Annotated in this window: 55 protein-coding genes, 1 tRNA gene and 1 pseudogene (2 of these 57 cut by a window edge); 34 read left to right on the top strand and 23 right to left on the bottom strand. The window is 70.9% G+C overall.

All coding sequences use genetic code 11. From position 1 onward, the window contains the following. Positions 1–561, top strand: partial view of a glycine betaine/L-proline transporter ProP gene (gene proP, locus ACWDZ7_RS12820; protein ID WP_451796698.1) — the 3' end only. It extends 855 nt beyond the left edge of the window; only the last 561 of its 1,416 coding nucleotides appear in the window; its start codon lies beyond the left edge, outside the window; it ends in the stop codon at positions 559–561. Between the two features lie 195 nt (positions 562–756). Further along, entirely contained in the window at positions 757–1,434 is a 678-nt protein-coding gene (locus ACWDZ7_RS12825; protein ID WP_451796699.1) for an O-methyltransferase, read from the top strand. A 63-nt stretch (positions 1,435–1,497) separates the two neighbouring features. On the opposite strand, the gene ACWDZ7_RS12830 is transcribed toward ACWDZ7_RS12825, so the two are convergent. Further along, complete coding sequence (locus ACWDZ7_RS12830) at positions 1,498–1,890, bottom strand: hypothetical protein (protein WP_451796700.1); 393 nt, start codon at positions 1,888–1,890, stop codon at positions 1,498–1,500. Between the two features lie 112 nt (positions 1,891–2,002). On the opposite strand from ACWDZ7_RS12830, the gene ACWDZ7_RS12835 reads away from it, so the two are divergent. The 5 genes and pseudogenes from ACWDZ7_RS12835 to ACWDZ7_RS12855 form a co-directional block, all read left to right on the top strand. Continuing rightward, the gene (locus ACWDZ7_RS12835; protein WP_451796701.1) at positions 2,003–2,407 is read left to right on the top strand and encodes a DnaJ family domain-containing protein; all 405 of its coding nucleotides are present in this window, start codon (positions 2,003–2,005) and stop codon (positions 2,405–2,407) included. A 154-nt stretch (positions 2,408–2,561) separates the two neighbouring features. Beyond that, a complete protein-coding gene (locus tag ACWDZ7_RS12840; protein ID WP_451796702.1) occupies positions 2,562–3,206 on the top strand; it encodes a hypothetical protein in 645 nt (214 codons plus the stop codon). Then, positions 3,199–3,567 (top strand): hypothetical protein, encoded by a 369-nt coding sequence (locus tag ACWDZ7_RS12845; RefSeq protein ID WP_451796703.1) that lies wholly within the window; start codon positions 3,199–3,201, stop codon positions 3,565–3,567. Before ACWDZ7_RS12840 ends, ACWDZ7_RS12845 begins: the two co-directional genes overlap by 8 nt. 79 nt (positions 3,568–3,646) lie before the next feature. Next, positions 3,647–3,982 (top strand): antibiotic biosynthesis monooxygenase family protein, encoded by a 336-nt coding sequence (locus ACWDZ7_RS12850; RefSeq protein WP_451796704.1) that lies wholly within the window; start codon positions 3,647–3,649, stop codon positions 3,980–3,982. A 99-nt stretch (positions 3,983–4,081) separates the two neighbouring features. Further along, a pseudogene (locus tag ACWDZ7_RS12855) lies at positions 4,082–4,260 on the top strand (GNAT family N-acetyltransferase); the annotation flags it as partial. Positions 4,261–4,409: 149 nt separating this feature from the next. Here the strand turns inward: ACWDZ7_RS12855 and ACWDZ7_RS12860 are convergent. After that, a complete protein-coding gene (locus tag ACWDZ7_RS12860) occupies positions 4,410–6,479 on the bottom strand; it encodes a DHA2 family efflux MFS transporter permease subunit (RefSeq protein WP_451796705.1) in 2,070 nt (689 codons plus the stop codon). A gap of 712 nt (positions 6,480–7,191) precedes the next feature. Here ACWDZ7_RS12860 and ACWDZ7_RS12865 point away from each other — a divergent pair. Further along, the gene (locus tag ACWDZ7_RS12865) at positions 7,192–7,758 is read left to right on the top strand and encodes a peptidoglycan-binding domain-containing protein (protein WP_451796706.1); all 567 of its coding nucleotides are present in this window, start codon (positions 7,192–7,194) and stop codon (positions 7,756–7,758) included. 40 nt (positions 7,759–7,798) lie between these two features. Beyond that, positions 7,799–9,133 (top strand): APC family permease, encoded by a 1,335-nt coding sequence (locus ACWDZ7_RS12870; protein WP_451796707.1) that lies wholly within the window; start codon positions 7,799–7,801, stop codon positions 9,131–9,133. Positions 9,134–9,274: 141 nt separating this feature from the next. Here the strand turns inward: ACWDZ7_RS12870 and ACWDZ7_RS12875 are convergent, their stop codons facing one another. Both ACWDZ7_RS12875 and ACWDZ7_RS12880 read right to left on the bottom strand, forming a co-directional pair. Then, positions 9,275–9,949 carry an HAD-IA family hydrolase gene (locus tag ACWDZ7_RS12875; RefSeq protein WP_451796708.1) on the bottom strand — a complete coding sequence of 225 codons (675 nt, stop codon included), beginning with the start codon at positions 9,947–9,949 and terminating at the stop codon, positions 9,275–9,277. A gap of 286 nt (positions 9,950–10,235) precedes the next feature. After that, positions 10,236–10,814 carry a TMEM165/GDT1 family protein gene (locus ACWDZ7_RS12880; RefSeq protein ID WP_451796709.1) on the bottom strand — a complete coding sequence of 193 codons (579 nt, stop codon included), beginning with the start codon at positions 10,812–10,814 and terminating at the stop codon, positions 10,236–10,238. 562 nt (positions 10,815–11,376) lie between these two features. On the opposite strand from ACWDZ7_RS12880, the gene ACWDZ7_RS12885 reads away from it, so the two are divergent. From ACWDZ7_RS12885 to ACWDZ7_RS12905, 5 genes are all read left to right on the top strand, one after another. Next, positions 11,377–12,081 carry an HNH endonuclease family protein gene (locus ACWDZ7_RS12885; protein ID WP_451796710.1) on the top strand — a complete coding sequence of 235 codons (705 nt, stop codon included), beginning with the start codon at positions 11,377–11,379 and terminating at the stop codon, positions 12,079–12,081. A 123-nt stretch (positions 12,082–12,204) separates the two neighbouring features. Next, entirely contained in the window at positions 12,205–13,917 is a 1,713-nt protein-coding gene (locus ACWDZ7_RS12890; protein WP_451796711.1) for an alkaline phosphatase D family protein, read from the top strand. Between the two features lie 102 nt (positions 13,918–14,019). Further along, complete coding sequence (locus ACWDZ7_RS12895) at positions 14,020–16,104, top strand: FAD/NAD(P)-binding protein (RefSeq protein ID WP_451796712.1); 2,085 nt, start codon at positions 14,020–14,022, stop codon at positions 16,102–16,104. 48 nt (positions 16,105–16,152) lie between these two features. Further along, positions 16,153–16,605, top strand: coding sequence for a DoxX family protein (locus tag ACWDZ7_RS12900; protein ID WP_451796713.1), 453 nt, complete (start codon positions 16,153–16,155; stop codon positions 16,603–16,605). Positions 16,606–16,824: 219 nt separating this feature from the next. Then, positions 16,825–17,436: a DedA family protein gene (locus tag ACWDZ7_RS12905; protein ID WP_451796714.1), complete on the top strand. Its 612-nt coding sequence runs from the start codon at positions 16,825–16,827 to the stop codon at positions 17,434–17,436. Between the two features lie 7 nt (positions 17,437–17,443). Here ACWDZ7_RS12905 and ACWDZ7_RS12910 read toward each other — a convergent pair whose 3' ends face one another. Further along, entirely contained in the window at positions 17,444–17,665 is a 222-nt protein-coding gene (locus ACWDZ7_RS12910; RefSeq protein ID WP_451796715.1) for a DUF2277 domain-containing protein, read from the bottom strand. Between the two features lie 95 nt (positions 17,666–17,760). On the opposite strand from ACWDZ7_RS12910, the gene ACWDZ7_RS12915 reads away from it, so the two are divergent. Next, complete coding sequence (locus tag ACWDZ7_RS12915) at positions 17,761–18,063, top strand: hypothetical protein (RefSeq protein ID WP_451796792.1); 303 nt, start codon at positions 17,761–17,763, stop codon at positions 18,061–18,063. Positions 18,064–18,148: 85 nt separating this feature from the next. Then, positions 18,149–18,445 carry a hypothetical protein gene (locus ACWDZ7_RS12920; protein WP_451796716.1) on the top strand — a complete coding sequence of 99 codons (297 nt, stop codon included), beginning with the start codon at positions 18,149–18,151 and terminating at the stop codon, positions 18,443–18,445. An 85-nt stretch (positions 18,446–18,530) separates the two neighbouring features. Here ACWDZ7_RS12920 and ACWDZ7_RS12925 read toward each other — a convergent pair. Next, positions 18,531–18,602 (bottom strand) — tRNA-Val (locus tag ACWDZ7_RS12925). Positions 18,603–18,821: 219 nt separating this feature from the next. Here ACWDZ7_RS12925 and ACWDZ7_RS12930 point away from each other — a divergent pair. Next, positions 18,822–20,357: a hypothetical protein gene (locus ACWDZ7_RS12930; protein ID WP_451796717.1), complete on the top strand. Its 1,536-nt coding sequence runs from the start codon at positions 18,822–18,824 to the stop codon at positions 20,355–20,357. 137 nt (positions 20,358–20,494) lie between these two features. Here ACWDZ7_RS12930 and ACWDZ7_RS12935 read toward each other — a convergent pair whose 3' ends face one another. Genes ACWDZ7_RS12935 through ACWDZ7_RS12950 form a run of 4 tightly spaced genes read right to left on the bottom strand, consistent with a single transcriptional unit; the run spans position 20,495 to position 25,289 of the window. Continuing rightward, positions 20,495–20,710 carry an FmdB family zinc ribbon protein gene (locus tag ACWDZ7_RS12935; RefSeq protein WP_451796718.1) on the bottom strand — a complete coding sequence of 72 codons (216 nt, stop codon included), beginning with the start codon at positions 20,708–20,710 and terminating at the stop codon, positions 20,495–20,497. A gap of 9 nt (positions 20,711–20,719) precedes the next feature. Then, a complete protein-coding gene (locus ACWDZ7_RS12940) occupies positions 20,720–21,535 on the bottom strand; it encodes an HAD family hydrolase (protein WP_451796719.1) in 816 nt (271 codons plus the stop codon). Next, positions 21,532–24,093, bottom strand: coding sequence for a phosphoribosyltransferase (locus tag ACWDZ7_RS12945; RefSeq protein ID WP_451796720.1), 2,562 nt, complete (start codon positions 24,091–24,093; stop codon positions 21,532–21,534). The genes ACWDZ7_RS12940 and ACWDZ7_RS12945 overlap by 4 nt, the downstream gene beginning before the upstream one ends. A 23-nt stretch (positions 24,094–24,116) precedes the next feature. Next, entirely contained in the window at positions 24,117–25,289 is a 1,173-nt protein-coding gene (locus ACWDZ7_RS12950) for an HpcH/HpaI aldolase/citrate lyase family protein (RefSeq protein ID WP_451796721.1), read from the bottom strand. A 247-nt stretch (positions 25,290–25,536) separates the two neighbouring features. On the opposite strand from ACWDZ7_RS12950, the gene ACWDZ7_RS12955 reads away from it, so the two are divergent. Next, positions 25,537–26,493 carry a TerD family protein gene (locus tag ACWDZ7_RS12955; protein WP_451796722.1) on the top strand — a complete coding sequence of 319 codons (957 nt, stop codon included), beginning with the start codon at positions 25,537–25,539 and terminating at the stop codon, positions 26,491–26,493. Between the two features lie 58 nt (positions 26,494–26,551). On the opposite strand, the gene ACWDZ7_RS12960 is transcribed toward ACWDZ7_RS12955, so the two are convergent. The 6 genes from ACWDZ7_RS12960 to ACWDZ7_RS12985 form a co-directional block, all read right to left on the bottom strand. After that, on the bottom strand, positions 26,552–27,292 hold the full coding sequence (locus tag ACWDZ7_RS12960) for a TerD family protein (RefSeq protein WP_451796793.1): 741 nt from the start codon (positions 27,290–27,292) through the stop codon (positions 26,552–26,554). 157 nt (positions 27,293–27,449) lie between these two features. Continuing rightward, positions 27,450–28,595, bottom strand: coding sequence for a DUF475 domain-containing protein (locus ACWDZ7_RS12965; protein ID WP_451512954.1), 1,146 nt, complete (start codon positions 28,593–28,595; stop codon positions 27,450–27,452). A 64-nt stretch (positions 28,596–28,659) separates the two neighbouring features. After that, entirely contained in the window at positions 28,660–29,235 is a 576-nt protein-coding gene (locus ACWDZ7_RS12970; RefSeq protein ID WP_223774402.1) for a TerD family protein, read from the bottom strand. 140 nt (positions 29,236–29,375) lie between these two features. Then, the gene (locus ACWDZ7_RS12975) at positions 29,376–29,951 is read right to left on the bottom strand and encodes a TerD family protein (protein WP_451512956.1); all 576 of its coding nucleotides are present in this window, start codon (positions 29,949–29,951) and stop codon (positions 29,376–29,378) included. A gap of 116 nt (positions 29,952–30,067) precedes the next feature. Beyond that, on the bottom strand, positions 30,068–30,535 hold the full coding sequence (locus ACWDZ7_RS12980) for a peroxiredoxin (protein ID WP_451796723.1): 468 nt from the start codon (positions 30,533–30,535) through the stop codon (positions 30,068–30,070). A gap of 243 nt (positions 30,536–30,778) precedes the next feature. Further along, complete coding sequence (locus tag ACWDZ7_RS12985) at positions 30,779–31,210, bottom strand: DUF3052 domain-containing protein (protein ID WP_451512958.1); 432 nt, start codon at positions 31,208–31,210, stop codon at positions 30,779–30,781. A 388-nt stretch (positions 31,211–31,598) separates the two neighbouring features. Between ACWDZ7_RS12985 and aceE the strand changes: the two genes are divergently transcribed. Beyond that, positions 31,599–34,331, top strand: a complete 2,733-nt coding sequence (gene aceE, locus ACWDZ7_RS12990; protein WP_451796724.1) for a pyruvate dehydrogenase (acetyl-transferring), homodimeric type — start codon at positions 31,599–31,601, stop codon at positions 34,329–34,331. 227 nt (positions 34,332–34,558) lie between these two features. After that, positions 34,559–35,437 carry a potassium channel family protein gene (locus tag ACWDZ7_RS12995; protein ID WP_451796725.1) on the top strand — a complete coding sequence of 293 codons (879 nt, stop codon included), beginning with the start codon at positions 34,559–34,561 and terminating at the stop codon, positions 35,435–35,437. A gap of 38 nt (positions 35,438–35,475) precedes the next feature. On the opposite strand, the gene ACWDZ7_RS13000 is transcribed toward ACWDZ7_RS12995, so the two are convergent. The 3 genes from ACWDZ7_RS13000 to ACWDZ7_RS13010 all read right to left on the bottom strand — a co-directional run bounded on the left by ACWDZ7_RS13000 (position 35,476) and on the right by ACWDZ7_RS13010 (position 38,104). Then, positions 35,476–35,781: a small hydrophobic protein gene (locus tag ACWDZ7_RS13000; protein ID WP_451796794.1), complete on the bottom strand. Its 306-nt coding sequence runs from the start codon at positions 35,779–35,781 to the stop codon at positions 35,476–35,478. Positions 35,782–35,829: 48 nt separating this feature from the next. After that, entirely contained in the window at positions 35,830–36,204 is a 375-nt protein-coding gene (locus tag ACWDZ7_RS13005) for a peptidase inhibitor family I36 protein (RefSeq protein WP_451796726.1), read from the bottom strand. A 289-nt stretch (positions 36,205–36,493) separates the two neighbouring features. Beyond that, positions 36,494–38,104, bottom strand: a complete 1,611-nt coding sequence (locus tag ACWDZ7_RS13010; RefSeq protein WP_451796727.1) for an MFS transporter — start codon at positions 38,102–38,104, stop codon at positions 36,494–36,496. A 246-nt stretch (positions 38,105–38,350) separates the two neighbouring features. Here ACWDZ7_RS13010 and ACWDZ7_RS13015 point away from each other — a divergent pair, with 246 nt between their 5' ends. The 7 genes from ACWDZ7_RS13015 (at position 38,351) to ACWDZ7_RS13045 (ending at position 46,000) form a co-directional block, all read left to right on the top strand. Next, positions 38,351–39,004 carry a TetR family transcriptional regulator gene (locus ACWDZ7_RS13015; RefSeq protein ID WP_451796795.1) on the top strand — a complete coding sequence of 218 codons (654 nt, stop codon included), beginning with the start codon at positions 38,351–38,353 and terminating at the stop codon, positions 39,002–39,004. A gap of 147 nt (positions 39,005–39,151) precedes the next feature. After that, complete coding sequence (locus ACWDZ7_RS13020; protein WP_451796728.1) at positions 39,152–40,363, top strand: alpha/beta hydrolase; 1,212 nt, start codon at positions 39,152–39,154, stop codon at positions 40,361–40,363. Between the two features lie 75 nt (positions 40,364–40,438). Next, positions 40,439–41,314: a DUF4429 domain-containing protein gene (locus ACWDZ7_RS13025; RefSeq protein ID WP_451796729.1), complete on the top strand. Its 876-nt coding sequence runs from the start codon at positions 40,439–40,441 to the stop codon at positions 41,312–41,314. Between the two features lie 115 nt (positions 41,315–41,429). Then, a complete protein-coding gene (locus tag ACWDZ7_RS13030; RefSeq protein WP_451796730.1) occupies positions 41,430–42,794 on the top strand; it encodes a sensor histidine kinase in 1,365 nt (454 codons plus the stop codon). Then, the gene (locus ACWDZ7_RS13035) at positions 42,791–43,468 is read left to right on the top strand and encodes a response regulator (RefSeq protein ID WP_451796731.1); all 678 of its coding nucleotides are present in this window, start codon (positions 42,791–42,793) and stop codon (positions 43,466–43,468) included. Before ACWDZ7_RS13030 ends, ACWDZ7_RS13035 begins: the two co-directional genes overlap by 4 nt. 145 nt (positions 43,469–43,613) lie before the next feature. After that, positions 43,614–44,777 carry an alpha/beta hydrolase gene (locus tag ACWDZ7_RS13040; RefSeq protein ID WP_451796732.1) on the top strand — a complete coding sequence of 388 codons (1,164 nt, stop codon included), beginning with the start codon at positions 43,614–43,616 and terminating at the stop codon, positions 44,775–44,777. Further along, positions 44,774–46,000: an acyltransferase family protein gene (locus ACWDZ7_RS13045; RefSeq protein WP_451796733.1), complete on the top strand. Its 1,227-nt coding sequence runs from the start codon at positions 44,774–44,776 to the stop codon at positions 45,998–46,000. The genes ACWDZ7_RS13040 and ACWDZ7_RS13045 overlap by 4 nt, the downstream gene beginning before the upstream one ends. A 104-nt stretch (positions 46,001–46,104) precedes the next feature. Here ACWDZ7_RS13045 and ACWDZ7_RS13050 read toward each other — a convergent pair whose 3' ends face one another. Together ACWDZ7_RS13050 and ACWDZ7_RS13055 are read right to left on the bottom strand one after the other, a co-directional pair. Next, positions 46,105–47,133 carry an aldo/keto reductase gene (locus ACWDZ7_RS13050; RefSeq protein WP_451796734.1) on the bottom strand — a complete coding sequence of 343 codons (1,029 nt, stop codon included), beginning with the start codon at positions 47,131–47,133 and terminating at the stop codon, positions 46,105–46,107. A gap of 6 nt (positions 47,134–47,139) precedes the next feature. Beyond that, positions 47,140–47,613, bottom strand: coding sequence for a MerR family transcriptional regulator (locus ACWDZ7_RS13055; RefSeq protein WP_451796735.1), 474 nt, complete (start codon positions 47,611–47,613; stop codon positions 47,140–47,142). Between the two features lie 246 nt (positions 47,614–47,859). Between ACWDZ7_RS13055 and ACWDZ7_RS13060 the strand changes: the two genes are divergently transcribed. Continuing rightward, entirely contained in the window at positions 47,860–48,675 is an 816-nt protein-coding gene (locus ACWDZ7_RS13060) for a serine hydrolase domain-containing protein (protein ID WP_451796736.1), read from the top strand. 97 nt (positions 48,676–48,772) lie between these two features. On the opposite strand, the gene ACWDZ7_RS13065 is transcribed toward ACWDZ7_RS13060, so the two are convergent. Further along, positions 48,773–49,438: a pirin family protein gene (locus ACWDZ7_RS13065; protein WP_451796737.1), complete on the bottom strand. Its 666-nt coding sequence runs from the start codon at positions 49,436–49,438 to the stop codon at positions 48,773–48,775. A gap of 59 nt (positions 49,439–49,497) precedes the next feature. Here ACWDZ7_RS13065 and ACWDZ7_RS13070 point away from each other — a divergent pair, with 59 nt between their 5' ends. From ACWDZ7_RS13070 to fabF, 5 genes are all read left to right on the top strand, one after another. Then, positions 49,498–50,763: a PucR family transcriptional regulator gene (locus ACWDZ7_RS13070; protein WP_451512973.1), complete on the top strand. Its 1,266-nt coding sequence runs from the start codon at positions 49,498–49,500 to the stop codon at positions 50,761–50,763. Positions 50,764–50,853: 90 nt separating this feature from the next. Then, the gene (locus ACWDZ7_RS13075; RefSeq protein WP_451796796.1) at positions 50,854–51,765 is read left to right on the top strand and encodes an ACP S-malonyltransferase; all 912 of its coding nucleotides are present in this window, start codon (positions 50,854–50,856) and stop codon (positions 51,763–51,765) included. 28 nt (positions 51,766–51,793) lie between these two features. Continuing rightward, a complete protein-coding gene (locus tag ACWDZ7_RS13080) occupies positions 51,794–52,795 on the top strand; it encodes a beta-ketoacyl-ACP synthase 3 (RefSeq protein WP_451796738.1) in 1,002 nt (333 codons plus the stop codon). A gap of 72 nt (positions 52,796–52,867) precedes the next feature. Next, on the top strand, positions 52,868–53,116 hold the full coding sequence (locus ACWDZ7_RS13085; RefSeq protein WP_398117214.1) for an acyl carrier protein: 249 nt from the start codon (positions 52,868–52,870) through the stop codon (positions 53,114–53,116). A gap of 69 nt (positions 53,117–53,185) precedes the next feature. Then, positions 53,186–54,448 (top strand): beta-ketoacyl-ACP synthase II, encoded by a 1,263-nt coding sequence (gene fabF, locus ACWDZ7_RS13090; RefSeq protein WP_451796739.1) that lies wholly within the window; start codon positions 53,186–53,188, stop codon positions 54,446–54,448. Positions 54,449–54,519: 71 nt separating this feature from the next. Here fabF and ACWDZ7_RS13095 read toward each other — a convergent pair whose 3' ends face one another. Further along, positions 54,520–55,014 carry a DUF3145 domain-containing protein gene (locus ACWDZ7_RS13095; RefSeq protein ID WP_451512976.1) on the bottom strand — a complete coding sequence of 165 codons (495 nt, stop codon included), beginning with the start codon at positions 55,012–55,014 and terminating at the stop codon, positions 54,520–54,522. A 342-nt stretch (positions 55,015–55,356) separates the two neighbouring features. Here ACWDZ7_RS13095 and ACWDZ7_RS13100 point away from each other — a divergent pair, with 342 nt between their 5' ends. After that, positions 55,357–55,626: the start of an SGNH/GDSL hydrolase family protein gene (locus tag ACWDZ7_RS13100; protein WP_451796740.1), read on the top strand. 636 nt of this gene lie beyond the right edge of the window; only the first 270 of its 906 coding nucleotides appear in the window; the start codon lies at positions 55,357–55,359; its stop codon lies off the right edge, out of view.

Below are 55,626 nucleotides of genomic sequence, written 5' to 3' on the forward strand. Positions count from 1 at the left end.
TTCAACGTCACGGACTACATGCTGCTCTCGTACATGCCGAGCTATCTGACCAGCGAACTGAAGTACGACGAGACGCACGGCCTCCTCGTCATCCTGGCCGTCATGGCGCTGATGATGTGCGCCCAGCCGTTCGTCGGCGCGCTCACGGACCGGGTGGGCCGCCGCCCGGTGATCGCCACGGGCTGTGCGGGCTTCCTGCTCCTGTCCGTCCCCGCCCTGCTCCTGATCCGCGAGGGCTCGCTCTGGGCGATCGGCCTGGGCCTGGCGGCCCTCGGCCTGCTCCTGGTCTGCTTCACGGCCTCCATGCCCTCGGCCCTCCCCGCCCTCTTCCCCACCAAGGTCCGCTACGGCTCGCTCTCCATCGGCTTCAACATCTCCGTCTCGATCTTCGGCGGCACGACACCGCTGGTGGTGACGGCCCTGATCGGCGCGACGGGCGACAAGATGATGCCCGCGTATTACATGATGGCGGCGGCGGTGGTGGGCGGCATCGCCGTCTGGTACATGACGGAATCGGCGGGCAGGCCGCTGCCGGGGTCACCGCCGGCGGTTGAAGGGTGACCGGCCGCACAACTTCAGCCCCTCCGGCGTTTGAGGAGCGGGGTTATTCGAGGAGCGGGGTCAGGGGCGGAGCCCCGGGAACGGTGCCGCTCATCTCCAACACCAAGTATGCGAGCGCCCACTGACAACCGACCCCCCGCCCGGCTAGTCTCCTTAGCGAAACTAACTAGACAGTCGAAGGGAACGTACATCCGCATGAACCCGCAGCAGTGGAACTCCGTCGACGACTACTTCACCGACCTCCTCGCCCCGGCCGACGAGACCCTGGCCGCCGCCCTCCGCGACAGCGAGGCGGCCGGCCTGCCGCCGATCAGCGTGACCCCGAACCAGGGCAAGCTCCTCCAGCTCCTCGCCCGGACGCAGGGCGCCCGCCGCGTCCTGGAGATCGGCACTCTCGGCGGCTACAGCACGATCTGGCTGGCCCGCGCCCTGCCCGCCGACGGCCATCTCGTCACCCTGGAGTACAAGCCCGAGCACGCCGATGTGGCCCGCGGCAACCTCGCCCGCGCCGGGCTCGACAAGCTCACCGAGATCCGCGTCGGCCCCGCTCTGGAGTCGCTCGCCGCGCTCGGTGCCGAACACACCGAGAACCCCGCGCCCTTCGACTTCGTCTTCATCGACGCCGACAAGGCCAACAACCCGCACTACGTGGAGTGGTCGCTCAAGCTGACCCGCCCCGGCAGCCTCATCGTCCTCGACAACGTCGTGCGCGGCGGGGCCGTCGCCGACCCCGCCGACCCGGACCCGAGCGTGCGCGGCACCCGCGCCGCGCTCGACATCATGGCGCGGCACCCGAAGCTCAGCGCGACGGCGGTGCAGACGGTGGGCACCAAGGGGTACGACGGCTTCGCGCTGGCCCGCGTGCTGGACTGACGGCGCGGCGCACACACCCTGCGCCTACGAAGCCCCTGCGCCTACGGAGCGCGCACCCGCCCCTCAACCCTCGTGATAGAAGCCGACGTTCACACTCCGCGGCCCCGACCTGTCCTGGATGACCACCTCGCCCGAGCCGCCCCTGGAGAGCGGCGCCACCCCTCCGTACGCGAGGGGCCGCGCCGCCCCCTCGGAAACCACCCGCACCTCGGAGGCGGGGTCGGGGTTCGAGCCGTGCAGCCAGGTCACGGACCAGGCCCCGTCGGGCCCGCAGCGGAACTCCAGGTGCGTACGGGACACGAACAGCCAGTCGCCCGGCGTCACCAGACGGCACACGCCCGCGTCGCGCCCCACGCGCAGCACCGCGCCCGGCTCGCTCGGCGCGTCGGCCATGAGCATGCCCGCGGTCGCGCCCGCGTCCGCCCCGGACACCGAGGCCATCGTCAGCTCCAGCACGTACGTACGCTCCTTCAACTCGGGGCGGCGCGAACGTGGTTGACCGTCGCGCGCTGCCGCATCTTAGGTCGCGCCCCGGGCGGACGCACGACCCTCCTGGGACAATGCACACATGACTGAGCGCAAGCCACCTGGAGTCGACTTCGAGTCCTGGATCGACAAGCAGATCCGCGAGGCGGAGGAACGCGGCGATTTCGCCTCTCTGCCGGGGAAGGGCAAACCGCTGCCGGAGGGCCCCGATCCCACGTACGACGAGATGTGGTGGGTCAAGCAGAAGATGGCCCGCGAGGGCCTCTCCTACCTCTCCCCCACGCTCGCCCTGCGCAAGGAGGCCGAGGACACGCTGGCCGCCGCCGCAGACGCCCCGTCCGAACGCATGGCGCGCAAGCTCGTGACGGACCTCAACGAGAAGATCCGCGCCGCCCTGCGCACCCCACCGCCGGGACCACCGCTCGGCCTCACCCCGTACGACGTCGACGAAGTGGCGCGCGACTGGCGGGAGCGCCACCCCGCCTGAGCCCGCGCCCGGCGCCGTCCGTGCCGTTCGCCCGGCCCGGACCGCGCCGTTTGACGGCCCGCTTCCTGGCAACTCGCCCCGGGGACAGGTGCGAGGCCCGCACGCCGCGCCTCGCGCCGCACCGCAAGGCCCACCCCCGGGAAGGCACCCATCCATGTCCACAGTCATGATCATCGTTCTGATCGTGGTCGTCGTCGCCCTCGCCGCCGCCGCGTTCGTGCTGTACCGCAGGCGCCGGAACGCGGGCGGCGGCCACAGCCTCAAGCGCCGCTTCGGGCCCGAGTACGACCGTGCGGTCGCCCGGCACGACGGCGACACCAGGGCGGCCGAACGCGACCTCGGCGAGCGTGTGAAGCGGCACGGCGCCCTGCGGACGCGGCCGTTGGAGTCCGCGGCGCGTGAGCAGTACTCCGCCCGCTGGAACCTCGCCCAGGAGCGGTTCGTCGACTCCCCGCGCGAGGCCGTGGCCGAGGCGGACCGGCTCATCGCCGAACTGGCCGGGGCGCGCGGCTTCCCCGACGCCGGCCACTACGAGGACCAGCTCGACGCGCTCTCCGTGCACCACGCGACCCACGTCCACGGCTACCGCAGGGTGCACCGCGCGGCGCTCGACACGACGGGCGCCGAGGAGAGCCGCACCGGCACCGAGGAGATGCGCGCGGCCATGATCGAGGCGCGGGCGCTCTTCGACGACCTGATCGCGGACCACCCCGACCGCTCCGCCACGGCACGCTCGGGCAAGCACACGTCCGGCAAGCGTTCGACCGGCATCACCCGAAGGGGAGTTCAGCATGGCTGACACGACGCTGTTCCCGCCCGCCGACCGCGACAAGCTGACCCTGCGCCTCCAGAACGCCGTCAACGGCTTCGTCGACGGTCCGCGCGGCGCGGTCGAGGAGGTCGACCACGTCCTGGAGGACGCCATCGCCCGCCTCACCGACACCCTGGCCGAACGCCGCCGCGTCCTGCGCTCGTCCTGGCAGACCACCCCGGCCCGGAGCGCACCGGACGGCGGCGCGCCTCCGGCCGCCGGGGTCGCGCCGGGCGGCGCACTGGCCACCGAGGGCGCCCCGGCCGAGTCCTCGGCCACCGACACCGAACAGCTCCGCCTGGCCCTGCGCGACTACCGCGAGACGGCCGAGCGCCTGCTACGACTCTGAGGCCCGAACGGCATGCGTGCGTACGTGCGTACGTGCGTACGTGCGTACGTGCGTACGTGCGTACGGCAGGATGGTCCGCATGAGCATCGTGAAGATAAACGCCCTCACCGTCCCCGAGGAACAGCGCGAGGTCCTGGAGAAGCGCTTCGCGTCCCGCGCGGGCGCGGTGGAGAACTCCGACGGCTTCGAGTGGTTCGAGCTGCTCCGCCCCATCGAGGGCACGGACCAGTACCTCGTCTACACCCGCTGGCGCGACGAGGCCTCCTTCCAGGCGTGGATGGAGGGCCCGATGAAGGCCGCGCACCAGGGCGGCGGCGCGGGCGGCGCGGGCGGCGGTGAGCGGCCCAAGCCCGCCGCGTCCGGCTCCACGGTCTGGTCCTTCGAAGTGGTCCAGCAGGCCGCCCCCAAGAACTGAGCAAGAACCGTGACCGGCAGCTGACCGGTCCGGCCCGGAGGGCGCCCCGCGAGTCGATCCGCTTGCGGGGCGCCGTCCTTGTGCCCGGACAATGGCGCCATGACCTCCCGCGCTCCCGCCCGCAACGCCTCCTGGCCCGTCGCTCCCGAGGCGTACGACTCGCCCGTGGCCGCCGCGCTGTGGCGCGCGTACTACACCGAGGTCAGCGACCGCTGGAGCGTGAGGTCGCCGCGGAGTCCGGGGCCGATCTCGCGCCGCCGGACGGGGCGCCGCTCATGGGTACGGGGACGAGCCCGTGGACCCGGCCGGTACGAGGAGATCGAGCCGTACGGAGAGCGCATGTACGCCGAGCATTGGTACGGCAAGAGGCTGACGGGCTGACGGGCTGATGTCAGGACAGCACGCAGCTCACGTCACACCGTCGGGATCACGCCGCCTTGACCACCGTCGCCCCGCCACTGTGCGGCCGCTCCGACTCCGATCCGCACAGCTCCCCGCTCAGCTGCTCGACCAGCTGGACGAGGTCGGTCGGGCGTTCCGGTCCCCACCAGTCGCCGAGCAGTTCCGCCAGGGACTCCTCGCGGGCCTTGGCCAGCTTCTTCGCGACCTCGCGGCCGCGGTCGGTCAGGAACATCTCCAGGCCGCGGCGTTCGGCGAGGCGCCTCTCCTCCACCTGGCGGGCGGCCGCCGTGATGACGCTCAGCGGCACGGTGGTGCGTTCGGCGAGCACGCCGGGTTCGACGGAGCCGTGCCGGGCGACGCGCAGGAGCAGCCAGCTGGCCGCCGGCAGCAGGTCGTATCCGGCCCGCACGGTGATGTTCTCGTAGATCTCCCGTCGGCCCTCCCGCGTCCCCAGGACCGAGAGAGCCCGCGCCACCTCGTCGTACGAGGAGCGTTCGACGGGGTTGCTGGCCAGCGTCTGCGTCGTGTCGGGCGCCGTGACGGAGCCGCGCAGCTTGTCCTCGCGCAGGAACCAGGCGAGGACGAAGGCGACCACCGCGACCGGCGCCGCGTACAGGAAGACGTCCGTGATCGCCGAGGCGTACGCGTGCAGGGCGCTGGGCCGCAGACCGGCGGGGAGCTGTGCGATGCCGCGCGGGTCGGCCTCCAGGGTGCTGACGCCGACGCCGGGCGGCAGCCGCTGCCCGGCGAGGGCGTCGGTCAGCTTGTCGCCGAGGCGGTTGGTGAAGATCGTGCCGAAGATCGCGACGCCGAAGGACGCGCCGATCGAGCGGAAGAAGGTCGCGCCTGATGTGGCGACGCCCAGATCCTCGTAGCTGACCGCGTTCTGCACGATGAGCACGAGCACCTGCATGACCAGGCCGAGGCCCAGGCCGAAGACGAAGAAGTACACGCTCATCTCGGCCGTGGAGCTGTTCTCGTCGAGCTGGTGGAGGAGGATCAGGCCGAGCGCGGTGACGGCCGTGCCCGCGACGGGGAAGACCTTCCAGCGGCCCGTGCGGCTGACGATCTGTCCGGAGCCGGTCGTCGACAGGAGCATGCCGACGACCATCGGCAGCATGTGCACGCCCGACATGGTCGGCGAGACGCCCTGCACGACCTGGAGGAACGTCGGCAGATACGTCATCGCCCCGAACATCGCGAAGCCCACGATGAAGCTGATGACCGCGGAGAGCGTGAAGGTGCGGATGCGGAACAGCTTCAGTGGGAGCACCGGCTCCGCGGCCTTGCGCTCCACGGCCACGAAGGCGACGGCGAGGACCGCGCCGAGCACCGCGAGGCCGATGATCTGCGGCGATGCCCAGCTCCACGTGGTGCCGCCGAGCGAGGCGACAAGGACGAGGCAGGTGGCGACCGACGCGATGAGGAACGTACCCAGGTAGTCGATGGTGTGCTTGGTGTCGCGCACCGGGATATGCAGCGTGGTGGCGATGACCAGGAGGGCGATCACTCCGATGGGCAGGTTGATGTAGAAGACCCAGCGCCAGCTGAGGTGCTCGGTGAAGAGGCCGCCGAGCAGCGGTCCGAGCACGCTGGTCGCGCCGAAGACCGCGCCGAACAGGCCCTGGTACTTGCCGCGTTCGCGCGGTGAGACGAGGTCGCCGACGATCGCCATGGACAGCACCATGAGTCCGCCGCCGCCGAGGCCCTGCAGCGCGCGGAAGCCGATGAGCTGCGGCATGTTCTGCGCCATGCCGCACAGCGCCGAGCCGACCAGGAAGATCAGGATCGCGGTGAGGAACAGCTTCTTTCGGCCGTACTGGTCACCGAGCTTTCCCCAGAGCGGCGTCGCGGCCGTCGCGGCCAGCATGTACGCGGTGACGACCCAGGACAGGTGGTCCATGCCGCCCAGCTCGCTGACGATCGTCGGCAGGGCGGTCGAGACGATGGTCTGGTCGAGGGCGGCGAGCAGCATGCCGAGAAGCAGCGCGCCGATGGAGACCAGTACGCCGCCGGGCGGATGCCCGTTCGCTCCCTGACCGTGCGCGGGGTCGGGGCCGTGCCCCGCGGGGCGGGCGCTGACGTCCTGGCTCATGGGCACCTCCTGGGAGTCCGGAATCCGCCTAGGGCTGAGGGTGCTCCTCCTCCATCGTGGTCCGTGTGACCGGTTATGGCCTGTTGAAGCCTCGGTCTGCATAATCGCTGGAGTTCTCGGGGCGGGCGGGGCGCGGGAGGGCAGGGGTGCGGCGATGACCGGACAGAACGGGCAGCGGTGCCCTCGTTGCGGGGCGACGCGCCCTCTGGGCACCGCGCCGGCGTGCGGCTGCGCACGCCACGCGGCGGACGCGGCACACCGCACACGCTCCGAGGAGGCAGCGGCCGCGGAGGACTACGACCCCCTACGGATACGCCCCTACGTCTCCCTGCCGGGCCCGGAGACGGACGACCCGCCGGCCACGGGCGGACCTAGCGGCGGGCCGGCGCCGTCCGAGCCTTCCCCAAGGGGGAAGGGGCCCGCGCCGGACGCCGATGCGGGTCGCCCGGCCGGGGGCCGACGCAGGGGCACGCCCGTGGCTTCCCGGCCGGGCAGCGGACCGGTGCCGCCCGCGCCGCCCACGCCTCCCCGGCCGGAGAAGGGGGTGCCGCCGGGCCCCACGGACGTACGCCGCTCAGGCGAGACCGAGGCCGGGACCGGGACCGGGGTGGTGTCTCTGCCGGCCGGGAGGTCTGGTCGGGAGGCTGTCACGTATGCGGGCGCGGACCGGAGGCGTCGGTACGTCCTGTTCGGGGGAGCCGGCGCCGGTGCCGTGGCGGTCGTTGCCGCTGCTGTCGTCTTCGCGAGCGGGCTCTTCTCCTCGGCCGCCGATCAGCCGGTCCGGGACCGCGCGCTGCCGGACGCCCCCACGCCGGCCCTCGCGGAGCCGACGAAGCCCGCCCCGCCCTCGGCGAAACGGTCCGCGTCCCCCAGCCCCACCCCGTCCGCCACGCCGCACGCCGCGCCGGCCCCTCCCACGGCCAAGCGCTCGGCACCGCCGCGGACCCCGTCGTCATCGCCGCCGCCGTCGACCGCGCGGGCGACGGGCTCGGTGGGCGCGACGCCCTCCGGCGGGCCGGTCGCCCGGACGGCCACCCTCAGCGAGGGCGACAAGGGCCCCGGGGTCGCGGAGCTACAGCACCGGCTGTCCCAGCTGTATCTGTACGTGGGTGAACAGGACGGCACGTACACCCGGCAGGTCACCGCCGCGGTGACCCGCTACCAGTGGGCCCGCGGCCTGACCTCCGACCCCCCGGGCGAGTACGGCCGCCAGACGCGGCGCAGCCTGGAGTCGGAGACGAGGGAGCCACGAGAGGCAACAGGGCCAAGAGAGCCCTAAGTCCCGTGGTGGGGGCGCCGCACCGGGTATACGGCTCTGCGTGAAAAGTCCCAGCACCGCGCCGCCCGCGTCCAACGCCCCGACGGCGCTCAAGAAGGCCCTGACCACCCCGCTCCTGTACTTCTTCATCCTCGGAGACGTCCTCGGCGCCGGCGTATACGTCCTCGTCGGCCAGGTCGCGGCCGACTCCGGCGGCGCCGTATGGGTGCCGCTGGTCGTCGCACTGTGCCTGGCGCTGCTGACAGCGGCCTCGTACGCCGAACTGGTGACGAAGTACCCGCGCGCGGGCGGCGCGTCCCACTACGCGACCTTGGCGTACGGACCCTTCGCGGGGTTCCTCGCCGGGTTCTGCATGCTCGCCGCCGGCATCGTCTCGGTGGCCGCGCTGGCCCGCGGGTTCGGCGGCGACTACCTGTCGGAGTTCATCACGCTCCCGGTGGCGCTCGTCGTCATCGTCTTCCTGGCCGCGCTGGCGCTGCTGAACGCGCGCGGCATCAGGGAGTCGACGCGGGCCAACGTCGTCGCCACCGTCATCGAGGTGAGCGGGCTCCTGATCGTGATCGGGCTCGGCCTCTGGATCGTGCTGCGCGGCGACGGGGACCTGGGGAGGCTCACGCAACTGGGTACGGAGAGCCACGGGCCCGCGGCGGCGGTGCTGAGCGGGGCGGTGCTCGCGTACTACTCGTTCGTCGGGTTCGAGACGTCCGTCAACGTGGCCGAGGAGACCCGCGACCCGAGGCGTTCGTATCCGAGGGCGCTCTTCGGCGCGCTGGTCACCGCGGGTGCCGTGTACGCGCTGGTGGGCGCCGCCGCCGCGGCTGCCGTGCCGACCAGGACACTGACCGAGTCCAGCGGGCCGCTGCTCGAAGTCGTGCGGGCGGCCGGCGGTGTGCCCACGGAGCTGTTCAGCGCCATCGCGCTGGTGGCCGTCGCCAACGGCGCGCTGCTGACCGGCATCATGTCGTCGCGCCTCGCGTTCGGCATGGCGCGGGACGGCCTGCTGCCGGGGTTCCTGACGAAGGTGCTGCCGGGCCGGCGCACGCCGTGGGCCTCGATCGCGGCCACGACGGGGCTTTCCCTCCTGCTGGCGCTGACCGGCGACGTGGCGACGCTCGCCTCGACCCTGGTCCTGCTGCTCCTGGTGGTCTTCTTCCTGGTCAACACCGCGACCCTCGTACTGCGCCGCGACCGCGACAGGCCCGCCCGGGACCACTTCCGGGCGCCCACGGTGGTGCCGTTCCTCGGCGCGGTGACCTGCGTCGCCCTCGCGACCCAGATCGAGCGCGAGGTCTGGTTCAGGGGCCTGATCGTGCTCGCGGTCGGCGCGGTATGCGGCGCCTTCGCCGCGACCCGCCTCCGCCGCCAGCGCGGCTGAGCGGCGCCGGGCTGTGTTCGAGGGGGGCCGGACCGGCTCCGGCGGTGCCGTGGTCGAGGGCACCGGGCCGACATGGGCGTGCCGTGATCGAGGGGACCAGGCCGACTTCGGCGTGTCGTGACCGAGCCGGGCTCAGGAACCTCAGCCGAACGTCAGCCGGATCTCCCCGTCCCCCGCGTCCGCGACCCCGACCCGCGTCAGGTCGTCCACATGCACGGTCGGCCCCAGCGCAGCGGCCCGCGCGCCGACGCCCACCACGCGCATGCCGGCCGCCCGGCCCGCGAGGATGCCCGCCTCCGAGTCCTCGAAGACGACGCAGTCCGCCGGGTCGAATCCGAGTGCCGCCGCCCCCTTGAGGAACCCCTCGGGGTCCGGCTTGCTCGCGCCCACGCTCTCCGCGGTCACCCGCACACCCGGCAGCGCGAGGCCGGCCGCCGCCATCCGCCCGGTGGAGAGCGGTACGTCGGCGGAGGTCACCAGCGCGTGCGGCAGGCGGAGCCCGGCCAGCGAGGCCATGAACGCGGGCGCGCCCGGCACCGGCACGACGCCCTCCATGTCGGCGGTCTCCGCGGCGAGCATCTCGCGGTTCTCCGCGTGGTTCTCCTCCATGGGCCGCTCCGGCAGCAGCACCGCCATGGACGCGTACCCCTGCCGCCCGTGGACGACCTTGATGACCTCGTCGAAGTCGAGCCCGTGCCGGTCGGCCCAGCGCCGCCAGCAGCGCTCCACGACGGCGTCCGAGTTGACGAGGGTGCCGTCCATGTCGAGGAGGACGGCCCGGGCGGTCAGAACAGAGTCGGCGGTCGTGGCCGTCATCGACGTACTCCAGAGCGCAGAAGAAGATCGCGCGGGACGGACGGACCCGCAGCGGGAAGATCAAGGCGGCCCCGCCCGCCGGTCAGGGAGTACGGGCGGAGCCACTTTGTTCCTGCACGGTACAAAACGAGGGCGCCAAAAGCCAACGCCGCAGGTCAGACCGGCCAAGGCCCACAAAAAGTCCAGCGCCACGTGAAAGGGACCGGCACCACGTGAAAGGGACCGACGTCACGTAAAGGCACCGACGTCACACAAAAAGGCCGACATCACGCAAGAAGAGCCGGCGTCACGCGATCGCCTCGTAAAGGCTCCACACCCCGAGCCCCAGCATCAGCAACGCCGCGATCTTCGTGATGAGCGCCAACGGCACCCTCTTCATCAGCGCCTTACCGCCGACGATGCCGAGCCCGGCGACCGCCCACAGCGCGAGCACGGCGCCGAGACCGACGGAGAGCGGGTCGTCGTAGCGGGCGGCCATGTTCGCGGTCATGATCTGCGTCAGGTCACCGAACTCGGCGACCAGGATGAGCATGAAGCCCGCCCCCGAGACCTTCCAGAAGCTCTGGTCCTCGGGCTGCTTGACCTCTTCCTCGTCGCCACCGCCCTTCAGGAGCAGCATCGCGGCGCCGCCGAGGAAGAGGACGCCCGTCAGCGCGTGGACCAGCTGCTGCGGCAGCAGGGTCAGGACGCTGCCCGCCGCGACGGCGAGCACCACATGGACGGTGAAGGCGGCCGCGACTCCGGCGAAGACGTAGGAGGCGCGGTAGCGCGTGCCGAGGACGAGTCCGGCCAGTGCCGTCTTGTCCGGCAGCTCGGCAAGGAAGACGACGCCGAAGACGAGCGCCATCACGCTGAAGCTGATCAAGGGTTCCTCAATCGGTCGGGGCCGCCCCACCGAGAGTCTTGCATCGCTTCGCATACGACACCTCGGCACGGCAGCGCACACGGACGCACACGAAGGCGCACGTCGGACAGACGCACACGGAAGCGCGCGTCAGGCAGACGTACACGGATGCGCACGTCAGGACGTACGCGGGTGCGTACGCCTGCACTGCTTGCCGAAGGTCTCGCTGGCCGACCCACAATGGGCCTGCCTCCGGGCGCCGGCTCAGACGAGCTGAGCAGTATGTCGACGGTCCGGCGAAGAGCTACTCCCCTTCTGCGCCATCCATCGTACGGGATGCCCGACCGCGCCTGGCCGGGCCTTTTGGCCCGCTCCGGAGTGACGTAAGCCACGTAAACACAACTCCCGCGCTCCGGCGCGCATATGACGTGGCGCCAGAACCCTTGAAGTCCGCTCCCGATTGACGCGACCCTGTCACTGGATGCACATCCGCACGTAACCCCACCGGGGGACCATGACCGCCCCACCGGTCGGCCCCCGGCCGACGACGGCCTCAACAACCCCCCACATCAAGGGAGTTCACATGACCACTCTCTACGCGCGTCGACGCACGGCAACCCAGAGCACGGCACCCCAGAGTCCTTCGGCGCCGAGCCGCCGGCGCCGCCTGGCCGCCCTCGGCGGCACCGCCCTGCTGGCCTGCGCGGCCACCCTGCTCACCGGCACCCCGGCCCAGGCCGCTCCCCCGACCCCGGTCGGCGTCGAGATCGCCCGCGTCTACCTCGGCGAGCTGACCGTCAAGGCGGAAGGTTCCTCCGACGGCTACAGCCGCGACAAGTTCCCGCACTGGAGCACCCAGTCCGGCACCTGCAACACCCGCGAGGTCGTCCTCAAGCGCGACGGCACCGACGTACAGCAGAACGCCAGCTGCGCGGCCGTCTCCGGGACATGGAAGTCCCCCTACGACGGCGGGACTTGGACCGCCGCGTCCGACGTCGACATCGACCATGTCGTGCCGCTCTCCGAGGCCTGGAGGTCCGGCGCCAACGGCTGGACCACCGCGCAGCGCCAGGGCTTCGCCAACGACCTGTTCCGGCCCCAGCTGGTCGCCGTCACCGACAACGTCAACCAGGCCAAGGGCGACAAGGACCCGGCGAAGTGGATGCCGCCGACCGCCTCGTACCACTGCTTCTACGTCCGGATGTGGGTGGACGTGAAGCACCACTACAAGCTCACGGTGAACTCCGAGGAGAAGGCCGCCCTCGCCTCCGTCCTCAACCGCTGCTGAGCACAGGGAAGGCACCGAGAGAGCCCGGGGAAAGCACAGGAGGTCGGACAGGCCTTGCCGGAACCACTCCGCCCGCCTCCGTCGTTCCGTACCGTACGGGGCGACGGAGGAGGGTGATCACCTGTGGCACGGCTGCGCCTTGGTCCACTGCTGAGGTACGTCGACGACGCCACGGCGACCGTCTGGGTCGAGACCGACCGGCCCTGCACGGCCGAGGTGCGGTGCGCGGACGGCGCGCGCGGCTCGGCGCGCACCTTCCAGGTCGCGGGGCACCACTACGCCCTGATCCCGGTCACGGGACTGACCCCGGGCACGGAGACGGCGTACGAGGTGCGGCTCGGCGGCGCGGCGGAGGCCGGGGGCGGCGAGGGCCCAAGGACGGGCGCCGGGGCCGTCGGGGACGGCGGTGCGGGCGATGTGGTCTGGCCCCTGCCCGACTCCCGCTTCCCCGCCAGCACCATCCGCACCCCCGCCGAGGACGGTGCCGACGAGTTGCGCGTCACCTTCGGCTCGTGCCGCTGGGCCGCGCCGCCGTCCGACGAGGACGACCCCGTGGGGCCCGACGCCCTGGACACGCTCGCCGCCCGCATCGCCGAGGACCCGGCCGCCGCGCGTCCGGACGTCCTGCTGCTCCTGGGCGACCAGGTGTACGCGGACCAGACCTCCAAGGCGACCCGGCGCTGGCTCGCCGCCCGCCGCGACCTCGCCGACCCTCCGGGTGCGCAGGTCGCGGATTACGAGGAGTACACCCACCTCTATTACGAGTCCTGGCTCGACCCGGAGGTCCGCTGGCTGCTGTCCACCGTGCCCAGCTGCATGATCTTCGACGACCACGACATCGTTGATGATTGGAACACCAGTGCCGCCTGGCTCGCCGAGATGCGGGTCACGCCCTGGTGGCGTGAGCGCGTCCTGAGCGGTCTGATGTCGTACTGGGTCCATCAGCACCTCGGCAATCTGCGGCCGGAGGAGCTGGAGACCGACGCCGTCCACGCCTCCGTGCGCGCCACCCCCGACGGCACGGACGCGCTGCGCGCCTTCGCCGCCAAGGCCGACTCCGACGCCACCTCGGCGCGTTGGAGCTATCGGCGGGACTTCGGGCGCGTACGCCTGTTGATGGTCGACACCCGCGCGGCCCGCGTCCTGACGGAGGGCGAGCGCGCCATGCTCGACCCCCAGGAGGCGCGGTGGCTGCGCGAGCAGGCGGTCGACGGCGCGGGGAGCTTCGACCACCTGCTCATCGGCACGTCGCTCCCCTGGCTGCTGCCCCACCTGGTCCATGACGCCGAGGGGTGGAACGCCGCGCTGTGCCGAGGCGAGCGGGGTGCCCGCTGGGCCCGCTTCGGCGAGAATCTCCGCAGGCGCTCGGACCTGGAGCACTGGTCGGCCTTCCCGACGTCCTTCGAGGCGCTCACCGACCTGATCATGGAGGCGGGTACGGGCGCGCGCGCCCCCGCGACGGTGTGCGTGCTCTCCGGCGACGTCCACCACGCGTACGTCGCCGAGCCGACCTGGCCCGAGGGCGCCGGTCCCGACGCCCGCGTCCTCCAGCTGACCTGCTCCCCCGTCCACAACTCCATCCCCGCGTCGATCAAGCTCGGCTTCCGCTTCGGCTGGAGCCGCGTGGGCCGCGCACTGGGCCGCCGTTTCGCACGGCACGGCGGCGTGACCCAGGCGGGCATCGGCTGGCGCCGCACGGGCGGCCCCTGGTTCGGCAACCAGCTCATGACCCTGACGCTGCGCGGCCGCTCGGCCCGTCTCCGCCTGGATCAGGCGCGGGCGGCACGCGGTGCGGGCGTACGCCTGGAGACGGCGGAGGAGCGGCGCCTGTCGTAGGCGGGTCGCCTGTCATAGGCGGGTCGCCCCGTACGTGACACACCCCACACCCACATTCGGATCCTCCACCCAGGGTTCGGCATCCGGGGCTCCGACGGCATGATGAGGCGGACCGTCCGCTTCCAGCGTTCGCCGAGCGTTCCCTATGCCCCGGGAGTCTTGCTTTTGTCCGCATCTCTGCCAGCGCCGCGCCCGCCCGAGCCTGATCCGATCTCCCTCGCCCTGGTCGGCGCGGGCCCCCGCGGGACCAGTGTCCTCGAACGGCTCTGCGCGTCGGCGGCCGAACTCCTGGCCACGGGGACGCGGCTGACGGTGCATGTCGTCGATCCCGCGCCGCCGGGCGCCGGCCGCGTCTGGCGGACGGCGCAGCCGGGCGAGCTCCTGATGAACACCGTCGCCTCGCAGGTGACCCTCTTCACCGACGGGAGCGTCGACTGCTCCGGCCCGATACGGCCGGGTCCGAGCCTGTACGAATGGGCGGCCGCCGGACGCGTGCCGGGGCTCGGTCCCGACGACTACCCGACCCGCGCCTGCTACGGCCGCTATCTGGAGTGGGTCTTCGCCGAGGTGGTGCGCGCCGCGCCGGACTCCGTCCGCGTCCGGGTCCACGCGGCGCGCGCCCTGCGGCTCGACGAGACAGCGGACGGTCTCCAGACCCTCGTACTGGACAACGGCCTCGAACTGTCCGGGCTTTCGGCCGTCGTCCTCGCGCAAGGACATCTGCCGACCCGCCCCGACCGCGACGAGCGACGCCTGACCGAGCACGCCAAGCTGCACGGCCTGCGCCACCTCCCGCCCGCCAACCCCGCCGACCTGGGCCTGGACCTGGCGGCGATCGCCCCCGGCGAGCCCGTGCTGCTGCGCGGCCTCGGGCTCAACTTCTTCGACCACATGGCGCTGTTGAGCGCCGGCCGCGGCGGCCGGTACGTACGGAGTTCGGACGGCGCCCTGCGCTATGAGCCCTCGGGGTATGAGCCGCGGCTGTACGCGGGGTCGCGGCGCGGCGTCCCGTACCAGGCGCGCGGGGACAACGCGAAGGGCGCCTACGGACGGCACGAGCCCGCCGTCCTCACGGACGACGTCATATCCCGCTTCCGCAAGCGCGCCGACAGCGGTGACGCCCCCGACTTCCTGGACGAGATATGGCCCCTGGTCGCGAAGGAGGTGGAGACGGTCTACTACGCGGCGCTGCTCGCCGCGCGAGGCGGCCACGGCAGCCCTGAGGACTTCGAGGGCTCCGAGGGCTCCGAGGACCCCGACGGCTTCGACGGCTTCGACGGCTTCCGGGAACGGTTTCTCGCCACGCCGCACCACAGCCCTCAAGAGTCCGTGCTGCTCACCGAGTTCCAGGTGCCGGAGGCCGACCGCTGGTCCTGGGACCGGCTCTCCCGGCCGCATCCCGCCCGCCCCTTCGCCTCCCCGCACGAGCACCGCGCCTGGCTCCTCGGCCATCTGCGCGAGGACGCCGCGCAGGCCGCGCTCGGCAATGTCACGGGCCCCCTGAAGGCCGCGCTCGACGTGCTGCGCGACCTGCGCAACGAGCTACGCGAGATCGTCGACCACGGCGGCCTCTCCGGTGCCTCGCGCCGCGCCCACCTCGACCGCTGGTACACGCCTCTCAACGCGTTCCTCTCGATCGGTCCACCGCGCCGCCGCATCGAGGAGATGGCGGCGCTGATCGAGGCGGGCGTCCTGGACGTGCTCGGCCCACGTCTGACGGTGCGGCCCGACGGCGGGGCGTTCCTCGCGCACTCTCCGGACGTGCCGGGCTCCGATGTGCGCGTCACCACACTCATCGAGGCCCGGCTGCCCGAGCCGGACCTGCGCCGCACCGCCGACGACCTGCTCGGCCGGCTCCTCGAAGCCGGCCGGTGCCGCCCCCATGTGGTCGACGGTTACGAAACCGGAGGCCTGGACGTAACACCGCGCCCGTACCATCTGATTGACCGTCAAGGCCGGGCCCACGCACGGCGGTTCGCGTTCGGCGTGCCCACGGAGGGAGTGCACTGGGTGACGGCCGCCGGCGCCCGGCCCGGCGTCGACTCGGTCACGCTGTCGGACGCGGACGCGGTGGCGCGGGCCGCCCTGCGCACGGCCACCGGGAGCGGGAACGCGCCGCCGACACCGGAAGCGGAACCCACGGCTGACCAAATGTTGAACTTGCAAGCACTAATTAGGTTCCCCTAATCTTGGGCCTCCGCTCGGTTCCGTCCCCAACCGAAGGAGTCCCCCACCATGACTGGACGTCTCAACAGCGCCCAGCCCTACGCCATCGGCCTGTTCCGCATAGTGATCGGCCTCTGCTTCGCCTGCCACGGCGCCGCCTCCCTCTTCGGCGTCCTCGGCGGCGCGGGCGGCGACGGCAGCACCATCGACGCCGGCACCTGGCCCGGCTGGTACGCGGCCGTGATCCAGCTCGTCGGCGGCGGCCTCGTCCTCCTCGGCCTCGGCACCCGCGCCGCGGCGTTCATATCGTCCGGCTCGATGGCCTACGCCTACTTCAAGGTGCATCAGCCGGAGGCGCTGTGGCCCATGGAGAACGACGGCGAGGCGTCGGCGATCTTCTGCTGGGCGATGCTGCTCTTCGTCTTCACCGGGTCCGGCGCGCTCGGCCTGGACCGGCTCTTCGCCTCGCGCGGCGGGAGCGAGGACGACAAGGCCTCGGAGCGCACGCCGGTCGCGGCCTGACCGCTCCGTCGACGCTCGGCGGCGCCCCCTTTCTCATACGTACGAGAAAGGGGGCGCCGCTGCTTGCCGCCCGCACGTGACGTGGCGGACATATGAGGCCCCTGTGGATCTAGGGCGCATCGTGCGGCGTACGCTGTACAGCTGTCATCAGGCCGCCCCTGCCGTTCCCCGCGACACAGCGGCAACGCGCTGCCGATCGGGGAATCAGGGGGAGTCGCGGTGCTTTTTGAGAGCGTGGGGGCGTTGACCGGCAGCCCATGGATCTACGCGGTCGTGGCCCTGTCCGTCCTGTTCGACGTCTTCGTCCCCGTCCTGCCGAGCGGCGTCCTCGTCATCATGTCGGCCACCGCGGCGGCCGCGGCGGGGACCGGCCGCGTTCCGCACAACGTCCCGGACATCCTGCTGCTGACCCTCAGCGCCGCCACCGCCTCCGTGCTCGGCGACATGGCCGCCTTCCGCCTGGCCTGGCGCGGCGGTGAACGCCTCGACCGCGCCATCGCCCGCTCCCGGCGGCTGACCACCGCCCAGGAACGGCTGGGCGCGGCGCTCTCCCGGGGCGGCGGCGCCCTCGTCGTCATCGCGCGCTTCGCCCCGGCGGGCCGCTCGATCGTCTCGCTCGGCGCGGGCGCGGCCCATCGCAGGCTGCGCGAGTTCCTGCCGTGGTCGGTGCTGGCGGGCCTGGCCTGGGCCGGTTACAGCGTCGCGCTCGGCTACTTCGGAGGCCAGTGGCTCGGCGCGACCTGGCTGGCGACGGGCGTCTCCGTGCTCGCCCTGTTCGCGGCGGGCGGGGTGGCGGCGTTCCTGGTGCGGCACCCCAGGGCGACCGGCTGACCCTCGCTCACGAGGTGCGGGCCCCGCGCACCTCAAGCCCGCCGAGCAGCTCGGCGGTGGCCTCGGCCACGGCGTCGACGGCCCGGTCGAAGACCTCGCGGTTGTGCGCGGCCGGAGCGCGGAACCCGGACACCTTGCGCACGTACTGAAGCGCGGCTGCCCGGATCTCCTCCTCGGTGGCGTCATCGGGAATGGCGGGCGGACGCAGCGTCTTGATGCTTCGGCACATGCCTTCAGCTTGCCACCCCCTCATGTCGCCCACCCCGTCATTCGCCCCGTCATTCGCCCCGTCGCTCGCACACGTAATTCGAACAGGAGTAGGAACTGCACCAGGTCCGCTCCGAGCTCCTGGCCCTGCTCAAACGCCTCCCGTGTTCGGTCGAGCCGCTCGACGGCTTCAGCGACACCGGCGGCTGGCGCGTCACGGAACGCCCCGCCTCCCCCGGCTGGACCCCGGAAGAACAGGCCGAGGTCGAGAAACTCCGCGCGCGCGAACGGGAGTTGGCGGTCTTCGTGACCTGTCACCGCTACTGGGAACAGCTCTCGGGCCCCGACGTGGTCACCGCGAGGTCCGGCCTCAAGCGCGCCCACGAGACACCGGACGATCCGCCCTCGCCAAGCCATTGACAGCCAGGGTGGGCGGGCGTTGACTCGCCGCTATCAGCCCCTGTCAGCCCCTTGCCGGCCCTTGTGGGCCGCGGAGGTGCACGCAATGAACGTACTGATCGTCGTAGCGATCCTGGCCCTCATCGGCCTCGGTTTCGACCAGCCCCTGCTCTGGCTGGCCGCGGCGGCCCTCGCCTTCTACCTGGTGAGGTTCTACGAGGGCGGCGGCTCGGCCACGAAGAACAGCTCGGGCGGCAGCACGAGCGGCGGAGGCAGCTCCGGGGGCGGAGGCGGGGGCGGAGGCGGATACCCCAAGACCTACCGCGACTACCGCCTCCGCAAGGAACGCCAGGAGCGCTGGGACCGGAGGTACCGCAGGACGCATCCGGGGTCGGGCCGCTGAGACGCCCCCTGAATCCCTCCCGAAACAATCGCAGCGGAGCCCCTTACCGTGCTCGGTAAGGGGCTCCGCTGCTGGTGGGACCCGGTGGGCGCGGACGGTTTCGAACCGCCGACATCCTCCTTGTAAGGGAGGCGCTCTACCCCTGAGCTACGCGCCCGGGACGAATGGACAGCCTACCTTGCCGCAGGCGGTGCCTCGCACCCGAGGCGGCCTCGCCTCGTCGCAGGCTGCGGGGCAGCCCCCACCACCTGTCCGCCCGCAGCGAAGACGGGGAAGTCACCGTGCGCAGCGCGAACTAACCGAGCCGTGTGTTCGTCCTTAACCGGTGGGAGAATGTGACACCGGGCAGGGCGGATGACAGCACGGGAGAGGGACAGTGACGGCGACACCTTGGCAGCCGTACACACCGGACGGAGCGGGGGCCGAGACCACGACGGCAGCGCCAGGTGCAGTGGGCGCGCCGCACGCCTCCGCCCGGCGGTCCCACGGGAGCGCGCGGCGCGGGCCGCGCGGGCTCAGCGGCGTCAGGCGCGGTCTCAGCGGTATCGGGCGCGGCGGCCGTGTCCGTGGTCGTCGCGGCGCAGTCGGCGTTGTCCTGCGTGATGTCCTCACCCTCGTCCTCCTTCCCCTGCCGCTGCTCGCCGCCACCGCCCCCGCCGCGTTCGCGGGCGGCGGCACGCGCCGGTGGTTCGGCGGCCGTGGCGAGAGCGTGCGCGCCGAGGCGCAGGCCGCGAAGGACGCCGCCGCCGCCGCCTTCTACGAACTGGACACCTCCCAGCGCGATCTGCGGATCTCCATCGAGACGATCGTCGCCGTGGACTCCTCACCGGCCGCCCAGCGCGCCGTCTCCGACTTCGAGGCGATGGGGCGGCGCATCGACGAGGTCAGTCACCAGTACATCAGCGCGGTGGACGCCCACGACCTCGACCGGGACGACCTGGAGGCGTCGGTCGCGGCCCGTGCCAGGACCGAGCTGGCGGCGGCCAAGGACGAGCTGGCCAGGGCCAAGGCGGATCTGGAGCGCTTCCAGCAGGGGCTCGGCCCGCTGCTCGACAAGGCGGAGACGCAGCTCGCCCGGCTCGCCCCCGCGGTGGAGCGGGCCCGCCAGACGCTGCTGGCCGCGAGCAACGCCCTCGATGCCGTACGAGCGGCCGGGCTGAAGGCCGACGACCTCGCCGCCCGCCTCGCCGCCCTCGGCCCCGAGCTGACCAAGCTCAATCAGGGCGCGGGCCGGCACGGCGTACCGGAGACCCTGCAACGCGCGGACCGCGTGCTGCGCGACGCCGAGGCCGTGCGCGCCGAGGCCGAGCGGCTGCCCGAGCGCGCCGCCGAGATCGACCGGCGGCTCGTGTCGCTGCGTACCCGCGCGCAGGCCCTCACCACCCGCAGCGGTCAGGTCGAGCCGATCCTCAGCGAGCTGCGGCGGCGGTTCACCCTCGCCTGCTGGCAGGACCTGCAGCGCGTGCCGGACCAGGCCGCGGAGAGCGTGCGCCAGGCGGAGACCAGGCTCAAGGAGGCCCGCCAGGCCCGCGACGAGCAGCGCTGGCCGGACGCCACGGCACTGCTCTCCACGGTCCGGGCCCTGCTGAACTCCACGGACGAGGCGGTCTCCGCCGCCGGCGACCGTCTCCAGCGGCTCAACGCCGTGGCGAAGGACTCCCAGCAGGAGATCGAGCGCACCCGCTTCGCGATCCGCGACGCGCAGCGCCTCGCGATGTCCGGCCGCCAGACCCCCGAGCCGCGCCACGCCCGCCCGCTGGACGACTCGGTGGCCCGCCTGGACCGCGCGGTGGCTTCCCTGGAGGGCCGCCACCCCGACTACTGGCACTTCCTGACCGAGACCGAGTCGGTCCGCTCCACAGTGGCGCGCGTGGTGGCGCAGATCCGGGAGGAGCGGGGACACGGGGCCTGAGGTACTCCTGAGGTACTGAGGTCCCTCCGCCTACCCGGATCAGCGAAGGCCCCCCGACAGGGGCGCGGGGAACCGCGCGACCAGCACAACCAACCCGCGGCTAACCCGGACCGACCACCGCACCCCTCACGGCGAACTCAGCCGCAACAACCCCCACCACAGCAACCACCGCCCCCGCCCCCACGAGGCGCCGCCGCCGCGGACGACGACCCCCCGACAGCCACCGTCGACAACAGCTTCACCGTGTCCTCATGCCCCACAGGGCACACCGCGAGATCGGCGGACTCGGCCATGGGCCGGCTCAGTTCAAACGTGTCACCACAGGACCGGCAGCGGAATTCGTATCGAGGCATACGAACAGGCTAGCCGGGCCCCGAGGGACCCGCCCCGAGGAAGGCCCGCAGAATCTCCTCCCCCGCCGCGATCCCCCGCTGCGCGAGCACCGTGAGCCCCGGCGCCACGAAGCCCGTGTCGGCCAGCTCGCCGTGGCCGGGGCGCCAGGCGCGGTCCCCGGCGAGCAGCAGGTCCGTGTCGAGCAGGGAATCCCCCGCGGTGAGGATCTCCTCCGCGCCGATCCGCCGCGCGACCTCCCGTACCGCCGCGCTCTTGGTGAGCGGCTTCGGCACCGCGTAGATCTTGCGGCCCTGCAACGACACCGTCCAGCCGCGGCTCTGCGCCCACTCCCCCAGCTCCTTGACCCAGCCGTCGGGCAGCAGCGAACGCTCGACGACCAGGTACGCGAAGAGGTCCTCGGCGACGCGCTCCTTGAGCAGCCAGGCCGGGTCGGCGGTGCGCACGAGATGCGCGCGCACCTCGTCGAGCGAGGCGCACTCGTCGGCGAGGCGGCGCGCGACCCGCGCCCGCCAGTCGGGGTCGGAGACACCGTCGACGAGGAGGTGCCCGCCGTTGGCGCAGATCGCGAACCGCGGGGTCGGGCCCGGGAGATGGATGCGCCCGTACTGCTCGCGCGTCCGCGTCGTGGTCGGTACGAAGACCGCGCTGCGGCCCAGCTCGTCGAGGAGCCCGGCGGCGGTCTCGGTGACGTACGACAGGGGCTTGCCCTCGTACACCTCGACGCAGAGCAGACGCGGCGCCTCGGCGTCGGGCATGGTCAGGCCGAGGGCGGCGGCGGAGTAGATGAGCGTGCGATCGAGGTCGCTGGCGACGAGCTTGGTCACTGGGAAGCCACCGCCTCGCCGCCCGCCGCGGCCGTCTCGCCACCCGCCGCGGCCGTCTCGCCACCCGCGGCGACCGCCTCGCCACCCGCGGCGACCGCCTTGCCGTCCGCGCCCGTCGCGCCCCGCGTGTACTTCGGGTGGATCAAGCCGACACAGGTGTACGGGAGTTCGCCGACCTCCTCGACGGGGACACCCCGCTGCTCGGCGAGCAGCCGTACGTGGTCGAGGTCCGCCCCCGCCCCCGCGCGGGCCAGGATCTTCCAGGGGACGCGGCGCAGCAGCACCCGGGTCGTCTCGCCGACGCCCGGCTTGACGAGGTTCACGTCGTGTATGCCGTACTCCTCGCTGATCCGCTCGACGGCGGCCCAGCCCTCCCAGGTCGGCGCCCGGTCGGCGGAGAGCGCCTCCTTGACCCGCTCGTCCACCGCGTCGGCGACCTCGTCGAAGCGGGCCGCGACCGCGTCGACGAAGTAGCCGGAGACATCGGCGTCCGCCAGCTCGCGGTAGAACTTCGCGCCGTGGAAGTCGTCCGGGCCGACGAGGTCCTTGCGCAGCACGGTGCGCGAAATCAGGCCCGACACCGTGGAGTTGAGGCAGGCGGAGGGGATCAGGAAGTCCTCGCGGGTGCCATAGGTGCGTACGCACGAGCCGGGGTCGGCCAGCACCGCGATCTCCGGGCTGAAGCCCACCGGACCGCCGCCCTCCTCGAACTCCCGCACCGCGTCTGCGAGTTCGCGGGTGATCGCGCCCTTGCCGGTCCAGCCGTCGACGAAGACCACGTCGGCGGGGTCGTGGTGGGCGGCGAGCCAGCGCAGCGCGTTGGCGTCGATGCCGCGCCCGCGCACGATCGACACGGCGTAGTGCGGCAGGTCGAGGCCGTGCCGGTGCGCGGCCCAGCGCCGCATCAGGACGCCGACGGGCGTACCGGCGCGGGCCAGCGACACGAGGACGACCGGACGCGGCGCCCGCTCGGCGAGCACGGTCTCGGTGACGGTGCCGACGGCCTGCGCGATGCGGGCGGCGGAGGTGTCGAGCGCGGCGCGGAACAGCTCCTGGTAGCGCTCGCTCGGCTGGTACTCGACCGGCAGCGACTCGGCGTAGTGCGCGCCACCGCTCTGTATCGCCTCCTCACGCTCCTCCGTGGGGGCTTCGAGCGTCACATCGGAGAGGTCCTGGAGCAGCCAGCCGACGTCTTCGGGCGCGTACGAGGAGAAGGCGGGGCCACGGAGCGGCTCGGGCAGCATGGAGGGCCTTTCGGGGACGCACGAAGGGACGTACGAAGGGACGTACGAGGGGACGACGGCCAGCAGGACGTGCCCGGCGTGCGCCGAGAGCTGCGCCAACAGCCCGTCCTCGGCGTGCAGTCGAGGCGTGTCCGCCACGGAGTCCACGACCGCGACGACCGCGTCGAAGCCGCCGCCCGCGACGTTGTACGCGAACCGGGGCCCCGCCCCGTCGGCGGGCGCGTCGTGCGCGGGGAAGACGAGGCGGGTGCGTATCGCGTAGCCGGGATCGTCCACGGCGAGCACGGGCGACCGCGTCGTGGTGGAGTACCGCACCTCAATCCCACCCGACACTTCCGCCCCGATCCACCGCTCCAGCTCCACGCCGAGCACCAGCGGCGCGTACATCAGCTCCTCGAAGCCGAGGACGAGTACGCGACGCGCGCCGTCCGGCAGGGCCTGCGCGATGCGCTCGGCCATGCCGGGCAGCGCGTCGCGCAGGCGCGAGCGGTGCGCGGGCGTGAATCCGTGCCGCCCGCCGTCGGGCACCCCGGCGGGCCAGCCGAGCTCGACGCGGGTGACCGGCCCACGCTCCCCGCCGGGCCGCGGAACGGCGGCGGCAGCCGTCTCGTACTCGGCGACCAGCCGCTGCCCCTTCTCCAGGACGCCGTCGGGCAGCCGCACCGTCCCGGACGCCGTCGCGATCAGGTCGACGCGGGCGCCGATCTCGCGGGCGAAGGCGGCAAGGCGGCCCTGGTCGTCCGGTGAGCGCATGTCGACAAGGGCCACGATCACGTACCGCTCGCGCGGGAAGCGCTCGTGCAGGGCGCGGATGGTGTTCAGGACCGTGTTGCCGGTGGAGAACTCGTCGTCCACGAGGACCAGCGGTCCGTTCCCGGCGAGGAGCGCCGGGTCCTCGGGCAGCACCAGGTGGGAGCTGGCGTGCGAGTGGGACTCCTCGAAGCCGCCCGCGCGCTCGACGCCGTCGACGGGGCGCCGCGTGGAGTGCAGGTAGGGCGCGAGTGCCACGCCGTCGGCGACCGCGTGGCCGAGGCCGGTAGCGGTCTCCGCGTAGCCGAGGACGACGGCGCGCCGGGCCTCGTCGTCGCCGAGCAGCTCCCGCACCCGGACGCCGAGGCCGTGCCCGGCCGCGTACACGACCGAGGGACGCTGCGGCACGTGCTTGCCGAGCACGTTCGACACCAGGAGGTGTGCCCGCTTGGGGTTGCGGCGCAGCGCGAGCCCCAGCAGGCCGGGCAGCGCCTCGTCGCCGTCGAGCCCGATCCCGAGCCGCTCGGCGACCCAGCTCCCCGACCACACCGCTTCTTGTGTCACGTACGTCCTGTTCCTTACGTTCATCAGCCGGGCAACCCAGCGGTGAGCAGTTCAACGAAGCCGACGTCCGCCTTGGCGACGCCGAAGACCTCGGCGCGCCGCAGGGTCCGCTCGGCCCAGGCGCGGTGCGGCTTCACTTCGTTCATCTTGTTCGTGTACGAGGAGCGCAGCACCCCTCCGCCGCCCCGCTCGGGGCGCAGGATGTCCTCGGCGTCGCTGAACTCCTCGTGGCTGACGACCGAGAGGGCGTGCACCGGCGGCACGTGCGAGGGATGGATGCACGTCTTGCCGAGCAGGCCGTTGGCGCGGTCGAGCTCGATCTCGCGGAGCAGGCCGTCCATGTCGTGCTCGATGAGCGCCTGCCGCAGCTCCTCGGCCCGGCCCTCCAGGAAGGGGCTGCGGCGCAGCTGCGGCTTGAACATGCGCTCCTGGACGCGGAAGTACTCCCACACCGGCCCGGTCACGGTGAATCCCGTGCCGTCGGCCCTGCCGAGCACGTTCACCACGTCCGCGATGACGGAGGCCACGATGTGCACGTCGTAGGCGGTCATGTCCGGCGGTCTGCGCAGTCCGTACGCCGAGCAGAAGTCGGTGACTCCCAGGCGCAGCGCGAGCACCCGGTCGCGGTACTTGTCGACGGTGCGGGCGATCCCGGCGAGGGTCTCGGCGCGGCTCTCCAAGTGCAGCAGCTCGGGCGACTCCAGGACGGGCATGGCGAAGAGCCGCCGGCCGCCGGCCATGTCGGCCGCCTCGGCGACCGTGATCGCCTCCAGGAACGGAACTCCCCGCTCCTCGGTGAACTTGGGCAGTACGAATCCGGACAACAACCGAAGGCTCGGCCCGAGCCTGCGCGTCAGGTCGGGTATCTGCTCGGCGGCGCGGACCCGGACGAAGAGCAGCGGGGGTTCGACGTCCCGTCCCGCCAGGTCGGCGAAGTGCCGGATCAGGTTCTCCTCGGCGTCGGCCACCTCGGCGTCGTCGATGGAATCCTCCAGGCAGACCACCATGGACGTCACGCCGCGGCCCGCCTGCTTCAGGATGTCGTCGGCGAGGCGGGGTCGGGTGGCCGGGCTGTAGAGCGTGGCCCCCAGGGCGGACGCGAGCAGGTGGGGCGGGGAGTCCGCGGTGAAGGCACACGGCTCCCGATGGAAGAGGCGCTGTCGCACCTCTGGGGCGATGTGCCCGAAATGACGCATGAGATTCCCCTGCTATCGCCTGTTCCGTCGACATGGGCCGTTCTGATGTGGCCGGTAATAGTACGTAGAGACGGGTGCCGGGGGTTCCCTCCGGGCATGAACTTCAGGTAACCCGGCCATGTCGCACACGCTCACCACACAACCGTCGCACGCTCGCACCACCCGCAGGTCAGGCGCCTGCCGACGCGGTCGGGACCTTGAGCCCCCCGCGTTGTCCCGCCCGTGCGGGGGAAGGCAGGATGATCGCATGACGCACGCGATGTTGAAGGGGTCCAACGTCCCTCTGGAGGCCTCGGCGATCCGGGCCGTGCTGCGCTGGACCCCTGGACAGGGTGTCCCCGACGTCGACGCGTCGGCGCTGCTCCTCAGGGGCGACGGCCGGGTGCGCTCGGACGAGGACTTCGTCTTCTACAACCAGCCGCGCCACCCCGGCGGCAAGGTCTGGCGGCTCGGCAAGAAGCGGGTCGCCGAGGGTCTGACCGACACGATCCAGACAGATCTCGCCGGGATGGAGGGCGCGGTGAGCCGCGTACTCCTGACCGCGTCGGCGGAGGGCGTCGCTTTCGAGCGCGTACCGTCGCTGCGAATCCTCCTGTACGACGCGGCGGTCGCCGACGGTGAGCCGCTCGCGTACTTCGACATCACTCCGCAGACCGGTGAGGAGACGGCGCTGATCTGCGGGGAGCTCTACCGCCGCGGCGAGGGATGGAAGTTCCGGGCGCTCGGCGAGGGGTACACCAACGGCCTGGAGGGGCTCGCCTCCGACTTCGGGATCTCCGTGGACGACACGGATTCCGGCGCGCCCGAGCCCGCGCCCGCCGTGCCCCTGCCCTCGGCGGACTTCCCGCTGCCGCCCCAGCAGCCCGCGGCCCAGCCGCAGCCGTCCATGGCGCAGCCCCAGCCGTCCCTGGCGCAGCCCCAGCCCTCCCTGGCGCAGCCCCAGCCCTCCGTGGCCCAGCCGCTGCCCCAGCCCGCTCCGCAGCCGTTCCCCCAGCCCGCCTACGGCTATCCGCCCGAGCCGCCCCGGCACCCGGCGCCGCAGCCCTCGTACGGCTACCCTCCGGCGGCGCCCACGCAGCCCGCGCCGATCGGCGGGCCGCCACCGGTCGCGCAGCCCTCGTACGGCTATCCGCAGCCGGTGGCCCCGATGCCGGACCCGAACTTCCGGCTGCCTCCGCAGGGGCCGCAGTTCCTGCCCCGCTGAGAGCACGGCGGGCGCGACGGACTCGGCGGACGCGGCGGGGGCGGCGGGCGGCACGGGGTCATCCCACCTTGGTCTTGTAGCCCCGGCCCCACTGGAGCCCCCAGCCGTAGAGCCGGTCGAGCTCGGCCTGGAAGCCGTAGACGAACTTCACCTCGCGGCGCACCATCAGCTCGCCCTTGACGTTCTCGATGGAGACCACGGCGCACGAGCGGGCCTGCGGCTGGCGCTCGTCCAGGTCGATCTCGATCCTCGGCCCGTTGCTGGGGTAGAGGGTGACCTTGGCGTGCGTGCGGTCGAAGGCCGGCGTCTGGTCGTAGATGTACGCGAAGACCAGCAGCCGCTTGATGGACTCGCGGTGGTCGAGGTTGACGTAGATCGTCTCGCCGGAGGGCGAGCCGAACCGGTCGTCGCCGCTCAGCTTCACGTACGGCGGCGCGTTGAGGCTGCCGAAGAAGCTACCCAGTGGTTGTACGACGCCTTTGGTGCCGTCCATCAGCTCGTACAGGCAGCCGATGTCGAGGTCCACGTTGACCACGCCCTGGGTGTGCGCCTGCACCACGTCGGGCTGGAACATCTTGAGCGGATGCCGCAGCAGACTGCCGCTGCGCCGCTGCTTGCCGATGATGTCGGACGTACGCATCTGCCAGGAGAGGTTGACGCGCAGATTGCCGGTGGCCGCGCCCTGTTTGCTGAGCGAGACCGTCGGGTTCCGTTTGGTCAGTTCGATGGAGTTGGTCGCGGCGCTGCCCGATTCGAAGTCCATCGAACGCCCTCGCCACAGACCGTCCCAGAAGGACATGCCGCCCCCAAGTGTCCTCGTGCCACGTACGTACAGCGACGGGGCGGCCATGAGGACATCTCCTCGACGGCCGCCCCGCACAGAGCGTTCCTCACCCTGGCCGCCGTCACACTCCGGAGTACGGAATCGGACAGTTCGGCGAGGGAATCAGTCAGCGTCAGACTCCGGACGAGACCTCGGTCTTCTCACCGGGGCTGCCCTGCCCCTCGGCCGCCGCGAGCCGCTTGTTGCGCAGCACGGACGACACGAAGGACCAGCCGATCAGGATGACACCGACAGAACCGGTGATGACCTCGTGGATCTCGTACTGGATGGTGATGAGGAGGATCACGGCGAGGGCGCCGATCGCGTAGTGCGCGCCGTGCTCCAGGTAGACGTAGTCGTCGAGGGTGCCCTGGCGGACCAGGTAGACGGTGAGCGACCGGACGTACATGGCGCCGATGCCGAGGCCGAGCGCCATCAGCACGATGTCGTTGGTGACCGCGAAGGCGCCGATGACGCCGTCGAAGGAGAAGGACGCGTCCAGGACCTCCAGGTAGAGGAACATGAAGAACGCGGCCTTGCCCGCCATCACGACGGCAGGCACCTTCTTGCCGCTCTTCCTGGCCTCTTCCTCGGCCTCGTGCTCGCGCTCCTCCTCTTCCTCCAGCTTGTTCTCGAAGTAGCCGGAGAGGCCGCCCACCACGAGATAGGTGATGAGGCCGGCGATCCCTGAGATGAGGACCGTCTGCGCCTTGTCCACATGGACGCCGCCGTGCTGGTGAGCCTGGGTGGCGAAGGTCATCGCGGTGATCATGAGTACGACGAGCGCGATGCAGACCGACAGCATGTCGACCTTGCCGAGCTTGGCGAGCGGACGCTCCAGCCAGCCCAGCCACTTGATGTCACGGTCCTCGAAAATGAAGTCGAGGAAGATCATCAACAGGAACATGCCACCGAAGGCGGCGATCGACGGGTGGGCGTCGGTGACCAGCTGCTGGTACCGGTCCTTGTCGTTGAGCGCGAGCCGCACCGCCTCGATGGGGCCGGTCTTGGCACTGATGGCCACGATGACGACGGGGAAGACCAGCCGCATACCGAAGACCGCGATCAGGACACCGATGGTGAGGAAGATCTTCTGCCAGAAGGCGCTCATCTTCTTCAGGATTCCGGCGTTGACCACCGCGTTGTCGAAGGACAGCGAGATCTCGAGGATGGACAGGATCGCGACGACGCCGAACCCGGTCCACCCCCCGTAGAGCACCGCCGCGACAAGGCCGAGCGCGGTCACCGCGAACGACCAGCCGAAGGTTTTCAGAATCACTGGTTACCCAATCGTGTGTGTACGGGCTCCCGTTTAGCGGTCTCCCCCGCGCCGGTCCCCGGCTTTACGAAACGTTGACCCCGAAGTCTAGAGCGATACCTCGCAGGCCCGACGCGTACCCCTGCCCGACGGCACGGAACTTCCACTCGCCTCCGTACCGGTACACCTCACCGAAGATCATGGCGGTCTCCGTCGAGGCGTCCTCGCTCAGGTCGTAGCGTGCGAGCTCCTGTCCGTCCGCCTGGTTCACCACCCGGATGAACGCGTTGCTGACCTGGCCGAACGCCTGCCCTCGATTGTCCGCGTCATGAATCGAGACCGGAAATATGATCTTGTCGCAGTTGGCCGGCACCTTGGAGAGGTCCACCAGGAGCGACTCGTCGTCGCCGTCGCCCTCACCGGTGAGGTTGTCGCCGGTGTGTTCGACGGAGCCGTCGGGGCTCTTCAAGTTGTTGTAGAAGACGAACCACTCGTCGCCGAGGACCCTGCCCGCGTCGCAGAGCAGCGCGCTGGCGTCGAGGTCGAAGGGGGCGCCGGTGGTCGAGCGCGCGTCCCAGCCGAGGCCGACAAGGATCTGGGTGAGGTTCGGTGCGGCCTTGGAGAGGGAGACATTGCCTCCCTTGGCGAGTGTGACGCCCATGTTCGTGGTCCTCCCCGAGGTGACGGGAGCGCCCCCACGGTGGCGGGGACACGCGGTGGTGAGCAGCGGTGGTGAGCACGTCCGGCGCCGCACCTGGTGCGTGTGCGGCGCCGGACGACAAGGCGGAGGGGCTGCTCGGCTCAGACGTTGACGCCGAAGTCCTGCGCGATACCGCGCAGGCCCGACGCGTAGCCCTGGCCGACCGCGCGGAACTTCCACTCCGCGCCGTGGCGGTACAGCTCGCCGAAGACCATGGCGGTCTCCGTCGAGGCGTCCTCGGAGAGGTCGTACCGCGCGATCTCCGCGCCGCCCGCCTGGTTCACGACGCGGATGAACGCGTTGCGGACCTGGCCGAAGGACTGCTGGCGCGTCTCGGCGTCGTAGATGGAGACCGGGAACACGATCTTCTCGATGTCGGCGGGCACCGCCGCCAGGTCGACCTTGATCACCTCGTCGTCGCCCTCGCCCTCACCGGTGGTGTTGTCACCGGTGTGCTCGACGGAGCCGTCGGGGCTCTTCAGGTTGTTGAAGAACACGAAGTTCTGGTCACTGCTGACCTTGCCCTCCGCGTTCGTCAGGATCGCGCTGGCGTCGAGGTCGAAGTCCGTACCGGTGGTGGTGCGGACATCCCAGCCCAGGCCGACCAGAACCGCGGTCAGGCCAGGCGCCTCCTTGCTCAGCGATACGTTGCCGCCCTTGCTGAGGCTGACTCCCACGAGTCCTCCCAATTGGTGTCCAGGGGCGGGGAGCCCCAAGCGTTGCGTTGCCATCGGATCAACGAATGGATCCTAGTGACCGGTTCCCGGCGACCACAGGCTCTGCACCTCAAGAATCACAGGGTGTCGAGCGCCTTGACGTACTCGTTCAGGTCACGCGCGTCGGGCAGGTCGTTGACGACACTCCAGCGCACGACGCCCTCCTTGTCGATGATGAAGGTGCCGCGCACCGCGCAGCCCTTGTCCTCGTCGAAGACGCCGTACGCGCGCGAGACCTCGCCGTGCGGCCAGAAGTCGGAGATCAGCGGGTACTCCAGGCCCTCCTGCTCGGCGAAGACGCGCAGGGTGTGGATGGAGTCGTTGGAGACGGCGAGCAGCTGGGTGTCGTCGTTGACGAACTTCGGCAGCTCGTCGCGGATCGCGCACAGCTCGCCGGTGCACACGCCGGTGAACGCGAACGGGTAGAAGAGCAGCACCACGTTCTTCTCGCCGCTGAAGTCGGAGAGCTTCACGGACCGGCCGTGGTTGTCCTTGAGCTCGAACTCCGGGGCCTTGGTGCCGGTCGCGATTCCAACGAGCGCCATGAGTACGCATCCCTTCGACGGGGCCCCTCGGGTGGGGCCGTTCGGGTGACACCCACCCTACGTGCGCCGATCTACGCCTTCTGGGGCACGTGCGCGGGGCTTCCCCACCCACAGCGGGGCTTCCCCACCCACACGCTCGCAGCACACGCTCCCGGCACACACGTGAGGCCCTCGCCGACGGATGGTCGTCGGTGAGGGCCTCACGGCTGTCTCTGCTGGGATCGCGGCTCGGCGCGCGCGTGGCTACCGCTTCTTGGCGGCCGCCTTGGGCGTGACCAGGCGGGTACCGCTCCAGTCCTTGCCGGCGTTCATGCTCTTGGTCTGGGAAAGACCCGCGGTGGTGGCCGCCTCGCCGATATCGCTCGGCTCGACGTAGCCGTCACGACCGGTCTTCGGAGTGAGCAGCAGAATCTGGCCGCCCTCCTCCATGTACGCGATGGCATCCACCAGCGCATCAGTCAGGTCCCCGTCGTCCTCACGGAACCAGAGCACCACGGCATCAGCCACGTCGTCGTACTCTTCGTCGACGAGCTCAGTGCCAGTGGCCTCCTCAATGGCCTCACGGAGCTCCTGGTCGACGTCGTCGTCGTAGCCGATCTCCTGGACCACCTGGTCGGGCTGGAAACCAAGCCTTACGGCAAGGTTCGTCTCCGCGTGGTCCGCGGTCGCGCTCACGGATTGCCTCCTGATCATGTTTTTCGGGAATGCCTTCAGCCACGCGCGTGCGCGGGGCGTTGGCCGTAGTCCACACGGGCGGGACGGATCGCGCAAGTACCCGGCCGCCGAGACCGCCGAAACGGTGACGTTCCCCGCCGTGTCGCCGCAACTGCCACCTCATCCGTACGGGACCGAACGGCTCTGCGAAGCGGCTAGGCAGGATGGGCGTATCGTTGCGATTTGGTCGAGCCTACCCCAGGGACGCCGGGGGAACGCCTCAGTTACCCATCGGTAGAGATGATGTTCGCGTCGGTAGAGATGACGTTTACGTCCGTCGGGTACACGATGGGGAACGGTGCACGGCCAGGCAGAACCCAGGCGAAAGCCCCAACAGCGAAGGAACAGCGTGGCTTCCGGATCCGATCGCAACCCGATCATCATTGGCGGCCTGCCGAGTCAGGTCCCGGACTTCGATCCCGAAGAGACCCAGGAGTGGCTTGACTCCCTCGATGCCGCGGTCGACGCACGCGGCCGCGAGCGGGCCCGCTACCTGATGCTCCGGCTGATCGAGCGCGCACGTGAGAAGCGCGTGGCCGTTCCAGAGATGCGCAGCACGGACTACGTCAACACGATCGCCACCAAGGACGAGCCGTTCTTCCCCGGCAACGAGGAAATCGAACGCAAGGTCCTGAACGCGACCCGCTGGAACGCCGCGGTCATGGTCTCGCGCGCCCAGCGCCCCGGCATCGGCGTCGGCGGCCACATCGCCACCTTCGCCTCCTCCGCCTCGCTCTACGACGTGGGCTTCAACCACTTCTTCCGCGGCAAGGACGAGGGCGACGGCGGCGACCAGATCTTCTTCCAGGGCCACGCCTCCCCCGGTATCTACGCCCGCGCCTTCCTCCTGGACCGGCTCTCCGAGCAGCAGCTCGACGCGTTCCGCCAGGAGAAGTCCAAGGCGCCCAACGGCCTCTCCTCCTATCCGCACCCCCGGCTGATGCCGGACTTCTGGGAGTTCCCGACGGTCTCCATGGGCCTCGGCCCGCTCGGCGCGATCTTCCAGGCCCGGATGAACCGCTACATGGAGGCGCGCGGCATCGCCGACACCTCCAAGTCGCACGTCTGGGCCTATCTCGGCGACGGCGAGATGGACGAGCCCGAGTCGCTCGGCCAGCTCTCCATCGCCGCCCGCGAGGGCCTGGACAACCTCACCTTCGTCGTCAACTGCAACCTCCAGCGCCTCGACGGCCCCGTGCGCGGCAACGGAAAGATCATCCAGGAGCTGGAGTCGCAGTTCCGCGGCGCCGGCTGGAACGTCATCAAGCTGGTCTGGGACCGCAGCTGGGACCCGCTGCTCGCCCAGGACCGGGACGGCATCCTGGTCAACAAGCTGAACACCACGCCCGACGGCCAGTTCCAGACGTACGCCACCGAGACCGGCGCCTACATCCGCGACCACTTCTTCGGCGACGACCACCGACTGCGCGCCATGGTCGAGAACATGACCGACGAGCAGATCCTGCACCTGGGCCGCGGCGGTCACGACCACAAGAAGGTCTACGCGGCATACGCGGCGGCCAAGTCCCACAAGGGCCAGCCGACCGTGATCCTCGCCCAGACGGTCAAGGGCTGGACCCTCGGCCCGAACTTCGAGGGCCGCAACGCCACACACCAGATGAAGAAGCTGACGGTCGACGACCTCAAGGGCTTCCGCGACCGCCTGCACATCCCGATCACGGACAAGCAGCTGGAGGGCGGCGCCCCGCCGTACTACCACCCGGGCCGCGACTCCGAAGAGATCCAGTACATGCACGACCGCCGCAAGGGCCTGGGCGGCTACGTCCCTACCCGCGTCGTGCGCTCGAAGCCGCTGCCGCTCCCCGAGGACAAGACGTACGCGGCCGCGAAGAAGGGCTCGGGCCAGCAGTCGATCGCCACCACCATGGCGTTCGTCCGCATCCTGAAGGACCTCATGCGGGACAAGGAGATCGGCAAGCGCTTCGTGCTGATCGCCCCCGACGAGTACCGCACCTTCGGCATGGACGCGTTCTTCCCGAGCGCGAAGATCTACAACCCGCTCGGCCAGCAGTACGAAGCCGTGGACCGCGAGCTGCTCCTCGCCTACAAGGAGTCGCCCACGGGCCAGATGCTGCACGACGGCATCTCGGAGGCCGGCTGCACCGCCTCCCTGATCGCCGCGGGCTCGGCCTACGCCACCCACGGCGAACCGCTCATCCCCGTGTACGTCTTCTACTCGATGTTCGGTTTCCAGCGCACCGGCGACCAGTTCTGGCAGATGGCCGACCAGCTGGCGCGCGGTTTCGTCCTCGGCGCGACCGCCGGCCGCACGACGCTGACCGGCGAGGGCCTGCAGCACGCCGACGGCCACTCGCAGCTGCTCGCCTCGACCAACCCTGGCTGCGTCGCCTACGACCCCGCCTTCGGCTACGAGATCGCGCACATCGTCAAGGACGGCCTGCGCCGGATGTACGGCCCTGACAGTGAGGACGTCTTCTACTACCTCACCGTCTACAACGAGCCGATCCAGCACCCGGCCGAGCCGGCGGACGTGGACGTCGACGGCATCCTCAAGGGCATCTACCGCTTCAAGACCGGTGACCAGGGCGCCATCCCGGCCCAGATCCTCGCGTCCGGCGTCGCGGTGCCGTGGGCGGTCGAGGCCCAGCAGATCCTCGCCTCGGAGTGGAACGTCAAGGCGGACGTCTGGTCGGCGACCTCCTGGAACGAGCTGCGCCGCGAGGCCGTGGACGTGGAGCGCCACAACCTCCTGCACCCCGAGGAGGAGCAGCGCGTCCCGTACGTGACGCGGAAGCTGTCCGGCGCCCAGGGCCCGTTCGTGGCCGTCTCCGACTGGATGCGGAGCGTCCCCGACCAGATCTCCCGCTGGGTGCCCGGCACCTACCAGTCGCTCGGTGCGGACGGCTTCGGCTTCGCCGACACGCGTGGCGCGGCCCGCCGCTACTTCCACATCGACGCCCAGTCGATCGTGGTGGGCGTGCTGACCGAACTGGCCCGCGAGGGGAAGGTCGACCGCTCCGTCCTGAAGCAGGCGATCGACCGCTACCAGCTTCTCGACGTCACGGCCGCCGACCCCGGCGCGGCCGGGGGCGACGCGTAACCCGGACATCCAGCACACGTCTCACCCGGAGGGCGGCGGACCGAGGTCCCGTCGCCCTCTCGTCGCCCTCTCGTCGCCCTCTGGCGTTTCCTCCGTGCGTCCCGGGGTCTTGCGGTGCGCCTCGGGGTTCCTGTGGTCCGTCCCGGGGGTCTTGCGGTGCATCCCGGGGTTCCTGTGGTCCGTCCCGGGGTTCCTGTGGTCCGTCCCGGGGTTCCTACGATGCCTCCATGAAGGAACAACCGGCACAGATCCGTTGGGAGCGGCGCACCCAACGCCCGCTCCTCGTGCTCGCGGTGGCGTTCGCCGTCGCCTACGCCGTACCGATCGTCATGCTCGACGCCGACCGGGCCGTGACGAAGACCTGCACGGTCGTGGAGTGGATCGTCTGGGGTTCGTTCGCGTTCGACTACCTCGTGCGTCTCCTCCTCACCGATCACCGCGGGCGGTTCGTCCGCACTCACTGGCTCGACCTGTGCGCCGTGATCCTTCCGATGCTTCAGCCGCTGCGGTTGCTGCGGCTCGTCTCCACGCTGATGCTCGTCGGCCGGCGGGCCCGCATGGCGTCGCAGATAAGGCTGACGACGTATGTCGTGGGCTCGGTGGTCGGCCTGCTGATGTTCGGTTCGCTGGCGGTGCTCTCCGTGGAGCGGGAGTCGCCGAACGGGAACATCAAGTCGCTCGGTGATGCGGTGTGGTGGTCCTTCACCACGATGACGACGGTCGGGTACGGGGATCACGCCCCGACGACGGGCCTTGGCAGGGTGCTCGCGGTCGGGTTGATGTTGTCGGGCATCGCGCTGCTCGGTGTCGTCACAGCGAACATCGCGACGTGGTTCATCGCGCGCTTCGAGAAGGACGATGTGGAGGAGCGGCGCCAGACAGCGGCGATCGAGGCGTTGACGGCCGAGGTGAAGGCGCTGCGGGCGCAGGTGACAGCTCTGTCGAGTTCGGGTTCGGGGTCAGGTTCGGGGTCAGGTTCGGCGTTGACGGGCGCGGCGCCTCGCCCCCTGACTGATCCCGAGTCGGCGGGCGCGGTGCCTCGCCCCATGCCCGCCGAGGCCGCCGCCAAGGGGGCGGAGGCACTCGGCGAGACGGGGAAGTCCTGAGCGGGGGCGGGTCGCGGGTCGCCGGGTCGCCCCTGGGCTCAGAACATGCCGTTCATCGTGGTCGCCGCGGTTATCCATATGAGCGCGAGGACGGTGTCGATCACGCCCAGGACGAGGGCGACCAGGGCCGGTGCCGGGCGGGCACCGGTCCAGCTGCGGCCCAGGCCGAGCCAGCCGCAGACGATCGCTATGGGGCCGAGAATGATCCCCAGCACAAAGAAGCCGGCGATCGCACAGATGGCTCCCACTATCCCGAGCGTCGCGCGGTCCGGCCCGCTCCGCGACCACGTACGGCCGCGTGAGCGGGGGTGCTTGCGCGTGGTGTGTCCGAAGCCCGCCATCATCACTCCTTGAGTCAGCCGGTTCGGGCTCGGATCCGCGAGTACCCCCATTCAGCTCTCCCAGACCTTGAAGGCCCGGACGCGGTAAGGGGATTGGGGCGCCCAGGTGCCGCTGCCCGGGTAGGTGTTGAATTCGCCGGTCTCGGCGCACTCCGCGGATTGATACACGGTGACGGGCCGGCCGGTGCGGTTGGCGATGGCCTGCGCGCTGCCCCCCTCCGGCAGCGCGATACAGCTCTCGATGTCGATGTCGGCCAGTTCGTATGTGTATCGGGCGCCTTTGAACTGTGCCTTCTCCCAGAGGCACAGCTCGCCGGGGCCGCATCCGCCGAGCGTCGGCGGGGCCGCGGCCGCGGCGTGCGTGGCAGAGAGGATCACCGCGGCGAGTGCGGCGGCGGTGATGGTCGTGGGCATGGTCGTACGCATGGCTCAACCCCCGTGTCATATGGCTCAGTTGTCCGCGTCGTGCGGATCTGCTGCCTGAACTGTGGACCGGCCGACCGTGCCATCGGAAGGGGTACGAATGTGCGTCACCCGGATAGGGGAAAGCCCCCCAAGATGTCCCTGAGGGGCTTTCCCTGACTTTCAACGAATTTCGTCGAATTTCTTCGTCACGCGCCTGCTCCCGCAGCTGCGCGGCGCGCCCAAGTCGCTGCATGGCGCACCCATGTCGCTGCGCGGCGCACCCCAGGCCCTAGATTTGACCCATGATGTCCTAGATGTGGCCCACACTCGCGCCGGCTTCGGCGTTGGCACCGCGCTTGGCCAGGAACGCGACGAACACAGCGACGACCGCGACGCCGGTCGCGACCAGGCAGGCCACGCCCATGCCCGACATGAACGTGTCGTGTGCGACCGCGGTGATCTGGTCGGCGACCGGCGACGGCGCCTTCGGCGGGACCGGCGCGATGCCGACCTGAACGGCCTCAGCGGCCTTGTCGAGCTCGGTGGGGCTGAGCGGCGGAAGCTTCGCGTCGGCCCAGTTGCCGGCCAGGTCGCTGTCGACCTTCGAGGCCATGACGGCGCCGAGGACCGCCGTGCCGAGACTGCCGCCGATCTGCATCGCGGCCTGTTGGAGGCCACCGGCCACACCGGAGAGCTCCATCGGGGCGTTGCCGACGATGACTTCGGTCGCGCCGACCATCACCGGGGCGAGACCGAGGCCGAGGAGCGCGAACCAGAGTGACATCAGGCCGCTGCCGGTGCCCGCGTCCAGCGTGGACATGCCGTACATCGCGGCGGCGGTGAGCAGCATGCCGCCGGCCAGCGGAACGCGCGGGCCGGTCTTGGTGATCATGGCTCCGGCCAGCGGCGAGCCGATGATCATCATTCCGGTGAGCGGCAGTAGATGCATTCCGCTGTCGACGGGGCTCAGCCCGTGCACGTTCTGCAGGTAGAACGTGACGAAGAAGAGTCCGCCCATGAAGGCGATGGCCATGAGCACCATGAGGACCACACCGGCGGACAGCGGCACTGAACGGAACAGGGCCAGCGGGATGAGCGGTTCCTTGACCTTGGACTCCCACACGGCGAAGACCGCGAAGCTCAGCACGGACGCGCCGATGAATGTCCAGGTCATGCCGTCGCCCCAGCCCCATTCCGGAGCCTTGATGATCGCCCAGACCAGGCAGAACGTCGCCGCCGACAGCAGGGCGATGCCGAGTATGTCGAACGACTTGGGGGCGTTCTCGGCGCGGTGGTCCTTGAGGATGACCAGGCCGAGCACGACGGCGAGGACGCCGACCGGCACGTTGATGAAGAAGACGGACTGCCAGCTGACGTGCTGGACGAGCAGGCCACCGAGGATCGGGCCGCCCGCCGTGGAGGCGCCGATCACCATGCCCCAGATGCCGAGGGCCATGTTGAGCTTCGCGGCCGGGAACGAGGCGCGGAGCAGGCCGAGCGCGGCAGGCATCAGCAGAGCGCCGAACAGTCCCTGGAGGACACGGAAGGCGACTACCAGCGGGATGGTGTCCGACAGCCCGATGGCTCCCGAGGCGGCGGCGAAGCCGACCACGCCGATGAGGAACGTCTGTCGATGGCCGAAGCGGTCACCCAGCTTGCCCGCGGTGATCAGCGAGACGGCGAGCGCCAGGAAGTAGCCGTTGGTGATCCACTGCACCTCCGCGAAGGTGGCGCCGAGATCCTTCTGGATGGCGGGGTTGGCGATCGCCACGATGGTGCCGTCCAGGGCGACCATCATCACGCCGATCGCGACAGAGAAGAGCGTCAGCCAGGGGTGGCCGCGGAGCCCCTTGGCCCGTGCCGGAGCGGGCACGGGCTCCGGCGCCTTGTCCGCCTTGTCGACGGTGGTCCGACTAGTCATGCGTCCAGGCTAATGACAGTCGCTGACAGTTGACAAACCAATTCACAAGTCGGTAACTGTCACATAGCTCCCGATATGCTGAGCTGGGCGAACAGTCAGAGAGGGGACCGTGGCGTGAAGACCGGGCAGCGAGCGACAGACCCCGCGGAGACCCGGGCAGAGGCCACCGGAGCCCCCGAGGGCACCTCCCCCGGACCCGCCGGACCCGCCGGACCCGCCGGACCGGGGTTGCGGGAGCGGCCCGGTTTGCAGGAGCGGCCGGGTCTGCAGGAGCGGCCGGGTCTGCGAGAGCGCAAGAAGCAGCGCACCCGGGACGCGCTCCTGCGTGTGGCGCTCGAACTCTTCACGACCAAGGGGTTCGAGGAGACGACCGTCGACGAGATCGCCGAGGCCGTCGACGTGTCCCAGCGCACGTTCTTCCGGTACTTCGCCAACAAGGAAGAGGCCGCCTTCGCCGTCCAGGGGATGGTGGACGCGCGGTTCGTCGAGGCCCTGCGCGAGCGCCCCGCCCGCGAAGCGCCGCTCGTGGCGCTGCGCGGGGCCACCCTGGGCGCCTGGGAGGCCATGGGTCAGTCCATCAAGGAGGTCGTGCCGGTCGAGCTCCACATGAGCACGTACCAAATGATCGAATCGACGCCTTCCCTACTCGCCGCCCACCTGCGCCGCTCCATGGAGACCGAGGACGAGATCGCCCGGGTGATCGCCGAACGCGAGGGGCTCGACGTCGACACCGATCCGCGCCCGCGCGTGGCCGTGGCGGCGTTCAGCGGCGTGATGCGGGTCTCGGGCCGGCTGTGGGGCGCAGGTGAGGACGCCAGCGTGGAGTCGATCCGCGAGCTCACCGAGCAGTATCTCGACCACTTGGGGCCTGCGCTGGCACAGGACTGGCGCACGCACTAGCCGCCCCGGTGGCGGAGAACCGCCCAATTGACGGAGCGTGACGGAGCGCTTGAGATGCGCCCGCTTTGCCACAATCACCCCTACGGAAACGTGATCTGCATCACGCGATGCACGGTATGCATCGGGGTTCTCCTAGGCTGTTCCGCAGTGACTTCCTTCGACTCATCCCCCCAACTCAACGCCTGGCGCGCTCTGCTTGCGCTGGCCGTCGTCTTCGTCATGCTGGCGACCACGGGCTGGACCGCCGTGCGCAACAACAGAGGTGACTCGTCGCCTCTCGAAGCCGCGCTCTCCGCATGGGAGCGAGGGAACATCGACGGGCACGCGCTGCCCGACCCCGACGCTCCCGCCGCCCGACTCACCCAGTTCTTCGCCTCGCTCGACAAGCAGCAGCGCAACCGGCTCGCCGGCCGCTATCCCCTCGCGGTCGGCAACATGAACGGCGCGCCTTCCGAGCTGCGTTATCGCGCGAACCGCATCGCCCTGGGCCAGGCCCGCAAGGTGGAGCGGGAGCGCATGCACGACAAACGCCTCTCCCCCTTGGGACAGCAGGAGGCCGAGCGCAGAATGAAGCGGTTCGGAGTCATGATGCGCCCCGGACGCCAGGTCCTCGCCTTTGACCCCATGGGCTCCGGACGCATGGCGGAGGTCTTCGGGAACCTCGACAAGGCCCGCCGTGTCTCCGTCGTGGTGCCCGGTGTCGACACGAACGTGCTGACCTTCGAGCGGACGTTCCGCAAGTACTCGGCGCCGGTGGGCATGGCGAAAGCGCTCTACCGCGAGGAGCGCTCCGTGAGCCCACGCGCGCGTACCGCCGTGATCGCCTGGGCCGACTACACCGCGCCCGTGGGCATCGGCGTGGACGCGGCCACGGCCATGCGCGCCGAGAGCGGGGCCGTACGCCTCGACTCCATGGTGCGGGGGCTCCCCGGGCGCTCGCCTGTCGCGCTGTACTGCCACAGCTACGGCTCCGTGGTGTGCGGTGTGGCCGCGCGGACCCTGCCCTCTCGGGTCGCCGACATCACGGTCGCGGGCAGCCCCGGCATGCGCGCCGACAGGGCATCGCAGTTGGGTACGGAGGCCCGGATCTGGGCCGCCCGGGACAGCGACGACTGGATTCAGGATGTGCCGTACATGGAGGTCGGCGGGCTCGGCCATGGCGCCGACCCGGTGTCCGGCGGTTTCGGTGCGCGGGTGCTGTCCGCGGCGGACGCCAAGGGACACACCGGCTATTTCGAACCGGGCACGGAGAGTCTGCGCAATTTCGCCCAGATCGGCACTGGCTCGTACCACGGGGTGCGCTGCGCGAGTGGAGACGACGCCTGCCGGGAGGGCTTTTCCGGCGCGGCAGCGGCCTGACGCGCGTAGAAATCGACGAAACAGCGGCCCGCCGCAGGAGGGACGGAGGCGCGCGTGCCGCCTACGATGAGCCGCATGGGTGACGTATTGGCCGGATTTCATGCCGCCTGGGAGTTCGAGTCCGACTCCGTGCTCATCCGCTTCGAACGGGGAATCCGCACGCCGAAGCTCTACCAAGCGCTCGGTGAACGGCGTATCCCGCACGAGGCGATCGCAGCGGTGACTCTCTCCCCGGGGAAACGCGGGACCGTCGTTCTGCATGCCGTGCCGAGACCTGGCGCCGATCCTCTGATGGAGGTGGCGGCCGGCCAGCTCAAGGACGGCTGCGACCCGTACCGCTTGGTGCTGCCCGCCGAGCGGGAGGTGCTCGCCGAGTACTACGCGGACGAGCTGCGGGCGCAGATCGCGGCGGACGACGACGGGCCTTGTGATCGTTATCTGGTGGCCGCGCCCGAGGCGCCGCTGCAGTTCAAGGCGTACGACGGGAAGGCGTCCTTCGACGGCAAGCTGGTGTCCTTCCGGTGGTTCTGGACGGGCGCCTCGTCGGCGAAGTGGAAGGCCGGTGACCAGAGCTTTCCCGTCACGGACCTGAGCGGCATCGAGTGGCGCTCCCCGGAGGTCTTCGAGGGGCATCTGCGGCTGCTGCGCCGTGAGACTCCCGTGGCCCAGCCCGCGCAGGCCGATCAGGACCCGGCGGCCGTCGTCTTCGGGCTCGGCTACGGCCCGGTCCACGAGTCTCTGCCGTTCGCCGCGTCGGTCCTCGCCGCGGTGCGGACCTCCGGCCCGGCCCTGACGTCCGAGGGTGTCGGCGCCACGTCCACGTCGGCCGTCCGGCGCGATCCGGCGGACATCGCGGATCGCATCCGGCACTTGGGCGAGCTGCATCAGGCGGGTCTGCTGACGGACGAAGAGTTCACGACGAAGAAGGCCGAGCTACTGGCGGAGCTGTGATCCGAGCCGTCCCTGGTGCTACCCGTGGGACGACGGTGATACCTGGGTATGGGGTGCGGGGCGGCTCCCCGGTATGACGGCGCGAGGGGGACTTCATGCCTACGCTGATCAGGCCATGAGCAGCACGACGACACCTCCCGACCAAGGGCCCCGCCGCCCTGCCGCCGAGCCGGGGCGGCGCGGGGCCGGCCTCCGGCGTGCGACCGCGGCGGTCGTCGACGGCCTGCGGACAGCGGGGGCCTCGCTCTCGACGCCCGCCGGCTCGACCGAGCCGCTGCTGGCGGGCGCTCCCAAACGCTGGGTGCGTGCGCTGCCCCATGTGATCGCGCTGGGCTTCGTCGTCGTCCTCGTCCCGGTCACCGTCCAGGTACTGACGCATGACTATGGGGTGGGCGGCGGACTGGCGGGCGCCCTGGCCGTCGCCCAGTCCGCTCCGCTGTTCCTCGCGGTCACCCGGCCGCTTCCCGCGTGGTGGATCGTGATCGTCGCGGACGTCATCGGCGCGATCGCCACGATGGCCGCGGATTCCAGCCGTCCCGCCCCCTGGACCCCCATGATCATCGTGGGGTACCTGGTCCTCTGCTGTGCGCTGTCCCTGCGGGAGAGTCGCCGCACACTCCTCGGTGTCTGGCTGGTCACCGTGGTCACCGGACTGGTGCTCGGGGCGTTCCGCGGCGACGGAAGCCAGGACACCGGCGTCCTGCTGACCGTGCTGAGCGGGGCCGTGCTGCTGCTCGGTGCCCTGTTGCGTGAGCGCGGTGAGGCCCGGCGCAGGCTCGTCGAGCAGGAGACCATCAGCGAGGCCGAGCGCTCCCAGCGCACGCTTCTTGAGGAACGCGCCCGCATCGCCCGCGAGTTGCACGATGTCGTCGCCCACCACATGTCGGTGATCACGGTCCAGGCGGACTCGGCGCCCTACCGACTCGACGGCCTTCCTGACGCGGCGCGCGAGGAGTTCGGGAGCATAGCGGCGAGCGCCCGTGAATCACTCACCGAGATGCGGCGGCTGCTCGCGGTGCTGCGTAGCGAGGGGGTGAACGGCGAGCGGGCGCCCCAGCCCGGCCTCGACCGGCTGCCGCACCTGGTCGAGGCCACGATACGAGCCGGCATACCGATCGATCTGTCGCGCCCCGAGCTGGCGATCCTCACACAACTGGCGCAGGTGACGCCGGCCGTGGACCTGTCCGCGTACCGCATCGTCCAGGAGGCCCTGTCGAACGTGATGCGCCACGCGCCGGGTGCGCAGACCAGGATCACGCTCAGCCTGGACGACGAGAATCTTCTGATCCTCGTGGTCAACGGCCCTTCCAAGGAGTCCGTCTCCCCGCTGGAGGGCAGCGGCACGGGGCACGGTCTCGTCGGCATGCGCGAGCGCGTACGGTTGGTCGGCGGCACGGTAGACGTCGGGCCGCTGCCCGACGGCGGCTTCCGCGTGGCCGCCCGGCTTCCCCTCCTCCCGAAGGACTCCGGCACCGCATGACCATCCGCGTGATCATCGTCGACGACCAGGCCATGGTGCGGGCGGGGTTCGCCGCCCTGCTGGCGGCACAGAGCGACATCGACGTCGTGGGCGAGGCACCGGACGGCAAGAAGGGTGTCGAGGTCAGCCGCAGCACTCATCCCGATGTCGTCCTGATGGACGTCCGCATGCCGGAGATGGACGGACTCGCCGCGGCCCGCGCTCTGTTGAACCCGCCACCGGGTGTGGTGCACCTGCCGAAGGTGCTGATGCTCACCACGTTCGACGTGGACGACTACGTGTACGAGGCGCTGCGCGCAGGGGCTTCCGGCTTCCTGCTCAAGGACGCGCCACCCGCCGATCTGATCTCAGCCGTACGCGTGGTGGCGTCCGGCGAGGCGCTGCTCGCCCCCTCGGTGACCCGCCGTCTCATCGCGGACTTCGCGAAGCAGCGCCCCGCGCCGCGCAAGGACCAGGCGCTTCAGCTCAACGGCCTGACGCCGCGTGAGACCGAGGTATTGGTGCTGATCGCCCGCGGCCTGTCCAACCAGGAGATCGCCGAGCGACTGGTGCTCGCCGAGCAGACGGTGAAGACCCACATCGGCCGCGTACTCAGCAAGTTGGGGCTGCGGGACCGCGCCCAAGCCGTGATCTTCGCCTATGAGGCGGGCCTGGTCACACCCGGCGAGCAGTAGTCCACCCCCTACCTCGGTATCACCACCGCATACCCCGGTATCACCTGAGAGTTGGCTCCGCGGTGTGACGTGCCGCCACCCTCCGTCTCCCTACCTTCACTTCGTCAGGCCACAGCGCGCCACGAAGCGGGGAGGGAGACCGGCCATGCGGCTTCGGTCATGGAAAGCACGGAGCAAGAGGGCGCTGGTCGCCGCCGCGCTCACGACGACGGTCGTGGCCGGCACGGCGGGCTGGACGGTCGGCAATGAACAGCAGCCGCTCACGGGCCCGCCGCCAGGCACGAGCTCGTGGCGCGCGGACCATGCCCTCGGCATGCGGCTGCCGGACCCCGAAGCGGCTTCACCCGCCCGTATAGCCACGTTCTTCGACTCGCTGAGCGTTGCCCAGCGCCAAGAGCTGGTAACTCGACATCCCTCGGTCGTCGGTAATCTCGACGGAGCGCCCATAGCGCTTCGGTACGAGGCCAACTCACGCAGCTTGAGGGCCGAGCGGGCCCGCGAGCGGGCCCGGTCGACCGACCCCGATCTCACCGTGCAGGACCGTGAGCACGCCAGAGCCCTGACCGTCCGCTACGACGAACTGCTCACCCACGGTCGGCAGATACTGGCATTCGACCCGCGAGGGCGCGGCCAAATCGCCGAAGTGTACGGGGATTTGGAGCGGGCGGAGCACGTCTCCATCGTCGTACCAGGCTCTGACATCGACCTGAACAGCTTCGACCGCGCCAAGGACAAGTACGGCACACCGGCCGGGATGGGCCGCTCCCTGCGCGCGGCGGCGGACGCCCGCACCGCCGTAGTGGCCTGGGTGGGGTACACCACGCCGGTCGGCCTCGGCCCCGACGCCGCCACAGGACGCCTCGCCGAGGCGGGTGCGCCGCGCCTCGCGCGCTTCACACAGGGCCTGACGGCGTCCGGTGCCCCGCGGCCCTCCGTGTTCTGCCACAGCTACGGCTCGGTGGTGTGCGGCCTGGCCGCTCCCCGGCTCCCCGCGGCCGACCTGGTGGTCCTCGGCTCCCCCGGTATGCGGGCGGACAGCGTGGCCGACCTGCATACCGCCGCCCGCGTCTGGGCCGCCCGGGACGACAGCGACTGGATCGGCAAGGTGCCGAACGTCGAGCTGTTCGGCCTCGGCCACGGCGAGGACCCGACCGCCCCGGGCTTCGGCGCGCGGCGCGTCCCCGCCGAGCGAGCCGAGGGCCACACCGGCTACTTCGCCCCCGGCACCGACTCCCTGCGGGCCTTCGCCCGCATCGCCGACGGAGGCGACTCCACCGTCACCACCCGAACCATCGGAGCGCGGACATGAGCCTTCCGACCCTGAGCGGACTGCACCGGGCGGCGTCCGTCATAGACGCCAGGACTCCGCTCCGCCGCGACCGCGCCATAGACGGCCTGCGTGCCCTCGCTCTGCTCGCCGTGCCGACCGGGCACTGGCTGCTGGGCGGCTTCACCCTCGACTCCGGGGGCGCGTTGCACAACGCGAGCCCGCTAACCTCGTTCGGCTTCTTCGCACCGCTCAGCTGGGTGCTGCAGATGCTGGGCATCTTCTTCCTCGTGGGCGGCTATGCCTCCACGCTGTCGTACCGCCGGGCAGTGGCGCGCGGCGAGTCGACAAGTGACTGGCTGCGCGGGCGCCTCGCTCGGCTCGGGCGACCAGTCCTCGGCGTGACGGCGGTCTGGGCCGCGCTGATCCCGATGCTGTACGCGCTGGGTGTGCCGGGCACGACGCTGCGCACCGCGTCCACACTGGTCATCCAACCCCTGTGGTTCGTGGGCGTCTACACAGTGATCACGGCGCTCACCCCCTGGTGCATACGCGCGGCGGAGCGGTTGGGGGCGTGGGCCGCGGTGCCGTTGCTCGGGTCGGTCGCCGTCGTGGACTTCCTGCGCTACGGCCCGTTCGGGGACGCCATGCCCTCCTGGCTGTCCTTGCTGAATCTGCTGCCGGGCTGGATGTTCGCCTACCAACTGGGCGTTTCCTGGGGCGAGAAGCGGCTGGGAAAACGCGGTGCCTGGCTGCTGCTCGTCGGCGGCGCCGCTCTCTTCACCGCCCTGCTCCTCCTCTTCCACTACCCGGCGTCGATGGTCGGCGTCCCCGGCGAGGCCCGTACGAACTCGCATCCGCCGTCGCTGCTGGTCCTCGCCCTGGCCGCCGCGCAGAGCGGCGCGGCGATCCTGTTGCGGGACCGCATCGGCCGACTGCTGCGCAGGCCCGCTCTGTGGGCGCCGGTCGTCGTGGTCAACCTGTCGGCGATGACGATCCTGTGCTGGCACCAGACGGCGCTGCTCGTCGCGGCCGTGCCCGGCTCGTTCCTCGGCGCGGTGCCGGGGCTGACCACGGACCCCGACACGCTGGGCTGGATAGCGGCGCGGGTCGTCTGGCTCCCGGTTCTCGCGGCGCTGCTGGTGCTGATAGGCCGGTACGCCCGTGGCTTCGAGGCCCCGTGGAAGCGCGCGAGCCACGCACGGCGAGCGCTCGCCGGACTGCTGGCGGCGGGTTTCGCGGTCTTCGCCCTGGGCCTCGCGTGAGGGGCCGGGGCGGCACCGGGATACCGACACCGGTATGCCGCAGGCCCGCAGAGGGCGGCGGGCGCCTCCGGCCCCGGCTGTGCGGGGCCGGAGGGAGGCCTTGGCTACTCGCGGCCCGCCGAGGTGAAGGTCATGTCGGCGTAGCGGTCGCCCGCGACGTCGGCGGCGATCGGGGCCAGCAGGGCGAGTTCCTCGTCGGTGAGGGTGATGCGGGTGGCCGCGGTGTTCTCCTCGACGCGGTGGCGCCTGCGGGTGCCGGGGATCGGGACGACGGGCAGGCCGTGGACCGTGGACTGCTGCTGCACCCAGGCCAGGGCGACCTGGCCGAGGCTCGCGCCGTGGGCGTCGGCGACTGTGCGGACGGGGGCCAGGAGGGCCGCGTTGGCGGTGGCGTTGGCGCCGGTGAAGCGGGGCTGCTGGCGGCGGAAGTCGTCCTCGCCTAGCTCCTTGTCGGCGTTGACGAACGCGCCGGTGAGGAAGCCGCGGCCGAGCGGGGAGTAGGGCACGAGGGCCACGCCCAGGTCGGCGGCCGCGGGGACCACACCCCGCTCGATGTCGCGGCTGAACAGCGACCACTCCGACTGGACGGCGGCGATGGGGTGGACGGCATGGGCGGCACGCAGTTCGTCGCCGGTGACCTCGCTCAGGCCGAGGTGCTTGACCTTGCCGGCGGCGACGAGTTCGGCCATCGCGCCGACCGTCTCCTCGATGGGGACATCCGGGTCGCGGCGGTGCATGTAGTAGAGGTCGATGACGTCCGTGCCGAGGCGGCGCAGGCTGGCGTCGACGCTGGAGCGAATGTAGGAGGGAGAGTTGTCGATGCGCCGCTTCGTCGGATCATCCGGGTCGATGGCCAAAGCGAACTTGGTGGCGAGGACGATCTCGTCGCGGTGCGCCTTGACGAAAGGAGCAAGGAAGTTCTCGTTCTCGCCCATGCCGTAGACGTCGGCGGTGTCGTAGAGGGTGACGCCCAGTTCGAGGGCGCGGTCCAGGGTGGCGTGGGCCTCGTCGGCGTCGGTGGGGCCATAGGCGAAGCTCATGCCCATGCAGCCGAGGCCCTGGACACCGACCTCGGGGCCGTTGGTGCCGAGCCGAGCCGTGGCGATGCCGCCGGCCGTGTTGTCAAACGTCATCAGGGTTCAGAGCCTCTCCGACGCCTTGCGGGCGCCAGCGTACGTGTCGATCTTGTAGTCGAGGACCGCGAGGGTGTCCTGCAGCTCCGCGATGCGGCTGCGGACGTCGCGCCGGGTCCGCTCCAGGAGTTCCTGGCGCTCGGAGAAGGTGTGCTCGCCTTCGCGCACCAGTTCCGCGTACCGGACCATGTCCGCCACAGGCATCCCGGTGAGGCGGAGTTTGCCGACGAAAGAGAGCCAGTTCAGGTCGCGGTTGCGGTAGCGGCGCTGGCCCGTGTGGGAGCGGTCGATGTGGGGCATCAGGCCGATCCGCTCGTACCAGCGCAGGGTGTAGGCGGTGAGGCCGGTGAAGGCGGCGACCTCGCTGATCGTGTAGTGGTCCTGGCCGTCCGGGCTCGGCGGCCCGGCGGGTGCCGAGACGCAGGGCGCGGGCCTGGGTGCGGGGTGGGCTGGTGCAGGCGTGGTCTCCATCACCGTCATGTCCCTCACGCTAAGACCTTGGAGTGCGCTCCAAGCAAGCGGGATCGGAGGAAATCTGAGGAGCGTCTCATTTCTTGGTCACGCATCGATCACACGCATTGTTTTCAGGCGTTGATCTCAGGCGTTGATCTCAGGGATTGATCTCAGGCATTGCTCTCATTGGCCTCAGGCATTGGTCTCAGGCAGGAGGGTTCGGGTCCCACCCGACGTCAGCCTGGTTCTCGCGGAGGAATTAGGCTCGTCGGCATGCAGAGCTTGGCGATGATCGAGAACTGGCCCGTTCCCACCGCTGCCGCCGCTGTCGTCCGTGCGGACGGCACGGTCGTGGGGGCGCATGGGCCGACGGACCGGCGTTTTGCCCTGGCCTCGGTCACCAAGCCGCTCGCGGCGTACGCGGCTCTGGTCGCGTACGAGGAGGGCGCGGTCGAGCTCGATGAGCCCGCCGGGCCCGAGGGGTCGACGGTGCGGCATCTGCTCGCGCACACCAGTGGGCTCGCCTTCGACGAGCACCGGGTGACGTCGGCGCCGGGGACGCGGCGGCTGTACTCCAACGCGGGGTTCGAGGTGCTTGGGGATCACATCGCCAAGGCGACGGACATTCCGTTCGGGGAGTATCTGCGGCAGGCGGTGCTGGAGCCGCTCGGGATGAGCGCCACCGCGCTGGAGGGTGATGGTTCGCCCGCCAAGGACGGGGTGTCCACCGTCGATGACCTCGTCAGGTTCGCCGCCGAGGTGCAGGCGCCCCGGCTGCTGGACGCGCGGACGGTGGCGGCGGCGATGACGGTGACGTATCCGGGGCTGAAGGGTGTGCTGCCGGGGTACGGGCACCAGAATCCCAACGACTGGGGGCTCGGGTTCGAGATTCGGGACTCCAAGGCGCCGCACTGGACGGGGAGTTCGTCTTCGCCTCGGACGTTCGGGCACTTCGGGCAGGCCGGGACGTTCCTGTGGGTCGACCCGGATGCGGGGGCGGCTTGCGTCGCCCTTACGGATCGGCCCTTTGGGCCCTGGGCCGTCGAGGTGTGGCCCGCGTTCACCGATGCGGTGCTCGCGGAGCTCTGAGGTGAGGCTTGCGGGGCTCCGAGGCGGGCTTGCGGGACTCTGAAGTAGGGCTCGCGGGCCAGTCACCAGCCCCGTAGCCCGCCGGTCCGCCGGCCCGCTAGCCGCCCGTCATCTCCCAGACCAGAAGTTCCGCCGGGGCGTCTGCCACGGCTATCGCCTCCAGGGACGTCTCGTTCGTGAGCCGGGCCGAGTCGCCCGGGGACAAGCGGGTCTCGCCCAGCCGTACCTCGCCGCGCGCCACGTGGACGTACACGAAGGGGGCGTCCGGTAGGGCGGTGCGTTCGTTCGGGGCCAGGCGGCGGACGTGGAGCAGTGCGCCCGCGCCGGGGATCTCGTACGGGGTCGAGTCGGCGATTCCGTGGACGACCCTGTAGGACGGGTCGCCGCCCGGGGAGAGGGGGGCCAGCCACATCTGGACGAAGACGAGCGGGGTCGCGCCGTCGTTGCGTTCCACGTGACGCACGCCGCCCGCCGCGGAGAGGTGCTGGACATCGCCGGGGCGGACCAGTGACGCGTGGCCCGTCGAGTCGCGGTGGGTGAGTTCACCCTCGACGACCCAGGTCACGATCTCGGTGTGGCTGTGCGGGTGCTCGTCGAAGCCCGCGCCGGGCGCGAGGCGCTCTTCGTTGCAGGCCAGGATCGCGCCGAAGCGGAGGTTGTCGGGGTCGTAGTGGGGCCCGAAGGAGAAGGCGTGGAAGGACTCGATACCGGCCTCCGCCTCCCCACCGCGGTACCGGTCGCCGGAGCGCCGTACGTCTGTCACGCACCCCACGTTAGCCCCGGCACCGCATGTGCCCGCCCCGATAAGGCAGTCTTGTCCCCGTGCCCGAACCCTCAGCGAACGAAGCCCACCAGGAGTCCCAGCCGGGTTCCCCGCCCGGGTCCCACCCGGATCCGGGGGCCGGGCCCCGCCAGGACCGCCGCACCCCCCACGCACACACCGCGACCCTGAAGCGCCTGGAGAAGTCGTCAGGGAGCCTCGCGGCGCAGGCCATCGCGCGCATGGACGAGACGCTCTCCTGGTACCGGGCGATGCCGCCGGAGAACCGGTCCTGGATCGGCCTGGTCGCGCAGGCCGGTATCGCCGCGTTCACCGAGTGGTTCCGGCACCCGGACGCGCCCCAGGCCATCTCGACCGACGTCTTCGGCACTGCCCCCCGCGAGCTGACCAGGGCGATCACCCTGCGCCAGACGGTGGAGATGGTGCGTACGACGATCGAGGTGATGGAGTCCGCGATCGACGAGGTCGCGGCGCCGGGAGACGAATCCGTCCTCCGCGAGGCCCTGCTCGTCTACGCCCGCGAGATCGCCTTCGCCACCGCACAGGTGTACGCGCAGGCCGCCGAGGCACGCGGTGCCTGGGACGCCCGCCTGGAGTCCCTCGTCGTGAACGCCGTGCTCTCCGGAGAGGCCGACGAGGGCGCGGTGAGCCGGGCGGCCGCGCTCGGCTGGAACTCCCCCGAGCACGTCTGCGTACTCCTCGGCACCGCCCCCGACGGCGACAGCGAGCTGACCGTCGAAGCCATCCGCCGCGCCGCCCGGCACGCGAAGCTCCAGGTCCTCACGGGTGTCCTCGGTGCTCGCCTGGTCGTCATCGCGGGCGGCAGCGACAATCCGCTGGCGGTCGCGAAAGCGCTGATCGGGCCGTATGCCGCCGGTCCCGTGGTGGCCGGGCCGATCGTCCCGGATCTGCTCGCGGCCACCCGTTCCGCGCAGGCGGCGGCCGCCGGGCTCAAGGCGAGTTCCGCCTGGCAGGACGCCCCGCGGCCCGTCCTCGCGGACGATCTGCTGCCCGAGCGCGCCATGGCCGGGGATCCGGCGGCCCGCGAGCAGCTGGTGGAGGAGATCTACAGACCACTGGAGGAAGCGGGCTCCGCGCTCCTGGAGACGCTCAGTGTCTATCTGGAGCAGGCGGCCAGCCTCGAAGGCGCGGCCCGGATGCTCTTCGTGCACCCCAACACCGTGCGCTACCGGCTTCGACGTGTGACTGACGTCACCGGCTGGTCGCCTTCCGATGTGCGCTCCGCGTTCACGCTCCGGATCGCGCTCATCCTGGGGCGTCTGGCCGACAGGGATCCTCAGTCGTAGGGCTTTTGTCGGGCCCCTACAATTCCCCCAGCCGTTCTTCGTCCCTGTCCCCACGGGCGGCTCAGGCCGTCTACAAGAGAGAGTGTGAGAGTGCTCGTACTCGTCGCTCCCGGCCAAGGCGCTCAGACGCCCGGCTTCCTGACCCCCTGGCTCGACCTCCCCGGCGCGGCAGACCGCCTCGGCGCGTGGTCGGACGCCATCGGGCTCGACCTCGCCCACTACGGCACGCAGGGAGACGCGGACGCGATCCGCGACACCTCCGTGGCGCAGCCGCTGCTCGTGGCCGCCGGACTGCTGTCCGCCGCGGCACTCGGTGACATCACGCCGGGCGCGGTCGCCGGACACAGCGTCGGCGAGATCACGGCCGCCGCGTACACCGGGGTGCTCGGCGAAGACGATGCCCTGCGCCTCGTACGCACTCGCGGGCTCGCCATGGCCGAGGCCGCCGCCGTCACGGAGACCGGCATGGCGGCGCTGCTCGGCGGCGACCCCGAGGTCACCGTCCCGCACCTGGAGAAGCTCGGCCTGACCCCGGCCAATGTGAACGGCGCGGGCCAGATCGTGGCCGCCGGCACCAAGGAGCAGCTCGCCGCCCTGGAGGCCGACAAGCCCGAGGGCGTGCGCAAGGTCGTCGCCCTCAAGGTCGCGGGCGCCTTCCACACGCGGCACATGGCTCCGGCCGTGACGCGGCTGGAGGAGGCCGCCAAGAGCCTCACCGTCGCGGACCCGAAGTTCACCTACGTCTCGAACCGCGACGGCAGGACGGTCGCCACCGGTGCCGAGGTGATCGAGCGCCTGGTCGGCCAGGTCGCCAACCCGGTCCGCTGGGACCTGTGCATGGAGACGTTCCAGGAGCTGGGCGTCACCGCGCTGATCGAGGTGTGCCCCGGCGGCACCCTGACCGGTCTGGCCAAGCGCGCGCTGAAGGGCGTCAAGACGCTCGCGGTGAAGACCCCCGACGACCTCGACGCGGCCCACGCGCTCGTCGCCGAGCATTCCTGAGCCGACGACAGACAAGGAGCCGTAGCGCATGTCGAAGATCAAGCCCAGTCAGGGCGCCCCGTACGCGCGGATCATGGGCGTCGGCGGCTACCGGCCCACCCGTGTCGTGCCGAACGAAGTGATCCTGGAGACGATCGACTCGTCCGACGAGTGGATCCGTTCCCGCTCCGGTATCGCGACCCGCCACTGGGCCTCCGACGAGGAGACCGTGGCCGCGATGTCGATCGAGGCGGCGGGCAAGGCCATCGCCGACGCCGGCATCACGCCCGAGCAGATCGGCGGCGTGATCGTCTCGACCGTCTCGCACTTCAAGCAGACCCCGGCCATCGCGACCGAGATCGCGGACAAGATCGGCGCGGGCAAGCCCGCCGCGTTCGACATCTCCGCGGGCTGCGCCGGCTTCGGCTACGGTCTGACGTTGGCCAGGGGCATGGTCGTGGACGGCTCCGCCGAGTACGTCCTGGTCATCGGCGTGGAGCGGCTGAGCGACCTGACCGACCTGACCGACCGTGCGACGGCGTTCCTCTTCGGTGACGGCGCCGGTGCTGTGATCGTCGGCCCCTCCAAGGAGCCGAAGATCGGCCCGACGGTCTGGGGCTCGGAGGGCGACAAGTCCGAGACGATCAAGCAGACCGAGTCCTGGGAGGCGTACCGCAAGGGCACCCTCGACAAGTTCCCTGCGATTACGCAGGAAGGCCAAGCGGTGTTCCGCTGGGCCGTGTTCGAGATGGCGAAGGTCGCCCAGCAGGCGCTGGACGCGGCCGGAATCACCGCGGACGATCTGGATGTCTTCATTCCGCATCAGGCCAATGAGCGGATCATCGACTCGATGGTGAAGACTCTGAAACTGCCGGAGCACGTCACGGTCGCCCGTGATGTGCGCACCACGGGTAACACTTCGGCCGCCTCGATTCCGCTCGCCATGGAGCGTCTGCTGGCGACCGGCGAGGCGAAGAGCGGCGACACCGCACTCGTCATCGGCTTCGGGGCGGGTCTCGTGTACGCCGCCACGGTCGTTACCCTCCCCTAGGCATCACGTACGGATCACCCGGTCCGTACCCACGACGCCACACCCTCTGGATACATAAGAAGGAGCGCCAACATGGCCGCCACTCAGGAAGAGATCGTCGCCGGTCTCGCGGAGATCGTGAACGAGATCGCCGGCATCCCGGTCGAGGACGTCCAGACGGACAAGTCCTTCACCGACGACCTGGACGTCGACTCGCTGTCCATGGTCGAGGTCGTCGTCGCCGCCGAAGAGCGCTTCGACGTCAAGATCCCGGACGACGACGTCAAGAACCTCAAGACGGTCGGCGACGCGACCAAGTACATCCTGGAGCACCAGGCCTGATCAGGCCGTGCTCAGTCGCCACCCGGCGGTGGCGCCGCTGATCCCCTCAACACCGTGGAGAAATTTCCTGTGAACTCGACCAATCGCACCGTGGTCGTCACCGGTATCGGCGCAACCACACCGCTGGGTGGCGACGCAGCCTCGACGTGGGAGGGCCTGCTCGCGGGCCGTTCCGGCGTCAGTACGCTGGAGCAGGACTGGGCAGCCGAGCTGCCGGTCCGCATCGCCGGTCAGATCGCCGTGGAGCCGGGCGAGGTCATCCCGCGCCCGCAGGCGCGCAAGCTGGACCGTTCGGCGCAGTTCGCGCTGATCGCGGCCAAGGAGGCCTGGGCCGACGCGGGCTACACCGCCAAGGCCGGCGAGGACACCTCCGTCGACCCGCACCGCCTCGGCGCGGTCATCGCCTCCGGCATCGGCGGCGTGACCACGCTCCTGGACCAGTACGACGTGCTCAAGGAGAAGGGCGTTCGCCGCGTCTCCCCGCACACCGTGCCGATGCTGATGCCCAACTCCCCGGCGGCCAACGTCGGCATCGAGCTGGGCGCCCACGCGGGCGTCCACACCCCGGTGTCGGCCTGCGCCTCGGGCGCGGAGGCCATCGGCTACGCGATCGAGATGATCCGCACCGGCCGCGCCGACGTCGTCGTCGCGGGCGGCACGGAGGCGGCGATCCACCCGCTGCCGATCGTCGCGTTCGGCAACATGATGGCGATGTCCAAGAGCAACGACGACCCGCAGGGCGCCTCGCGCCCCTACGACGCGGACCGCAACGGCTTCGTGCTCGGCGAGGGTGCCGGTGTGATCGTCCTGGAGTCCGAGGAGCACGCCAAGGCCCGCGGCGCGAAGATCTACGCGGAGGCCATCGGCCAGGGCATCTCGGCCGACGCGCACCACATCACGCAGCCCGAGCCGTCCGGCAACGGCATCGCCGCGGCGCTGCAGAACCTGATCGACACGACGGACCTCAAGCCGGCCGAGATCGTGCACGTGAACGCGCACGCCACCTCGACCCCGCAGGGCGACGTCGCCGAGATCAAGGCGCTGCGCAAGGCGTTCGGCGACGACGTCGACCACATGGCGATCTCCAGCACCAAGTCGATGACGGGGCACCTGCTCGGTGGCGCGGGCGGCGTGGAGACCGTGGCCACGGTCCTCGCGCTGAAGAACCGCGTCGCCCCGCCGACGATCAACATCAAGAACCTCGACCCGGAGGTCGACGCGGACGTCGTCCGCGACGAGGCCCGCCCGCTGCCCGAGGGCAGGATCTCGGCGCTGAACGACTCGTTCGGCTTCGGCGGCCACAACGTCGTCCTGGCGTTCAGGAGCGTTTGAGCGTCTCACCTGGTCGTACGTACGTAACTGAAGGGGCCCCCACCAAGCGGTGGGGGCCCCTTCGGTTCAGGTCAGACGACCTGGTGCAGCCACCGCACCGGCGCGCCCTCGCCCGCGTACCGGAAGGGTTCCAGTTCGTCGTCCCAGGGCTTGCCGAGCAGCTTGGCCAGTTCGGCCTCCAGGTCGCTCTCGCCGCGCTGCGAGCGGGCCAGGGCGGCGCGCAGGCGGTCCTCGGGGATGAGGATGTCGCCGTGGAGGCCGGTGACGGCGTGGAAGATGCCCAGCTCAGGCGTGGCGCTGTACCGCTCGCCCTCGGCGCTCGGGCATGGCTCCGCCGTGACCTCGAAGCGCAGCAGGGACCAGCCGCGCAGGGCGGAGGCGAGCTTGGAGGCGGTGCCCGCCGAGCCCTGCCAGGAGAATTCTGATCTCCAGGTGCCCGGCGCGGCGGGCTGCCTGATCCAGTCGAGGCTCACACGCGCGCCGAGTACGCCCGCGACGGCCCACTCGACGTGTGGGCACAGCGCGCGCGGAGCGGAGTGCACGTACAGAACTCCACGTGTCGTCACCGGGACCTCCAGTGTGGGTCGAGGTTCGCCTTCCCCAGCGGCCTCGCGCCCGTGCCGAGCAATTTTCCCCAAATGGTAGAGAAACCTGGGAAAAGGGGACAGATGTGACGTGATGTAATTTAGCGGAACCACAGCAGCGGGGCGTCACCGGGTGGATCACCCGCCTGTCGCCGCCCGTGACAGCGGTGGCCAGGCGGCTACGGGGCGAGGCTACCGTGCGAGGGCGCAAGGAGTGTGACGTACCGTCGGTCCAGAGGCCAGGAAACTCCGACCTTTCACCCGGCGGGGCGCAACCCCGGGCACGCGCACGACGTCACGTTGAACGACAGAGGGGACCAGGGGATGCGGAACCGCAGGCACCGCTCGCGTGCCGTCGTCGCTCTCGCGGCGGCGGCCTTTCTCGGCACCGCGTCGCTCACCGCGTGCGACGCGCAGGGCGGCAACTCCTCGGCCCCCGGCCCCTCCGCGCACAAGCCGGCGCCGAAACCCACCCCCACGTGGGACACGACGCCCCGCTCGATGGCGGCCGTGGGCGACTCCATCACCCGCGGCTTCGACGCCTGCTCGGTGCTCTCCGACTGCCCCGAGGCATCTTGGGCGACCGGCACCGAC

Source organism: Streptomyces sp. NPDC003032, from assembly GCF_053591415.1.

What these genes read in the sequence shown, in the direction of transcription:
- ACWDZ7_RS12850 (WP_451796704.1), top strand. Translation starts at nt 3,647, where the DNA reads ATGAGCATCGTGAAGATAAACGCCCTCACCGTCCCCGAGGAACAGCGC.
- ACWDZ7_RS13010 (WP_451796727.1), bottom strand. Translation starts at nt 38,104, where the DNA reads ATGACTAGTCGGACCACCGTCGACAAGGCGGACAAGGCGCCGGAGCCC.
- ACWDZ7_RS12895 (WP_451796712.1), top strand. Translation starts at nt 14,020, where the DNA reads ATGAGGCGGACCGTCCGCTTCCAGCGTTCGCCGAGCGTTCCCTATGCC.
- ACWDZ7_RS12840 (WP_451796702.1), top strand. Translation starts at nt 2,562, where the DNA reads ATGTCCACAGTCATGATCATCGTTCTGATCGTGGTCGTCGTCGCCCTC.
- ACWDZ7_RS13040 (WP_451796732.1), top strand. Translation starts at nt 43,614, where the DNA reads ATGCGGCTTCGGTCATGGAAAGCACGGAGCAAGAGGGCGCTGGTCGCC.
- ACWDZ7_RS12955 (WP_451796722.1), top strand. Translation starts at nt 25,537, where the DNA reads ATGACGCACGCGATGTTGAAGGGGTCCAACGTCCCTCTGGAGGCCTCG.
- ACWDZ7_RS12960 (WP_451796793.1), bottom strand. Translation starts at nt 27,292, where the DNA reads ATGTCCTTCTGGGACGGTCTGTGGCGAGGGCGTTCGATGGACTTCGAA.
- ACWDZ7_RS13055 (WP_451796735.1), bottom strand. Translation starts at nt 47,613, where the DNA reads ATGACGGTGATGGAGACCACGCCTGCACCAGCCCACCCCGCACCCAGG.
- ACWDZ7_RS12885 (WP_451796710.1), top strand. Translation starts at nt 11,377, where the DNA reads ATGACCACTCTCTACGCGCGTCGACGCACGGCAACCCAGAGCACGGCA.
- ACWDZ7_RS13000 (WP_451796794.1), bottom strand. Translation starts at nt 35,781, where the DNA reads ATGATGGCGGGCTTCGGACACACCACGCGCAAGCACCCCCGCTCACGC.
- ACWDZ7_RS13085 (WP_398117214.1), top strand. Translation starts at nt 52,868, where the DNA reads ATGGCCGCCACTCAGGAAGAGATCGTCGCCGGTCTCGCGGAGATCGTG.
- ACWDZ7_RS13005 (WP_451796726.1), bottom strand. Translation starts at nt 36,204, where the DNA reads ATGCGTACGACCATGCCCACGACCATCACCGCCGCCGCACTCGCCGCG.
- ACWDZ7_RS13080 (WP_451796738.1), top strand. Translation starts at nt 51,794, where the DNA reads ATGTCGAAGATCAAGCCCAGTCAGGGCGCCCCGTACGCGCGGATCATG.
- ACWDZ7_RS12935 (WP_451796718.1), bottom strand. Translation starts at nt 20,710, where the DNA reads ATGCCTCGATACGAATTCCGCTGCCGGTCCTGTGGTGACACGTTTGAA.
- ACWDZ7_RS13045 (WP_451796733.1), top strand. Translation starts at nt 44,774, where the DNA reads ATGAGCCTTCCGACCCTGAGCGGACTGCACCGGGCGGCGTCCGTCATA.
- ACWDZ7_RS12875 (WP_451796708.1), bottom strand. Translation starts at nt 9,949, where the DNA reads ATGACGGCCACGACCGCCGACTCTGTTCTGACCGCCCGGGCCGTCCTC.
- ACWDZ7_RS12910 (WP_451796715.1), bottom strand. Translation starts at nt 17,665, where the DNA reads ATGTGCCGAAGCATCAAGACGCTGCGTCCGCCCGCCATTCCCGATGAC.
- ACWDZ7_RS12980 (WP_451796723.1), bottom strand. Translation starts at nt 30,535, where the DNA reads ATGGCGCTCGTTGGAATCGCGACCGGCACCAAGGCCCCGGAGTTCGAG.
- ACWDZ7_RS12920 (WP_451796716.1), top strand. Translation starts at nt 18,149, where the DNA reads ATGAACGTACTGATCGTCGTAGCGATCCTGGCCCTCATCGGCCTCGGT.
- ACWDZ7_RS12860 (WP_451796705.1), bottom strand. Translation starts at nt 6,479, where the DNA reads ATGAGCCAGGACGTCAGCGCCCGCCCCGCGGGGCACGGCCCCGACCCC.
- ACWDZ7_RS12825 (WP_451796699.1), top strand. Translation starts at nt 757, where the DNA reads ATGAACCCGCAGCAGTGGAACTCCGTCGACGACTACTTCACCGACCTC.
- ACWDZ7_RS12950 (WP_451796721.1), bottom strand. Translation starts at nt 25,289, where the DNA reads ATGCGTCATTTCGGGCACATCGCCCCAGAGGTGCGACAGCGCCTCTTC.
- ACWDZ7_RS12845 (WP_451796703.1), top strand. Translation starts at nt 3,199, where the DNA reads ATGGCTGACACGACGCTGTTCCCGCCCGCCGACCGCGACAAGCTGACC.
- ACWDZ7_RS12970 (WP_223774402.1), bottom strand. Translation starts at nt 29,235, where the DNA reads ATGGGCGTCACACTCGCCAAGGGAGGCAATGTCTCCCTCTCCAAGGCC.
- ACWDZ7_RS13050 (WP_451796734.1), bottom strand. Translation starts at nt 47,133, where the DNA reads ATGACGTTTGACAACACGGCCGGCGGCATCGCCACGGCTCGGCTCGGC.
- ACWDZ7_RS13030 (WP_451796730.1), top strand. Translation starts at nt 41,430, where the DNA reads ATGAGCAGCACGACGACACCTCCCGACCAAGGGCCCCGCCGCCCTGCC.
- ACWDZ7_RS12835 (WP_451796701.1), top strand. Translation starts at nt 2,003, where the DNA reads ATGACTGAGCGCAAGCCACCTGGAGTCGACTTCGAGTCCTGGATCGAC.
- ACWDZ7_RS13060 (WP_451796736.1), top strand. Translation starts at nt 47,860, where the DNA reads ATGCAGAGCTTGGCGATGATCGAGAACTGGCCCGTTCCCACCGCTGCC.
- ACWDZ7_RS12900 (WP_451796713.1), top strand. Translation starts at nt 16,153, where the DNA reads ATGACTGGACGTCTCAACAGCGCCCAGCCCTACGCCATCGGCCTGTTC.
- ACWDZ7_RS12995 (WP_451796725.1), top strand. Translation starts at nt 34,559, where the DNA reads ATGAAGGAACAACCGGCACAGATCCGTTGGGAGCGGCGCACCCAACGC.
- ACWDZ7_RS13025 (WP_451796729.1), top strand. Translation starts at nt 40,439, where the DNA reads ATGGGTGACGTATTGGCCGGATTTCATGCCGCCTGGGAGTTCGAGTCC.
- ACWDZ7_RS13035 (WP_451796731.1), top strand. Translation starts at nt 42,791, where the DNA reads ATGACCATCCGCGTGATCATCGTCGACGACCAGGCCATGGTGCGGGCG.